The organism is Candidatus Babeliaceae bacterium, assembly GCA_041660765.1.
Classification (GTDB): Bacteria; Babelota; Babeliae; order Babelales; family Babelaceae; genus JBAZVR01.
The window spans coordinates 171,810-229,480 of record JBAZVR010000001.1; the positions used below are offsets into that span (position 1 = coordinate 171,810).

Annotated in this window: 59 protein-coding genes and 1 pseudogene (2 of these 60 cut by a window edge); 25 read left to right on the top strand and 35 right to left on the bottom strand. The window is 37.2% G+C overall.

Translation table 11 applies throughout. The features are described 5' to 3' along the window. From WC707_00940 to WC707_00955, 4 genes are all read right to left on the bottom strand, one after another. A protein-coding gene (locus tag WC707_00940; GenBank protein MFA6065728.1) for a hypothetical protein crosses the window boundary here: on the bottom strand, positions 1-384 show its beginning. Its footprint begins 819 nt before the window's first position; only the first 384 of its 1,203 coding nucleotides appear in the window; the start codon lies at positions 382-384; its stop codon lies off the left edge, out of view. Between the two features lie 83 nt (positions 385-467). Next, positions 468-1,415, bottom strand: coding sequence for an NAD(P)H-dependent glycerol-3-phosphate dehydrogenase (locus WC707_00945; protein ID MFA6065729.1), 948 nt, complete (start codon positions 1,413-1,415; stop codon positions 468-470). Continuing rightward, complete coding sequence (gene uppS / locus WC707_00950) at positions 1,384-2,181, bottom strand: polyprenyl diphosphate synthase (GenBank protein MFA6065730.1); 798 nt, start codon at positions 2,179-2,181, stop codon at positions 1,384-1,386. Before uppS ends, WC707_00945 begins: the two co-directional genes overlap by 32 nt. 7 nt (positions 2,182-2,188) lie before the next feature. After that, positions 2,189-2,764, bottom strand: a complete 576-nt coding sequence (locus WC707_00955) for a hypothetical protein (GenBank protein ID MFA6065731.1) — start codon at positions 2,762-2,764, stop codon at positions 2,189-2,191. Between the two features lie 79 nt (positions 2,765-2,843). On the opposite strand from WC707_00955, the gene WC707_00960 reads away from it, so the two are divergent. After that, on the top strand, positions 2,844-3,512 hold the full coding sequence (locus WC707_00960; GenBank protein MFA6065732.1) for an HAD family phosphatase: 669 nt from the start codon (positions 2,844-2,846) through the stop codon (positions 3,510-3,512). Between the two features lie 152 nt (positions 3,513-3,664). Here the strand turns inward: WC707_00960 and WC707_00965 are convergent, their stop codons facing one another. The 3 genes from WC707_00965 to WC707_00975 are packed head-to-tail and all read right to left on the bottom strand — an operon-like array spanning position 3,665 to position 6,731. Continuing rightward, the gene (locus tag WC707_00965; protein ID MFA6065733.1) at positions 3,665-5,863 is read right to left on the bottom strand and encodes a hypothetical protein; all 2,199 of its coding nucleotides are present in this window, start codon (positions 5,861-5,863) and stop codon (positions 3,665-3,667) included. Next, positions 5,809-6,117: a hypothetical protein gene (locus WC707_00970; protein ID MFA6065734.1), complete on the bottom strand. Its 309-nt coding sequence runs from the start codon at positions 6,115-6,117 to the stop codon at positions 5,809-5,811. The genes WC707_00965 and WC707_00970 overlap by 55 nt, the downstream gene beginning before the upstream one ends. Positions 6,118-6,146: 29 nt before the next feature. Beyond that, entirely contained in the window at positions 6,147-6,731 is a 585-nt protein-coding gene (locus WC707_00975; protein ID MFA6065735.1) for a hypothetical protein, read from the bottom strand. A gap of 190 nt (positions 6,732-6,921) precedes the next feature. Between WC707_00975 and WC707_00980 the strand changes: the two are divergent. Next, positions 6,922-7,140, top strand: a pseudogene (locus WC707_00980) (HAD-IA family hydrolase). A gap of 16 nt (positions 7,141-7,156) precedes the next feature. Here the strand turns inward: WC707_00980 and WC707_00985 are convergent. Beyond that, positions 7,157-7,939 carry a hypothetical protein gene (locus WC707_00985; protein MFA6065736.1) on the bottom strand — a complete coding sequence of 261 codons (783 nt, stop codon included), beginning with the start codon at positions 7,937-7,939 and terminating at the stop codon, positions 7,157-7,159. 171 nt (positions 7,940-8,110) lie between these two features. On the opposite strand from WC707_00985, the gene WC707_00990 reads away from it, so the two are divergent. Continuing rightward, positions 8,111-8,884 carry an HAD family hydrolase gene (locus WC707_00990; protein MFA6065737.1) on the top strand — a complete coding sequence of 258 codons (774 nt, stop codon included), beginning with the start codon at positions 8,111-8,113 and terminating at the stop codon, positions 8,882-8,884. 167 nt (positions 8,885-9,051) lie between these two features. Beyond that, a complete protein-coding gene (locus tag WC707_00995) occupies positions 9,052-10,014 on the top strand; it encodes an MBL fold metallo-hydrolase (GenBank protein ID MFA6065738.1) in 963 nt (320 codons plus the stop codon). Here the strand turns inward: WC707_00995 and WC707_01000 are convergent. The 7 genes from WC707_01000 to WC707_01030 all read right to left on the bottom strand — a co-directional run bounded on the left by WC707_01000 (position 10,003) and on the right by WC707_01030 (position 16,403). Then, positions 10,003-10,419 carry a hypothetical protein gene (locus tag WC707_01000; protein MFA6065739.1) on the bottom strand — a complete coding sequence of 139 codons (417 nt, stop codon included), beginning with the start codon at positions 10,417-10,419 and terminating at the stop codon, positions 10,003-10,005. The two genes, WC707_00995 and WC707_01000, sit on opposite strands and share 12 nt — an antisense overlap. Positions 10,420-10,434: 15 nt before the next feature. Then, complete coding sequence (locus tag WC707_01005) at positions 10,435-11,445, bottom strand: cysteine synthase family protein (protein ID MFA6065740.1); 1,011 nt, start codon at positions 11,443-11,445, stop codon at positions 10,435-10,437. Further along, on the bottom strand, positions 11,405-12,526 hold the full coding sequence (locus WC707_01010; protein MFA6065741.1) for a glycosyltransferase: 1,122 nt from the start codon (positions 12,524-12,526) through the stop codon (positions 11,405-11,407). The genes WC707_01005 and WC707_01010 overlap by 41 nt, the downstream gene beginning before the upstream one ends. Positions 12,527-12,541: 15 nt before the next feature. After that, the gene (locus WC707_01015; GenBank protein MFA6065742.1) at positions 12,542-12,886 is read right to left on the bottom strand and encodes a hypothetical protein; all 345 of its coding nucleotides are present in this window, start codon (positions 12,884-12,886) and stop codon (positions 12,542-12,544) included. Positions 12,887-12,914: 28 nt separating this feature from the next. Further along, a complete protein-coding gene (locus tag WC707_01020; GenBank protein ID MFA6065743.1) occupies positions 12,915-13,838 on the bottom strand; it encodes an ATP synthase F0 subunit C in 924 nt (307 codons plus the stop codon). After that, on the bottom strand, positions 13,835-14,662 hold the full coding sequence (locus tag WC707_01025; protein MFA6065744.1) for a FoF1 ATP synthase subunit a: 828 nt from the start codon (positions 14,660-14,662) through the stop codon (positions 13,835-13,837). Before WC707_01025 ends, WC707_01020 begins: the two co-directional genes overlap by 4 nt. Positions 14,663-14,981: 319 nt before the next feature. Further along, the gene (locus tag WC707_01030; protein MFA6065745.1) at positions 14,982-16,403 is read right to left on the bottom strand and encodes a hypothetical protein; all 1,422 of its coding nucleotides are present in this window, start codon (positions 16,401-16,403) and stop codon (positions 14,982-14,984) included. Between the two features lie 247 nt (positions 16,404-16,650). On the opposite strand from WC707_01030, the gene WC707_01035 reads away from it, so the two are divergent. From WC707_01035 to WC707_01070, 8 genes are all read left to right on the top strand, one after another. Next, complete coding sequence (locus WC707_01035; GenBank protein MFA6065746.1) at positions 16,651-17,112, top strand: prepilin-type N-terminal cleavage/methylation domain-containing protein; 462 nt, start codon at positions 16,651-16,653, stop codon at positions 17,110-17,112. Between the two features lie 107 nt (positions 17,113-17,219). Beyond that, a complete protein-coding gene (locus WC707_01040) occupies positions 17,220-17,900 on the top strand; it encodes a hypothetical protein (protein MFA6065747.1) in 681 nt (226 codons plus the stop codon). A 58-nt stretch (positions 17,901-17,958) separates the two neighbouring features. After that, positions 17,959-18,627: a hypothetical protein gene (locus tag WC707_01045; protein MFA6065748.1), complete on the top strand. Its 669-nt coding sequence runs from the start codon at positions 17,959-17,961 to the stop codon at positions 18,625-18,627. A 168-nt stretch (positions 18,628-18,795) separates the two neighbouring features. After that, positions 18,796-19,626: a prolyl oligopeptidase family serine peptidase gene (locus WC707_01050; GenBank protein MFA6065749.1), complete on the top strand. Its 831-nt coding sequence runs from the start codon at positions 18,796-18,798 to the stop codon at positions 19,624-19,626. Positions 19,627-19,648: 22 nt separating this feature from the next. Then, on the top strand, positions 19,649-20,320 hold the full coding sequence (locus WC707_01055; protein MFA6065750.1) for a hypothetical protein: 672 nt from the start codon (positions 19,649-19,651) through the stop codon (positions 20,318-20,320). 128 nt (positions 20,321-20,448) lie between these two features. Next, the gene (locus WC707_01060; GenBank protein MFA6065751.1) at positions 20,449-21,306 is read left to right on the top strand and encodes a hypothetical protein; all 858 of its coding nucleotides are present in this window, start codon (positions 20,449-20,451) and stop codon (positions 21,304-21,306) included. 162 nt (positions 21,307-21,468) lie between these two features. Continuing rightward, complete coding sequence (locus WC707_01065; GenBank protein MFA6065752.1) at positions 21,469-22,581, top strand: Hint domain-containing protein; 1,113 nt, start codon at positions 21,469-21,471, stop codon at positions 22,579-22,581. 15 nt (positions 22,582-22,596) lie between these two features. After that, positions 22,597-22,908 (top strand): hypothetical protein, encoded by a 312-nt coding sequence (locus WC707_01070; protein MFA6065753.1) that lies wholly within the window; start codon positions 22,597-22,599, stop codon positions 22,906-22,908. On the opposite strand, the gene WC707_01075 is transcribed toward WC707_01070, so the two are convergent. The 3 genes from WC707_01075 to rpsU are packed head-to-tail and all read right to left on the bottom strand — an operon-like array spanning position 22,903 to position 24,232. Further along, positions 22,903-23,658, bottom strand: a complete 756-nt coding sequence (locus tag WC707_01075; protein ID MFA6065754.1) for a prepilin peptidase — start codon at positions 23,656-23,658, stop codon at positions 22,903-22,905. The two genes, WC707_01070 and WC707_01075, sit on opposite strands and share 6 nt — an antisense overlap. Then, a complete protein-coding gene (locus WC707_01080; protein ID MFA6065755.1) occupies positions 23,652-24,023 on the bottom strand; it encodes a ribosome-binding factor A in 372 nt (123 codons plus the stop codon). Before WC707_01080 ends, WC707_01075 begins: the two co-directional genes overlap by 7 nt. Further along, a complete protein-coding gene (rpsU, locus tag WC707_01085; protein ID MFA6065756.1) occupies positions 24,023-24,232 on the bottom strand; it encodes a 30S ribosomal protein S21 in 210 nt (69 codons plus the stop codon). The genes WC707_01080 and rpsU overlap by 1 nt, the downstream gene beginning before the upstream one ends. Before the next feature lie 161 nt (positions 24,233-24,393). On the opposite strand from rpsU, the gene WC707_01090 reads away from it, so the two are divergent. Then, positions 24,394-25,797, top strand: coding sequence for a hypothetical protein (locus WC707_01090; GenBank protein MFA6065757.1), 1,404 nt, complete (start codon positions 24,394-24,396; stop codon positions 25,795-25,797). A gap of 3 nt (positions 25,798-25,800) precedes the next feature. Here the strand turns inward: WC707_01090 and WC707_01095 are convergent, their stop codons facing one another. The 3 genes from WC707_01095 to WC707_01105 all read right to left on the bottom strand — a co-directional run bounded on the left by WC707_01095 (position 25,801) and on the right by WC707_01105 (position 29,406). After that, entirely contained in the window at positions 25,801-26,544 is a 744-nt protein-coding gene (locus tag WC707_01095; protein MFA6065758.1) for a hypothetical protein, read from the bottom strand. A gap of 9 nt (positions 26,545-26,553) precedes the next feature. Beyond that, complete coding sequence (locus tag WC707_01100) at positions 26,554-28,095, bottom strand: hypothetical protein (GenBank protein ID MFA6065759.1); 1,542 nt, start codon at positions 28,093-28,095, stop codon at positions 26,554-26,556. A 141-nt stretch (positions 28,096-28,236) separates the two neighbouring features. Further along, on the bottom strand, positions 28,237-29,406 hold the full coding sequence (locus WC707_01105) for an amino acid permease (protein MFA6065760.1): 1,170 nt from the start codon (positions 29,404-29,406) through the stop codon (positions 28,237-28,239). 93 nt (positions 29,407-29,499) lie between these two features. On the opposite strand from WC707_01105, the gene WC707_01110 reads away from it, so the two are divergent. Further along, positions 29,500-29,751 (top strand): hypothetical protein, encoded by a 252-nt coding sequence (locus tag WC707_01110; GenBank protein MFA6065761.1) that lies wholly within the window; start codon positions 29,500-29,502, stop codon positions 29,749-29,751. Here WC707_01110 and gltX read toward each other — a convergent pair. After that, a complete protein-coding gene (gene gltX / locus WC707_01115; GenBank protein ID MFA6065762.1) occupies positions 29,746-31,182 on the bottom strand; it encodes a glutamate--tRNA ligase in 1,437 nt (478 codons plus the stop codon). The two genes, WC707_01110 and gltX, sit on opposite strands and share 6 nt — an antisense overlap. 150 nt (positions 31,183-31,332) lie before the next feature. Here gltX and WC707_01120 point away from each other — a divergent pair, with 150 nt between their 5' ends. The 8 genes from WC707_01120 to WC707_01155 all read left to right on the top strand — a co-directional run bounded on the left by WC707_01120 (position 31,333) and on the right by WC707_01155 (position 40,264). Next, positions 31,333-31,611, top strand: a complete 279-nt coding sequence (locus WC707_01120; GenBank protein MFA6065763.1) for an acylphosphatase — start codon at positions 31,333-31,335, stop codon at positions 31,609-31,611. An 89-nt stretch (positions 31,612-31,700) separates the two neighbouring features. After that, positions 31,701-34,475: a POTRA domain-containing protein gene (locus WC707_01125; protein ID MFA6065764.1), complete on the top strand. Its 2,775-nt coding sequence runs from the start codon at positions 31,701-31,703 to the stop codon at positions 34,473-34,475. A gap of 95 nt (positions 34,476-34,570) precedes the next feature. Next, complete coding sequence (locus WC707_01130; protein ID MFA6065765.1) at positions 34,571-35,266, top strand: hypothetical protein; 696 nt, start codon at positions 34,571-34,573, stop codon at positions 35,264-35,266. A 17-nt stretch (positions 35,267-35,283) separates the two neighbouring features. Further along, entirely contained in the window at positions 35,284-36,378 is a 1,095-nt protein-coding gene (locus WC707_01135) for an ABC transporter ATP-binding protein (GenBank protein ID MFA6065766.1), read from the top strand. Next, on the top strand, positions 36,375-37,196 hold the full coding sequence (locus tag WC707_01140; GenBank protein MFA6065767.1) for an ABC transporter permease: 822 nt from the start codon (positions 36,375-36,377) through the stop codon (positions 37,194-37,196). Before WC707_01135 ends, WC707_01140 begins: the two co-directional genes overlap by 4 nt. Then, entirely contained in the window at positions 37,189-37,974 is a 786-nt protein-coding gene (locus WC707_01145) for an ABC transporter permease (GenBank protein ID MFA6065768.1), read from the top strand. The genes WC707_01140 and WC707_01145 overlap by 8 nt, the downstream gene beginning before the upstream one ends. Before the next feature lies 1 nt (position 37,975). After that, the gene (locus WC707_01150; GenBank protein MFA6065769.1) at positions 37,976-39,034 is read left to right on the top strand and encodes an extracellular solute-binding protein; all 1,059 of its coding nucleotides are present in this window, start codon (positions 37,976-37,978) and stop codon (positions 39,032-39,034) included. 42 nt (positions 39,035-39,076) lie between these two features. Continuing rightward, positions 39,077-40,264 carry an MFS transporter gene (locus tag WC707_01155; GenBank protein MFA6065770.1) on the top strand — a complete coding sequence of 396 codons (1,188 nt, stop codon included), beginning with the start codon at positions 39,077-39,079 and terminating at the stop codon, positions 40,262-40,264. A gap of 120 nt (positions 40,265-40,384) precedes the next feature. On the opposite strand, the gene WC707_01160 is transcribed toward WC707_01155, so the two are convergent. From WC707_01160 to WC707_01180, 5 genes are all read right to left on the bottom strand, one after another. Continuing rightward, on the bottom strand, positions 40,385-42,037 hold the full coding sequence (locus WC707_01160) for a hypothetical protein (GenBank protein ID MFA6065771.1): 1,653 nt from the start codon (positions 42,035-42,037) through the stop codon (positions 40,385-40,387). 14 nt (positions 42,038-42,051) lie between these two features. Further along, entirely contained in the window at positions 42,052-43,650 is a 1,599-nt protein-coding gene (locus tag WC707_01165) for a hypothetical protein (GenBank protein ID MFA6065772.1), read from the bottom strand. Between the two features lie 24 nt (positions 43,651-43,674). Beyond that, positions 43,675-45,399, bottom strand: a complete 1,725-nt coding sequence (locus tag WC707_01170) for a hypothetical protein (GenBank protein ID MFA6065773.1) — start codon at positions 45,397-45,399, stop codon at positions 43,675-43,677. A 107-nt stretch (positions 45,400-45,506) separates the two neighbouring features. Beyond that, the gene (locus tag WC707_01175) at positions 45,507-46,991 is read right to left on the bottom strand and encodes a hypothetical protein (protein MFA6065774.1); all 1,485 of its coding nucleotides are present in this window, start codon (positions 46,989-46,991) and stop codon (positions 45,507-45,509) included. Between the two features lie 89 nt (positions 46,992-47,080). Continuing rightward, the gene (locus tag WC707_01180; protein ID MFA6065775.1) at positions 47,081-48,793 is read right to left on the bottom strand and encodes a hypothetical protein; all 1,713 of its coding nucleotides are present in this window, start codon (positions 48,791-48,793) and stop codon (positions 47,081-47,083) included. Between the two features lie 159 nt (positions 48,794-48,952). Between WC707_01180 and WC707_01185 the strand changes: the two genes are divergently transcribed. Continuing rightward, positions 48,953-49,369 carry an ankyrin repeat domain-containing protein gene (locus WC707_01185; protein ID MFA6065776.1) on the top strand — a complete coding sequence of 139 codons (417 nt, stop codon included), beginning with the start codon at positions 48,953-48,955 and terminating at the stop codon, positions 49,367-49,369. Here the strand turns inward: WC707_01185 and WC707_01190 are convergent. Further along, complete coding sequence (locus WC707_01190; protein ID MFA6065777.1) at positions 49,366-49,776, bottom strand: hypothetical protein; 411 nt, start codon at positions 49,774-49,776, stop codon at positions 49,366-49,368. The two genes, WC707_01185 and WC707_01190, sit on opposite strands and share 4 nt — an antisense overlap. Before the next feature lie 83 nt (positions 49,777-49,859). Here WC707_01190 and metG point away from each other — a divergent pair, with 83 nt between their 5' ends. Both metG and WC707_01200 read left to right on the top strand, forming a co-directional pair. After that, complete coding sequence (metG, locus tag WC707_01195; GenBank protein ID MFA6065778.1) at positions 49,860-51,761, top strand: methionine--tRNA ligase; 1,902 nt, start codon at positions 49,860-49,862, stop codon at positions 51,759-51,761. Positions 51,762-51,771: 10 nt separating this feature from the next. Beyond that, complete coding sequence (locus WC707_01200) at positions 51,772-52,605, top strand: hypothetical protein (GenBank protein MFA6065779.1); 834 nt, start codon at positions 51,772-51,774, stop codon at positions 52,603-52,605. Here WC707_01200 and WC707_01205 read toward each other — a convergent pair. From WC707_01205 to topA, 7 genes are all read right to left on the bottom strand, one after another. Next, the gene (locus tag WC707_01205) at positions 52,585-53,136 is read right to left on the bottom strand and encodes a hypothetical protein (protein MFA6065780.1); all 552 of its coding nucleotides are present in this window, start codon (positions 53,134-53,136) and stop codon (positions 52,585-52,587) included. The two genes, WC707_01200 and WC707_01205, sit on opposite strands and share 21 nt — an antisense overlap. A gap of 91 nt (positions 53,137-53,227) precedes the next feature. Next, positions 53,228-53,665 carry a hypothetical protein gene (locus tag WC707_01210; protein MFA6065781.1) on the bottom strand — a complete coding sequence of 146 codons (438 nt, stop codon included), beginning with the start codon at positions 53,663-53,665 and terminating at the stop codon, positions 53,228-53,230. A gap of 67 nt (positions 53,666-53,732) precedes the next feature. Beyond that, the gene (locus tag WC707_01215) at positions 53,733-54,440 is read right to left on the bottom strand and encodes a hypothetical protein (protein ID MFA6065782.1); all 708 of its coding nucleotides are present in this window, start codon (positions 54,438-54,440) and stop codon (positions 53,733-53,735) included. Positions 54,441-54,626: 186 nt separating this feature from the next. Further along, positions 54,627-54,830 carry a hypothetical protein gene (locus tag WC707_01220; protein MFA6065783.1) on the bottom strand — a complete coding sequence of 68 codons (204 nt, stop codon included), beginning with the start codon at positions 54,828-54,830 and terminating at the stop codon, positions 54,627-54,629. 26 nt (positions 54,831-54,856) lie between these two features. Beyond that, positions 54,857-55,057 (bottom strand): hypothetical protein, encoded by a 201-nt coding sequence (locus tag WC707_01225; protein ID MFA6065784.1) that lies wholly within the window; start codon positions 55,055-55,057, stop codon positions 54,857-54,859. Positions 55,058-55,149: 92 nt separating this feature from the next. Then, entirely contained in the window at positions 55,150-55,359 is a 210-nt protein-coding gene (locus WC707_01230) for a hypothetical protein (protein MFA6065785.1), read from the bottom strand. A 230-nt stretch (positions 55,360-55,589) separates the two neighbouring features. Beyond that, positions 55,590-57,671, bottom strand: partial view of a type I DNA topoisomerase gene (gene topA / locus WC707_01235; GenBank protein ID MFA6065786.1) — the 3' portion only. The gene runs 195 nt beyond the window's last position; the window shows 2,082 of its 2,277 coding nt (coding positions 196-2,277); its start codon lies beyond the right edge, outside the window — the gene reads right to left on this strand; the stop codon is at positions 55,590-55,592.

Genomic DNA, 57,671 nt, shown 5'->3' on the forward strand with positions numbered 1-57,671 from the left:
TATGTGCGTAATGGGGCATAATTTTTTGTCTGCGCCTAGTAGTTGATCGCCAACGGTTAGTTGATACGCGGGCACCCATTTTTGTACTGCAGGCACATAAAATTTTTGGCTTGGCGTGCATATAATATCATCATTAAACTGTTCGTCGAAGCCGATTCTAAAATAGCAATTTGTGGTACTGGTCCCGGCGGATTTTATTTTTTTATGCGTATATGTACCGGCGTGAATGGTATAACTAGTGACACATTGGTGTTCGGATATGTTATTGCATAATTGTTCTATGCTTTGCCAAACATCGCCCGTTTTTACGAGTGTATGCGGACCAAAGCCATGACCTACAAGCTGTGCTGTTAAAAAAAATATAAAAAATAAAAATCGCTTCATTAAATTAATCGATCGATATTTGTCCTAAATCGTTTTAGATTATAGGTAAAAATGCATCTCTTATGCAATAAATAATTTTAATATTAGCGTAGTGCAGTCGTGATAGTATTTACTGGATGTTGTTCGTAAACGACTTGATATAAACTGTTTAAAAGGGGTAAGTCGAGCTTGTTGCTTGTTATAATCTGCTGGACAGATGCGAGGGTTGATAGGCCTTCTGGCGGCGCGTCAAATTGAGATATAGCTTCTTGAAGCGACTTTCCCGAACCTAATAACATGCCCACTTGATAGTTTTTACTCATGGGATTACAGGTTAAAAAAAGATCACCAAGGCCAGCTAAGCCATATACCGTTTCTTGTTTGCCACCTAAAAATTTTACCAAAAAAACTATTTCTGAAAGTGCTTGGGTTATGTACGCAGCTTGAGCATTTAAACCATAGCCACTGGCTGCCAATAAGCCCATACCGAGTGATAGTGGGTTTTTCAGTGCGGCTGAAAGCTGTATGCCTATAAGATCTTGTGATTGGTGTGTCATGCAGTAACTATTACTGAGCAAATTGCTTATTTCATGACTGCGCGCGCCTGCAATTACTATATGCGTAAGCTTTTTTTCTGTTAATTCTTTGGCAAAACTTGGGCCGGAAATAACAGCGGTTGCAGCTTGCGGTAAAATATCATTAATAATTTGTGTCGGAAGAAGAAGGGTTGTTTGCTCGATGCCTTTATTGCCCATAACCCAAACTTGATTATGATGGCTCGATATGAGCGTACTGATAACAGATCTTAAAAATGGCACGGGAATGGCGACAAAAATAAAACGATGCTCGAGTATATCTTGTATAGTATTTGTCAGAATAATAGTAGTGGGAAAACCTATAGGTAAACTTTTTGCTTGGTAATCCCACAGCGTAACCAAATGACCGTTATCAGCGAGTAAAAGGGCAAGAGCTTTTCCCCATGCTCCAGCGCCCAATACGGCAACGCTTGTGTGAATAACGTTACGCTCCAAAATTTCTTTCGATACTCTCATAATAATCAACCGCCTTATGAAGATGTTCAACCGTTATTTCTGGCCAGTAACAATCTATAAAATACAGTTCGCTATACACTGATTGATAGGGTAAAAAATTACTGAGTCTATGCGTATAGCCTGTTCTAATAACAAGCTCAGGATCAGGCATGTCATGTGTCCATAAATGTTGCGCAATAGTATCTTCGGTAATATTTTCTGGCATAATGCCCGATGCAACAATATTTTTTATAGCGTCAACAAGTTCTTGCCGTCCGCCATAACAAAACATGATATTGAGCGTTAGTCCTGTGTTGTGGGCGCTTTTTGCCTCGATGGCATTAATGTTTTCTATAAGTTGTTGAGGGAATGAGCTTCTGCGGCCGATAAAGCGTACTCGTACATTGTTTTTAATAAGCGTATCAAAATATGAGTCAGAAACTTCCTTGGCTATAATATTAAAAAGATAGTCTAATTCATCTGAAGACCGCTTAAAATTTTCGAGAGAAAATGCATACAGGGTGAGATAGGGGATCTTCTTTTTAATGCAGAATTCTATAGTTGTTTTGACCGGTTCTATCCCCTGTTTATGCCCTAGCCATGGCTTGAGACTATTCTTTTTAGCCCAACGTCTGTTGCCGTCCATAATGATTGCAAGGTGTTTAAGCTTGGTAGGCTTGTCGTCATAGTGTGCGATTGAACTAGTGCTATAGGTGCGTTTTTTATAGACAAAAACACAGGCCACAACAACGCTGATGCAGGCGAGTATAACAAGCTTTTTTATCATGATTGTGCTACTGCTTGAGAGGTTGAAGTTCTAGTGTATTCTGTGTTGTTGTGCGTTTTGTATAATAACTTTTTAGATACGTATAGCAAAAATAAAGTATGGTCATGCCAGCGGCTATTAATAATCTTTCAATAATAACGACTGGTATGAGGCTCATCCAATAGAGTGGGGTGGTAGGGCGTGTGTATAACCATATCACAGAGCCGACGGCATGTGTGATAAATGTGCTGCCAAGTGCGTGAGCAAAAAAGTTTTTATGCGGGTAAGCGAGTGCTATCAGGGGAATTATCCAGTAGGCGGTATAGGGTAATGCATAGCTGCCAATAGGGTGAATAGCAAAGAGCATAAAGCATATAACGGGAAAACTTATGATCAGTAGTCGCAGGCGTGGCGACGTGGGCGCTGAAAAGTACAGAGCTCCACAAAAACTTGGTATGTGGTATGCTGAAAGGTATGTATACAGGGTGTTGAGTCCGTACATTTTTATACCTGTGCGTACGCATAATAATAAGAAACTTGCGTAGACTCCTGTAAGCCCAATGAGTGGTGCGATGCATGCGTTTATAAAGAAAAATGGTAACATGTGCTTATTCCTCTTGCGAATATGAGTATTTGATTCATCATTGTATCATAGAGTATAGTTAATTTAAAGGAGGTGCTTTATGAAATATAAGGCGATAATTTTTGACATGGATGGTACCATTGTCGACACAGAAAATATATGGGCCGATGCGACAAAGCTTTTTATTGAGCGTCGCGGCATTGCATATACGGGCGAATTGGAAGCAGCTTTGCGCAAAGAAATTCACGGCCTTGCATTGCATAAAAGCTGCGGCGTGATTAAAGATTTTATTAATCTTGAAGGTTCAGTTGAAGATTTGATTAAAGAAAAGTCTCTCATCGCCTACGATTTATATAAAAATGGCATCAAGTTTATAGATGGCTTTGAAGCATTCCACTGTATCGTACAAACTAAAAACATCAAAAATGGTATTGCGACCAACGCCGATGACATGACGGTTCAGTTAAGTAATCAGGCATTAAATTTGAGTTATTATTTTGGCGATCATATTTATGGCATTTCTTGCGTTGGTAATATTTGCAAGCCGGATCCTGCTATTTATCTTCACACAGCTGAAAAATTGGGTATTGACCCTCAAGAATGTCTGGCGATTGAAGACTCCGCGCATGGCATAAAAGCCGCTCAAGCCGCCGGGATGTTGTGTATAGGCATTAATACGTCATGTAATTATGATCAGGTTAAAAAAGCCGATTATATTGTCGATCGTTATCAAGACATCGACCTCGATGCATTACTACTGGGCATTTAAGAGCAAAAAGCAGCAAAAGCTAATTGATAATTTAATTGCGCGAGGTTTTTCATGCAATCTTTTACGCATAAAAAAGCTCCCCATTTAACATTTCTACGTGTTACCGGGGAGCTCTTTTATTTGTAATCTTTTTGAACTTCTTAATATGTTATTTATTCAGAATCAGAAATTTCCTCAATCTCCTGCCATCCATCAAAATTAAGATCAAAAGATTTTTCCTGAGCTTTAAATTTTTTGTCCAGCGCTTCCTTTGCTTTAGCAAACTTTTTTATATGAGCATCGAGAGTAACCTTACTGGCTTTAAATTTTTTTATTAGAGCATCGCTCTTTTCTTGCATAGCTCTAAGCTTTTTTATTCCAGCGTCACTTTTTTCTAGAGCTTTTTCTAATTCTTCCCATAGTGTATATTTTTCATCCCGAGCAGCTTTATATTGTGCTTGGAGTGCTTTTATTGGGGGCGTACGTTTTTCTTCTTCTTCAAAAATTTCACTTTGCTCTTTGGGCACATTGATTTGGTCTTCCAGTTCTGTTTTTTGAGGCATATGCTTTTGTTCTTCAAGCTTTTGCATCCAATATTCAAATGTCTCTATTCGAGTATCGATTTCTTCTTCCCTTGCTTTGTTTTTTTTCATTAACGCTTCATAGTTTTCTTGTTGTATTTTTCGCTCTTTTGGTGTTTTTGCTCGATTCAAGAAAAATTTGTAATCTAGATACTCCTCTTCTATCCGTAGCGCAAGGTCTACTGCAATACATAGACCTACGTGCTTTTCGAGCACTTCTCTTCTTTCTTCAGGATTTAATTTATCTTCGTCGAATGCGTTTATTTTATCTTCACACTTTTTTATTTGAGCATTAAGCTTTTTTATTCTGATCGCATTTGTGTTTTCCTGAGCCTCTTTTGGGGCTTTATATTGTTCGCATATCCGATCTTTAGGTTCTTCTTCGAGCACTATATCTATTTCTTGCTTAGTTTCACGTTGTACTTCTTTTTTCCACCACGCCTCTATTTCAGCTTTGCATTCTTCTTCCAGAGCTTTTTTTAGAGAAGCTTGTTTTTCGGTTTCTATTTTTTTTACCTGAAGCGCGTGTTCTTGAGTTTTAGGTTGTTCTTCGAGTGCTTTTGCTTGAATTGCGAATTCTTTTTTTGCTTTTTCACGTGCGGTTTTATTTTCTTTTTCGCATTCTTTGAAATATTTATTAAGAATTTTATTATCAGCGGCGTAGTTGATAACTTCTTGGCCTGTATTAAATTGAGTGAATTTAAGAACATCGCGAATTTTGCCCTTGTTCTTAAGCTTTAATGCAATTCTGGAATCTATGATTTTCCCTGTTGAATCCTTTTTATCAGTTACATTAAGATGAAAAGATCCACTTTTGGCGTAATTATCAATATGTTCATTTTGCAATTGTGTGATAATCTCTGGTAAAAATCGTGCTATTTTTATGATAGTAGTGTGCGACGGCGCGTAGTCATTATCTCTTACATCAAGTCCTACAATAATTTTTTTACTTTGAGGTTTTAGAGCATTATTTTTTTTAGATCTTATTAACTTTGCTATATCTATAGCATCTTTAATGGAATTTGGAGCGGTTGCGAGAACTACATTGTTAACAGCCATCGCTATTTTTTTATCCACCCCCGGTACAATGTGCAATATGATTCCAGTGGTAACGGCTGCGGCGAAGGGAAAATGTTTTTTTACAAATTTAAGTCCTTGCCCTTCAGGGACGCTTCCAATTCTTGCAACAAAATCATGTGATGTGTGATGAATAACTTGCTCAACGTTTTCTGGCTTATAGACTTTTTCTGGTCGTTCCGGGCATGCAAAATCTACTATTAATTTTATGGCTTTGCCTTTCCATATTTGGCTAAAATAGTGCGCAAGGTTGCATCCATGACTGTGGTTTATAATAACAAGATCAACATTTTTATATTCAGGTGTTTTATTCAGATATTCCAATAAAAATTCTGCGCCTCTTATACGTGCTTCATCCGTTCTAAATCCTGACCATTTAATTGATATAAGTTCCGACATTATTTTATTACATGTTGCATACCATGAGGCAAATCTTTTGATATGGCGATATCCTTGATCAGATTCATCAAAATCATCAAAGAATGCTTTTGTTTCTCGTCCCCATGTTCCGTGATTAGCTATTATTAGCGCAATATTACCAATTTGTTTAACAGATTCTGGCGTGTATGAATATCTTCTACAAATTTCAAATTCTTTTTCTCGCTCAATTTGATATTTGTGGCTTATAGCTGAATCAGGTGCATTTTTGTCTATTTCAATTACAGGACTTTCATTCCTACTTGTTCCGGCGTTATAGGGCTCATTCTTTGCCATAACGTTGGTTTAGGCGAGATGATATCGTCAGGATATAATTTTGAAGATTCAATAGCTTTTAATGCTGAAAGATTTTCTTGTGGTATCGATGATGCGGTGTATTGCAAAGTAGGATAAAGTATTTCTTCCGGGAGTATTTTATTGGAATCATAAGACGTATTTAATTCCATGGAATTAGTGTGATTAATGCTATTTAATAATACTGCAAATGCAAAAAAAGAAGTTAAAGTTATTTTTTTGGTTTTGATGATCATGTTGTTTTTCTATTATATTTTTTGTGTGACTATATTTTTCTATGCGTTTTTATGAATGACCTTACTGGGCGTGTTTTTGAATCGGGACGTAATCTCGGTATCCACACATAAGGGGTTTGTTGGCACGCGCTCCATATAGCAACGCTTGAAAATCCAATTCCACATACAGATCCAGTTGTTAATAAAGTTGTTCCTACAACTAAGGAAATTGTTTTTAGGTATGAATCGTTCATGTTAAAGCGTGATGCAAGGTAACATGAAGCACCAAGCCCCCATAAAGAGAAAAATCCTATCGTAAATATCGGTTTTTGACTAATTTCGATTTTTCCGTGATAAAAACAATCATCATGACAATTTTCAGCTTTACCTTCAATTGCATTCCAAGGTATTTTTGCTTGATCTTCTTTTTTTGGGTAATAAATATTAAGTGCACTCTCAAGAGACCTATCGCTATGCTTTTTTATTGCGTTTTCTATCATTTCCTCGCAATTTTTGTTTACGAAAACACCATGATAATCATCATGCATAGCATTGCCACTGGTGAATGTCGTTAGAATTGCCACGGTTAAAATCGAGAGATTTAATAAGAACCTAGATTTTTTATTTGTAGACATAATGTGTTTTCCCTTTGTAATGTTAAATTCCTCACTATGTTTTAAAGGTAACAGCTTTTTATAAAAAAACGAATTTATTAAGCGTTTTTATAACTAAAAATTCCATATTGAAAGTATTTGAGTGGGTGCTTGCTCGTGCTCAGGATTTGATCAGCTATTTTGATAAAATGGTGGCTAGTGCAAACCGGATCCTGCTATTTATCTTCACACAGCTGAAAAATTGGGTATTGACCCTCAAGAATGTCTGGCGATTGAAGACTCCGCGCATGGCATAAAAGCCGCCCAAGCCGCCGGGATGTTGTGTATCGGGATTAATACGTCATGTAATTATGATCAGGTTAAAAAGGCTGATTATATTGTCGACCGTTATCAAGACATCGACCTCGATGCATTACTACTGGGCATTTAACAACTAAACATTTGGCTTATGCTCTTTTATAAGCGAGCCAATAATATAAACCCGCGCCAATCCCAATCACAGCAGTAGTTTTTATGGTAGTATAAAGAAAACGTTTCTTTTCTTGAGCGTGTAAACATTTTTTTTGTTCATTTTTTAGATTATTGCGGGCATCTTCTGTCATCGAATTCCGAGATAGTTTTGTAAGATAATAAGAATCGCCATACCAAAGTTTTGTTATAAATAATGTCCATGAGCTTAAAAATAAGCCACCTGTATCAATAATATAACATTTACTATCATCGGCTCGTATAAGATTTCTTTCATGTGGGTCCTCAAACCCTGTTGTGTTATGCAAGCAAATGATTTGATTGATATGAGCCGAATTTAAAAGTTTGAGGGGGCCTTCTTCAATTTTTTCAGCAATAACTAGAGTATTTTCATCAGAGATTGGGCGATTGTCGTCGTATACGCGATATAAATATTTCTTTGGAACGTCAAGTGCTGTAAGCTTGTTTTTTTCGATACTTTGCTTAAGAATATTGGCACCCATTACCCGATTAACATGGTATTTTATATAATGGCCGGGCAGCCAGCTGATTTTAGTAACGCCTTCACCATCAACAAATCCCTGCCACCATCGTGGATTTTTGTAAGAAAATGTCTTAAAACGACTTGTTTTTTCTTGAATAAACGCTTGCAGCTCTGCTCTATGAGCATCGAGAGCGTCCTTAACGTTTGCAGGCATTTCCATGCCAAAAAGGGGTATTGTCAAAGAGAGTAGCGATAAAAATAATATTTTAAAATTCATAAATATCCAGATGATTTGCTATTTATAATTTATAATACAAGTTTATCATATGCTGAAAACATGTCGATTGCGTATGGTGCAAAACTTGACATTTATTATTCAATCTGTATATTTATAAGATATTATAATAAGTACAAATAATATGTTTGGAATTTAATTTTAGAGGTGAGTATGAAGATGTATGTCAAAATAGCTCTTTTTATGACTTTTTTGGTGGCTGGATTTGCCCAAGGGGGGCTGATTGCGTCGCATAAATCCCATAATAAGAGTCATATGGGCGAAGCCTTGTGGGCAACCTTACAGCCTATGACGCCGCAAAATACCCTCTTTTTCTTTGATTTGCATGGGGTGATATCTCATACCAGTTCTCCTGATATATGGGCTGAATTTAGTAAAAACGTCGAAAATAAGGGTGTGCTTTTGTCTACAATGGCGAAAATTGGCTGGAATGGCGATTGGGCTTGGGCTAAAAAGCAAACAAAAGTATTTGAGTTTCGTATTGATGTGCTTACGGAGCGGTACCCGATTCTCGAAAAATATAAGCAGAATTTTATTAGTCTGACTAATGCTCAAAAGCCTAACGAGAAAATGGTTCGCATCATTAAAGAGCTGAGAAATAAGGGATTTACTATTGTTCTTGCATCAAATATAGGCCCCAAAACACTTGAGGATTTTAAGGTAAAATTCCCTGAAGTTGCAGCATTATTTGACGATATGTACATAATTGATAAAAAAATTAATTTTTATGGTAAGCCGGATTCCAAGTATTTTGAAGGGCTCAAGCAATTTGCTCTTGATAAGGGACATGCGGGAAAGCAGATGGTGTTTACTGATGATGATCAAGAAAATATTGATGTTTCAGTAAGAAAGGGCTTTTTTGGTACTTTTTTTACAGGCGCAGATGCATTTGAAAAGCTTTTGAAAACATATGGCGCTTTAGCGTGATCTTAATAAAGCTTTGCAAATTTTTGTAAATTTTTGTAAATTACATAATGAGTTTGGCGTTATGCTAAACCCAACCTTGATAACCTCCATTTCCCCTATCCGTGACGCAAGTCTGGATGGGGGGCACTTTTTTTACCACACAAAATTGCGTGAATCGCTTATAAACCATGTATCCTTATTATAAAAATAATCGTTTTTTGAATCATCCTGATGAAAAGGGACACTCTGTCTTTTTTAAATCACTCTGGATGATTATTACGGGCATTTTTTCTGGGCGCAGAACTCAGCGAGCGCACAATTTTTTGCATGCGCCTACTATCGCAGAACATAATGCTTTGAGAAATGCTGCTGGGCATAATAAGTGCGTTATTACTTGGCTTGGTCATGCGACTTTTCTTATTACTGTGCCTGGCGCTACTATTATAACTGACCCCGTATTGGGGGACCTTTCTTTGTTATATAAACGATGGGATAATCCTGTAATTACTCCTGATCAATTGCCGTCTATCGATATTATTTTGCTTTCACATAATCATAGAGATCACATGGATGAGGCGAGTATTCGTATATTGCATGCAAAAAACCCTGCCATAAAAACACTTGTTCCCATGGGTGATAAAGCATGGTTTATAAAAAGAGGCCTTGGGAATGTGCACGAATGTTCATGGTGGGAATCTATAAAAATAGGTGAAGCTATGTATACATTTTTACCAGCAAAACATTGGTCCCAGCGTGGTTTTTTTGACAGAAATAAGTCATTGTGGGGTAGTTGGATGATACAATCACCAGATATATGTTTATATTTTGCGGGTGACACCGCTTATGGCGAACATTTTTCTCTTATTGGTAAACAATATTCTATTGATATTGCGTTAATGCCCATCGGCCCATGTGAGCCACATGCTTGGATGAAAGATTCCCATCTTAATGCGCAACAGGCCGTTCAAGCTTTTTGTGATCTTAATGCCCGGCATTTTATAGCAATGCACTGGGGAACGTTTCCTTTTGGTATTGATTATCAAGCGTTGCCGTATGAATATTTACTTGATAGTTGGCAAACTCATTCAGACAAAGCATTACGTAAGAAAACGCTCCACCCTGGCGCTTGCGGTAAAACGTTACAATTCTGACACGCAGAATGTGCATTTTTTTTGTGTTGTTTTTATAATGTTATAGCAACGTGAGCATAGTACTTGATTGCAGCACTTTTGCATGACCCATAATTTTTTAACGGGTATTGTTTTAAAATCTTCCCAACACACAGGACAGCGATTCTCGCTTTTTTTTGCTTGTCTTTGCAAAGTTTTTCTTATCAGGCGTATGCTTGGATAATGTTTAATTTCTGAGGCTATGTTGAGGGCTGTTTTGTTATTTTTATCTCTTTTTAAAATATTAATTGTTGGATCTGCAAGTAATTTTTTCACTTGTTTTGTGCTTTTATGTCTTACTGCTTTATGTAAAGCATCATTATTTTCAACGGGCTTAATCGTGCATGAAATTATGAACGCGTAGATTGCAATATTATACAGTTTCATTAATACCCCCATTTTTTAGTAAAAATTTTTGGTCAAATATGCTCTTCCGGAATCTCCAAAGATCATTACAAGCGTATCTTGCGGTGTTAATGTTTTTGAGTATTCATAGGCAGCATGAGCGACAGCGCCGCTTGCAGGTCCTACAAGTAGTCCGTGGTTGCGGGCAAGATTTTTAAGCATGTCCAATGCTTGGTTGTCATGGACTAAGTGATAGTTATCAATAATCGCCTTATCAAGAAGCGGTGTTTCATAATCCACCCCCATGCCTTCTATCGAATATGGTTGAGGATGACCACATGTTGAGCGATATGAGTTTGCGGCGTCAACGGCATGAACACTGAGCGTACTGTTTTGTTCTTTTAAAAATTTTCCTGCGCCAGAAACGGTGCCGCCGGAACCGGCTGCAGCAAAAAAGTGTGTAAGTGCGCCAGCTGTTTGCCGCCAAATTTCTGGTCCCAAATGGCTATAATGTGCTTGCGCATTAGTTGGATTGAAATACTGATTAATCATAAATGAATTGGGGGTACTTTTATGAATTTCTATCGCTTTACTATGATAACTTGCTGGATCATCAAGAAATTCGCACGCCTTGCACACAACGACGGTTGCTCCGTATGCCGCAAGTGTTGCTCTTTTTTCTAGGCTTATTTTTTCTGATACGGTAATAATTACTTTGTATCCTTTAATCGCTCCGATCATAGCGGCTGCAATGCCTTGATTGCCTGAAGATGCTTCAATAATCGTTCCGCCGGGCGTGAGAATGCCTTTGCGTTCTGCCTCATTGATCATAAATAACGCTGCGCGATCTTTAATGCTTCCACCTGGATTAAGATATTCTAATTTTGCATATACTGTTGCGGGTGTTGCAAAATTAACTTTAACAAGTGGCGTGTTGCCGATAATAGAAAGTAATGATGAGTGTAGCATGCGTTGTCCCAAGTGTTTTATGATAATTTTAGTTGATAGTATACAAAAAGTGTGTATATCAAGCAAAAAATGATGCGTAAAGTTTTTTGTGTTCTTCATGCATGGTGTCATCGCTAAAATCAGCAAGATTATCAGAAAAAGAGCTTAACTGTTCATATAATATTTGATTGCGTGAGAGCTCAAGCATGCCGTGAGCTAGCGCTAATCGGTCTTTTTGTGGGTATATAAGCCCATTTTTTTCATGAAAAATTACTTCAGGGATGCCGCCGGTTGCATAACTTATTACGGGCAGCTTCATGGAGCGGGCTTCTATGATCGCGCAGGGAAGTCCCTCCCATAATGATGTCAGGGTAAACGTGTGCCAGGTGCTCATGGGGACTTGCACTTCTGCACGCCAGCCGTAAAATGTTACAACATGATTAAGTTGTAGCGTTTTGACCAGCTCTTCGAGTGAGGGACGCATTAGGCCATCACCTATAATTTCTAAGCGAGTGTTTTTGTTGTGTTGGTATACCTCTGCAAATGCATGAATAAGATCATGAAGATTTTTTTGAGGTTTGCAGCAGGCTATGGTGCCAAAAATAAAGGGGGTTGTTGTAGGAAATGGCAGGCTTTCTACACGTAAAAATTTTTTATAATCTATGGCAGCACGAATTATTGAGCTTTTATGTGTAAAATGTGGGAATAATCGAGAACCGTAGCCGATATCTTTTTGTGATACACAAATAAAATGCGTGGTTATTAAGCTCGTTATTAATTCGCACAAATAAATTAAGATCCAGGCAATTTTTTTTTGATGTTCATGGCAGGCAAAACCATGTACGGTATGTACGCGATGGGTTACGCCAGCAAGCCATGCGGCCCATCGGCCTACAATTCCAGCTTTTGTACTATGGGTGTGAACAATTAAGTCTGGGTAGCTGTTTTTTAATTTTTTTATATGACGCGTTATGTGCCAAAAATTTTTGAGTTCAGTGAGAAATAGGCCTATGCCTATTTCTCGTGTGAATGTTTTTATCAGAGTGACCTGATTGAGATGTCTCACTTGATCAACAAGAACCCCTTCATGCCCTGATAATAAAAAAGTAGTGTGATCTTTTTGTAGTGCGTTAAATAAAGAGAGGCATACTTTTTGTGCTCCACCAAGTTCTAATTTTGTGATGATGTACAAAATATGCATTATTCGCTTTATTTTTTAATATCGTTTTTTCTGCTGGTCAAATTGATAGCGTGCATGTATGAGATCTTCGATTTGTCCAAAAGCTTTTTTCGGAGCCACTATTGTTACTTCGGCATGATTGCCATTGTTTGTAAGGTTTTTGCAAAAATGTTCGCGTGCTTTTGGAGTTAATGACCATTCATTAACTTGCTTAAGATTAAAATCACGTCTTATTAAGTGGGTTTTTATTATTTGAATTGCGTCTTGTGTAGTTACTGTAGTGCAGATGTCGTTGTTTTTTTTATAGTGATATCTGATGGTACACAGTTGCGCGTTGCACAGGTGTGTAGCGAGACAAATAATTAATAATAGCTTATGCATGGTAACTCTTTCGTATAGTAATGGTGAATTATGCAAAGAGTAGTATAAACGAAATAATAAGTCCGTAAATAGCACCGGTATCAATAATAGCTTGACCCAGAGCGCTTGTTCGCAATAAAAGAGAATAATGTTCGGGATGTTTTCCTATTTCTTGACAGGTGGTGCCTGCGGTTTTTCCTGATGCTATGCCAACCCCTAATGTGCTTAATCCAACCGAGCATGCAACCGCGATACACACGAATATTGATGGAGGGTTGGGCATAAAGGCCATGGTGAGCGCAATAACAAATGCAAAAAGAGTCGGTGTTTCTATCATAGCTTGGCTGATAAACGTAAATGTTAAAATTTGTTGATATGAGCTCGGGTAGCGTCCGAGGGTTTTGCAGCTGGCAAGACCAAAATATGTTAATCCAATGGTTGGCCCAATTGATCCTAGGGCTAATGCGCAGCCGCTTGCGCATAACACGATACTTGATGATACCTGTAGTATATTTGGCAATTGGTTGCGAATAATAAGGCTCATGATAAAACCAAAAACGAGTGGTGTTTGTAGAATTGAAAGAGTGATCAGTAAAAGATTAGTAATTTTTCTATGCATAAATGGTTGCCGTGCAGTTGCTTGTAATGCAGCGCATGAAGGAAATGCAGAGCACAATCCTATGACAAACCCTGGTATAGCGACAGAAAGAGCCATGCCGATTGCAGCAATAGGGTAATTGTGGTGCGTAAAAAGCAATAAAAGCCCTATAATAGTTCCTAAAATTGCAGCAGTCTCTGTAACAACAACGCTGATGAGAAATTGACTATTAATGAGCCCGGCAGAGCTTGGTTGTTGATCTAAGGCCTTTAAAACACCTTTGCCAATAAGAGCTTGACCGAGACCTACACCCAGTGAAGGAAGTGCGACCGTTGTTGCAATAGAGAGTGCATGAATTATTTGAGGATATGTCATATCTCTTCGCCTTCATGAGTAGAACGTAATGCAAGGCTTAAATACGTGAGGGTTAAAATAGTGAATACGAATGCCTGGATAAAACCTTCAAATAAGCCAAAAAAGAGGGCTATTATAAGATTAAATCCTGAAAAAATTCCAAAAAATTGTAAAAAAACTGATTTTGTCAGCAGTTTTTGCCAAAGCGCACTAATAATTGATCCACCAAAAATATTACCAAATAATCTAAATGATAATGATATAATTGTTGCTACGCGTCCAATAAGTTCCAGTGGGAGGGTGAAGAGTGCACTTGCCAGATTAACGATCGCTTTAGCGGGAATTATTATAAGATCTAGGGGGGCGAGATTTTTTGTTGCATCAAACGTGAAGGGGATTTTAAAGAAATCTTTAAGATAACCAAACAGGCCATGATGACGAATGCTTTCTTTTTGAATATAGAAAAACGCCATAAGTGCGAGTGCAAAGGTTGTATTAAGGTCTTTTGTTGGTTCTTCTAAGTGTGGAATAAGAATAAGACTATTACATACAAAAATAAAAATAAATAATGTTGTTATAAATGCAAAGTATTTGTATTCAAAGTGATCAATCGATTGATTTAGTAAGTCTTTGAGTGTGTTAATACCAGAGATAATAATATGAGATGCTATGCTTTTTTCATCTCGTAATGCCCAGCGACACAAACATGACCCAATAAAAATGAGGATAAGGGTTGCCCAGGTAAATACCAGTGTGTGCGCATTGAGTGCCATGAAGGGTGAATGTATACCTAAAAATGATAATGGATACCAAAGTTTAGTATGAAAAAGATCAAAACCTTCCATCCGTTTACCTTTATCGAGATTGTTATTTTTTGAGAAGTATTGTTATAACGCCACTAAAAACCATTAATGTCAGTATAAAATGTAAGTATGATAAGTGCAACATATAAAACAATATTATTGAGCAAAAAATAATGCGAAATGTTGATAGTGCGCCAACGAGCGGTGGGGGATTATGTGAATGTGGGTATATTTTAATAAGCGAATAAGTATACAGATAGGCGAGCGTGCTGCCACATATGATCGGTAAGGTGAAGAGGGTTAACAAAAAGAGCATAAGAGTAAGCCCCGCATGTTTATGCGGGGCCCATTAATAAGGTTGTTAGAATTTCTTGATACCTTTAAGGCGCCAATAGTGATTAACGATTGAGTGTGACCCGGTTATAACCAGAAGGCCATTTCTTTCATCAACTGACTTTTTAGCGAGTTCAAAAGCTTCTTCGAATGATTTACATGCACGAGCTTTAATCTTCATGCTTTTTATATCATTGGTTACTTGTTCAACATCCCATGAAGTGTCTTCATCAAGTCCAGCTATAGGATCTGTTATAGGGCAAATGAATATTTGTCCGGATGTTTTTTTGAAGAAATAACGAACAAGTTTTAAAAATTCTTCGCTGTGCATTTTGTTAAAAGCAGCGCCTACGACAATGGTAAGACCTTTGAGTGGGCGTTGATAATGTAACAATCTAATGCCAAGTAACAGATTTTTGAAAGCATCGATATTGTTTGCCGTATCAAGAAGAACGGTAGGTTTTTCTTTATCAAGAATTTGGAATCTTCCAGGAAGTTCATTTGATACTTCTTTCCAGAACTTTTCAAAAGTCTTTTCTGGATTGATATCTCTTTTGCGCTTTTCATCGAGCGTAGGTCTTCCGCGTGCGCTTTTTGGCTTGCTTAATAACGTACCAGAAAGAATCGTACTATTTTTATTAATAAAATGTTCTGAATACAGTTCTGCAATTCTTTCAGCTAAAGCAGCACAGCGTCCATGAAGTTGTTCAAATGGGTAGGTCAATGCAGCTAATTTTCGTATTGGCATTGCCCAGATTCCGCCTTGAGCTTCAGTTAAGGATTGCATTAATTGCAACATTGCCTTGCTTTGATCGCCAGAAACAATATGTGTATCTTTTTTAACAATACCCATGATGTCTTGCGCAGCTACTTTCATGCTTTCTTCCGTAGCGAGTACGTTTTGTGAAGTAACGCGTGTTATGCTGACAACTTTTGCATGGCAAACGTTGGTAGCATCATATAATCCGCCATTATGTGTTTCAAGTAATGCGACATCGACATTGTTTTGGTTAAAATAAACAAGCGCCATCATAGTTAAGAGTTCATGGCTATACGCATCTATTTTAAGTGTTTCTGCCATATTAATAACTTCGTTGCCAATTTCTGTAAATAACTTATTAGAAACTGCTTCGTTATTGATAGTGAGGCGTTCATTATAGGTTAAAATATGCGGGGAGTAAAAAGCCCCAACTTTTAAGTTTTCTTCTTGAAAGAGACGAGCGGTAAAATGCATAGTTAAACTTTTGCCATTTGTACCACCAATAATGATAGCATTGGTTTTTTGTGATAATGAACCAAATGCGGCATCAAGTTTTTTGATTCTATCAAGTGTCTTGGAATCTTTATTGACGTTCCAATGTTTGTCGAGGTAGTCAACTACCTCGGAGTAGCTTCGCTGTTTTGCGATAGTGGCAGCAGTTTTTCCCACTGCTTGTTTTGTTATATCCATAGTACGGGTCCTCATTCAATGTAAAAAAATATAATTTTTTCAAAAAATATATAAATAATATGTCATATAGTATTATTTTATAGGCATTTTTAAAAATGTCAAATTATGAATTCTTCATCTAATATCTAATAATAAATTTTCAAAAAAGCAAATAAATTATAGGTATAGTCAGGTAAGTGTATTTTTTTATTGACCTTTTTTTACTATTTCGGTCTATGCTATTGATATCTAAACCGGAGAAAACATTATGAATAAAAAAACGTTTTTAAGGGGTTTTAGCTTGATAGAACTCATGATTGTTGTATCAATTTTGGCCTTTTTATCAATGCTGGTTATTCCGCATTTGAGCCATTTTTTGGCAAAATCTAAGCGAACAGAAGCTTATATCAATTTACGCTCCCTGTATATGGCCCAAAAAGCCTATTGGCTTGAGCATGGGAGCTATACCCAGCAGCTTGCCGGTCCAGACAGCCTGGGCTGGAAGCCTGAAGGGGTGGTGTGTTATTCCTATGGTTTTGGGGGGTCTGAAGGGGTCAATAATGTTATAGGGTCCCTAAAAACACCTTCGAGCGCCCTTGCCCCAGCTACTGCAGGTTCAGATAGCTTTATTATAGCTGCTGCAGGCGATATCGACGGGGACGGCACCCCGGACGTGCTCACCATCGATCAATCCGGAATTATCAAGATAGTTACCGACGACTTAGCCTGAAAGCTCGATTTTTATAATTCACATAGAAATTAATTGACAATTTTTATACATATAGTAATATAAATTATAATATATTTAAGCTTTCATGTATAAAATGGAGATTAATAATGAATAATTTTAAGAAAAACATGCTCTTGGCGATGGCCCTTTGTATAACCACGATGCCATTTATGGCCCAATCGGGAACTATTTTGGATGTTGAAGAAGCACTTCAGCAAGTTTATTATAATAGAGACATATCATCCAATAGAATACGTACTATTATCGAAGAAAAAGTAACTCATCGTCAATATGATGATATTGCTGTTATTGAACGTACTTTACGTGAATATCAAGATTTGTTAGTAAGCCAAAGCAAGACGTGCATTTCTGATAATAAGTTACGTTTTTTTGGCAAAATGGCGAGTAAGCTTGTAGATTTTTCTGATGGTGTTGCAAGCTTGGGTGAATCTATGGCTGTGTTAGCGGGCATAGCGCCAGTTGGCCTTGGATTCGCTATGGTTTTGAGAGCAATGTATCCAGAAATTATTCATCCGATTACTAATGCTGATATTGAATGTGCGGCTGCATGCACCAAATTTGGTGGCATATCACTGTTGGCAGCCGTTGGCGGCGTGTTATCGCGTAATTTCTTTGAAGAGTTTATACATAGTAAGATCGAGCTTGCTCAGTTATATCGTGGTATTCGACAAACTAATATTGAAACCATTACTCAGTTGCTTGAGTATCTCAATTATGAAAAAGGTGTTGCCGCAGGAGCGGAACAGGTTCTTTCTAGCGCAAGATAATACATAAAAGTTAGGGGCACAGCAAAAAACTGTGCCCCCTTAATAACTCGGAGATTTTATGACAAAATTTAAGAAAGATATGCTATTGGCGATAGCTTTCTGTATAATCTCAGCACCATGTATGGCCCAATCGGGAACTATTTTGGATGTTGAAGAAGAACTTCACGATGCTACTCAGAATAATAGAGCTATATCGCCTGATATGATACGTGATATTATCAAAGAAAAAGTGGCTTACCGCCAATATGATACTATTTTTGGTGTTGAGTGTGCTGTTATTGAATCTACTTTACGTGAGTATAGAGATTTATTGGTTGCAGAGGATAAATCATGCGTGTCTGATAAAAAGCTACATCGTTTAAAAGAAATTACCAATTGTCTTATGGTATTTGGAGCTAATTTTGGAGGATATGGCGTAGGATATGCATTTGGCTATCCTACGGGAATACTTATCAGAATATTAATAGATATGTTACTTAAACGTTCTGATGTAGGTACTAGTTATGATTTCAATGATCTAGCTCCGGTTGCAAAAGCATGCCTCTTAATGACTATTTCAGGGGCAGGTATTTATAAAGCGTCTCATACTTTATATAAAAAAATAGAACAAAAACAGGAACAACGCCGTAATAGAGCTTTAAATATACAAGTAATTGATAACTTACTTGCGTATCTTAATTATGAAAAAAGTGCTGCTGCAGGAGCAGGGCAGGCCCTTTCTTGTTAAAAAATAGTAATCGACATAAATAATTTTAAGAGGCACGGTAAAAAACTGTACCCCTCATTATTGGCGCTAGATAATAGTTTCATGTAGAAATTAATTGACAATTTTTGTAAATATCGTAGTGTGAATTATAATATATTTAAACTTTCATGTATAAAGTGGAGATTAATAATGACTATATGTAAGAAAAGCATATTAGCATTGTGTGCGAGCGTAATGCTCTGTGCGCAAGCGGGCGATGTGCCAGCAGTTGAGCAGGTGACCTTCGTTTTTGCGCATGGCCTTGGCGGCAGTTTGCGCGATGGGCTCTTTCATGCCAGGCGCAATATTATATGCGAGCCTATGCATTCATTCAATTTTCAACATGCGATAAGAGGCAACGAGTTTGTTTCTTTTGGCCAAGAGTTGGAAATTGAAACGCTGAAGACTGAATGTGATTCTATCCTGGGGAATAAAGTCTTGGTAGGTCTTTCTATGGGTGCAAGTAGCATTATAACGTATTTAAGTGATCATTATAGCCCCGACATTAAGGCCGCAGTGCTGATTTCGCCGTTTGATAGCTTGGAAAGTGTTATTGCATTCAAAACGTACTCAATTCCGGGTGTTTATAACGTGGCTAAAAAATTTATTAATTCTAGCTTCATGTATCCGCATTATGATGATCATGGTATTAAGCCTATTAAAGTAGTGCATAAGCTTAATAAAAATATGCCAATCTTGTTTATTCATTCAAAAGCCGACGAGTTGGTGCCGGTGACGTGTTCTCGGCATATGTACAGACATTTAAAGAGAGCTGGACATAACGATGTGTATCTTTTAGAGCTTGATACCGCAACGCACGCAGGACATTGTTACGGTCCTGACGCTCAAGTAGTAGAAAAAGTGGTGCATGCATTTTATAAAAAATATAACTTGCCGCACAATCCAGAGCTTGCGCAAGATGGCGATGCGCTTTTTAATCAATGCCAGCCAACAATAAAAGAAGTTGCTCAAAGAAAATAACAATTATTATATGGGGATTATTATGAATAATTTTAAGAAAAACATGCTAATGCTATTAGCTTTCTGTATAACTGCTATGCCGTTTGCGGCACAAGCAGCCACTGTTTTGGATGTTCATAATGACATCAAATATTCTATCGAACAAAATGTTCGTATTTGGGAAGATAGCTTAAAAGAGATTATCAAAGATAAAATTGATAATAAGTTGCAGCAAGACGTAGATGCTATTGAGGCCGTGTTACTTGATTATAAGGTTCAGTTAGCTGAACAGAGTAAAACATGCATTTCTGATAAAAAATTACGTTTTTTTAAGGGCATGACCCATGAACTTGCTAAGTTTTATGGAGTTCTTACAGTATTGAGTAGTGGTATGGTTATAGCAGGTTGCGCCTATCCCTCTGCTGTTGGATTACAAATGATTATTGATGCAATGGATCAAGAAGAAACAAAGTTTATGCTTAATTCTTATGATATTGAAACGGCGCGTTTTTGTGGTGATACTGCAGTTTTGTCATCGATTATAGCAGCTGCAAGCGCGTTTTCATGTATTGTATGTGAAACTTTACATAAAAAAATAGTGAATATGCAATTACAGCGTAGTGTGAGAGAAGATAATATTAAAGTAATTGATAACTTGCTTGCGTATCTTAATTATGAAAAAGGTGTTGCTGCAGGAGCGGGGAAAGTTCTTTAATCCAGTAATAAAACCTCCCCTCTCCACACCAGAATCCATAACGGCTAAAGTTGACAAATAGGCTATTTTCTATATAGTAATACTCTATAAACTTAGAGTATTAATTTAAAAAAACCTGGATACATATCATGAAAAAAATATTACTCATACTAACAACGCTTTTATCAGCCACCAGCGCCTCATATGCGATGGATACAACAAAAAACATAGAAGAGAGCACAGGCAAAACTCGTGAAGAAAAATTAGCACATTATGCACAAGAGCGAAAAGCCGCAGCAAAGCTTGATCCAGAAATCAAGAGCACAATCAATATTAGAATTTTTAGAAAACACGACACAAAAGCAAGCCGATTATCCTATTACAGTGCATTTTTTATTAGCTCATACAAAATCGTATGCGGATTTTTTACCCCTAAATCTCGTCAAGTAAATTCAAAAAATATTATTCTCGCTGAAATGCAGCAGTCAAAGAAAATTCTCGTATATCATGGGATAGGCAGGGGCGGCACGCTTGAAAGCATAAAGCAACACGGTTTATTATCTCTTAATGAATTATACAAAAGGGGGCTCACTGATAAAAAACCGGTTAGTGGTTCTGTGGTATTTCCCGATCAATATGATGTTATTTATTTCAGGTATAGCCCATCGTATGACGTAAAAAAAGATACAGTAAGTATGGAAGTTGATCTTGGTGCAACGTATGTTCACAATCAAGAATTTAGAGCTTTATGTAATTCTAAATATTGGCAACAATATAAAGACTCGAAAATTTCACTTTCTGCCTTTATTGCGAATCGAGAAAAGGCCGAAGTGATGCGTAAAAATAAACCTCAAGGGTGTACGGTAATTTTTGACCCTATAACATCAGAACCGTTTTATGTTACGTGGGGAGATGCAAGAATAAATAATTATCTGTACGTATATATTCCAGAAGTTATTGTTGAGCAACATGAAATTAAACCAGAAAAGTTAATATTTCAAGAATAACATTGAATTGAAAAGAACTTTAATATTTACACTCTCTAATTAATAAACTTGAAGGGGCGCGGTTTCAACCGCGCCCTTATTACTTGCGACCGACGTACTTTTGTGAATATGCTCGAGGCAACTTGGATTATATTTATTATAGTATGCAGGGGCGAGATTTTTATGAAGCGTTTTTTGTTTTTTGCATTGTTTGTAGCATCACAGATCTTGGGTCATGGATTTGGTCAAAGTACCCTTATAAAAACAAATAAAACTTGTCAGAGCATAGATAGTGTGTGCCGGAACGTATCTGAAAAACAGTATGTTACCAGTTATGATATACGTACTTCTGCGTATACTATCAAGAAAATAAAATCAGCCGGGGTGAGTACAACCAACTGTTATTGTAAAATCTGGTTTGATGAGTGTTTTGATAATGACGATGTGATATGCACGCCGACGCAGGAATTTTATGCACCCATATTGCAAAAGTGGGTATCGGCGTATCAGCTCAAAGTAGGCGATCAACTACTGGGCGCCCATCAAAAATTACACTCAATTGCGCGTATAAAATTTATAAAAAAACCGCTTATTGTCTATTCGCTTGAAATTAAAAAACTTCATAATTTTTTGGTCGGCAGACATGCCATTCTTACACACAATATGCTATTCCCAGTTGGCGCTTATATTGGGTTGAGCGTTGCATTTGGTAGTGGGGCTACAACCGGTGGCACCGCAGGCAGCTTTTTTGGCCCCATTACTTGTGCAGGCGGCATTGTCATCGGGGGCCTTATTGGCGTCGCCATACAACTGGTAAAACGCAAGGGTAAGCTGTCTCATTATGTTTTAGTTTTCGATGCAAACAATATCGAAAAGCATCTGATGCACCATGCTGATCGCAAAGATAATTCTGGTGAAGTAGAGTTTAATAATAGTCCTACACCTTGCGGAGCCGGCCCTGAAGATCCGGATCCAAGAGATCCGAGAAATAGAAATAAAAAAGCTGAAAAAAATAACAAAAATAATGAGCGTAAAAAAAATACACGTGAGGAATTAATACGTGGGATGAATGAATTAAAAAAAATAGGATTTGATTACTCTAAGCAACATGATAAATATCGGTTAACAAAAGGAGATAAAATACATGGAAAGGGTGAATGGATAAATCCTGATCGTCTTCACAATGAGATAGAGGTATGGGATAAGTGTGGGAGGCATTTGGGAGCAATCGATCCCGCAACAAAAGAATGGTTAATGCATAAAATAGCAGATGTGACTAAAAATTTTAGGCCTTAAATGAAAGAAAAAAACATGAGTAAAAATTATTTACCTTCAGAAAAAATAAAACATTGTTGTCCGAGGATGACAGAATTGCTTGATGATTGGCGGTTTCCTATTGACATGGATATGGTTATAAGAAAATATTTTATTCCCTATATGTGGCCACATTCTGTTGAGCTTGGCATTATTTATTGTCCTTGGTGTGGAACCAAATTGCCAAAAGTACTTCATGAGGCTTATTATGAAATTCTTGAAAAAGAATTTGGTATTACTGATCCCCAAGACCCAAATATTCCTCGTGAGTTTAAATCTGAAGAATGGTGGGTTAAACGAGGATTATAGGGCAGCAAGGCCTAAGAGTGCAATAAGGTGCTGGGAAAAAAGAACGTATGTGATAGCACCGAGGGCGAGAAATGGGCCAAACGGGAGTTTGAAGTTTTTTGATTCTCCAAAAAAAATAAGAAGCGCAATGCCGTACAGTGACGCGGAGAGTGATGCGAGAAGAAGCGTCAGCCATACGCCTAAAATGCCCGTGAATGCACCAATTGCTGCCAGCAGCTCTTGATCTCCATCCCCCATGCCTTCTTGATGCCTCGCAAGCCAATATGCTTTTCTTATTCCCCACAAAATTCCAAAGCCGACACAGGCACCGGCAAGACTGTTGTAAAAGCAAATAGGCAGCAGATCCAAGAAACTCAGCAATAAGCCTATGGGAATTAAGTAGAGGCTGCATAAGCGTATAATGAGCATGTGCTCAAGGTCGGTTCTAATGGTAATTATAAGTGCGGAAAAAAATAAAAAATAACTGAGCAAATAGAGGGGGCTTATCAGGGGGTAAGCGAGCCCAAAGCTGATCAGCGTGATAAGTTCTATAGCAGGATATAATAGCGATATTTTTGTTGAACAGTAGCGGCAGCGGCCTTTGAGTTTGAACCATGACAGTACCGGAAAAAGATCATGCCAGGCGATCGTGTGTGCGCATAGTGGACAGTGCGATCGTACCAAAAGTGACGTGCCTTCAATCAATCGGCAGGCAACGACATTTAAAAACGACCCCCAGCAGGCAGCAGCTATTAATACAAGTATTAAAATTGGTCTTCGCCTTTTGCTTTATCGATAAGTTGTTCAATTTTTAATGTTTTTTCAAAATGATGATCAAATTTAAAAATCAACTCAGGTGTATAGCGCGCCTGAAGTGACTGGGCGACGGCTTTTCTGAGAGAGGGCTTGTAGAGTATGAGGATTTTAAGCATCTCATGAAAATACTCTTCACCCTTGGGCGAATAGAAGAAAACAAAACAGGACCCTTTGTCTGGAGAAAGGGTCACCCGATTAACAAAAACGTCCTTGATTCGATTATCATCAAGGGCTGTTTGCATGAAGAGGTTTGAGATGATTCTCAGAAGAGCGGACTCTTTTTGAGCTCTTTTGATATCAGAAACGGAACTGTGTGCCATTAAATTTGTTTGTGGGCCGCCATGCGGATCCAGTTTTGTTTGATGGCGCGCATCATGCGTTTGCGACGTTTTTGGGTGGGAGATTCATAATAAACGATGCGTTTCATGTCGCGAACAATGCCTTCACGTTCAATTTTCTTTTTGAGTTGACGTAGGGCGCGTTCAATGTTGTCATTGACAGAAATGGCGATGTTTGATTTTTTGCTCATGGTTTTTTTAGTGTCCTATCAAAAAATTCAGTATTTATATGTTAATTTTCTTACAACCTTTTCTACTAGGCTATCTTTTTTTTGTCCTTCTGTCTAGTCCCGAAGCCTGTTATTCAATAGACTATGGTATAAATATTTTTATTAAAAAAGGGGATTTCTTAATGCGTTTATATAACTTATGGCCTATTTTTATGCTTGTGGGGGCTGCCCGATTGATTGCTATGGATGAATGTGTAGTGAAGCTGAAGACGGATAAGCGGGAATATTGTATATCAAGAGCTCTACTTGAAAAATCACAAGTTTTTAAAAATATGGCGAAAGATTTTAGTGGTATTTTGCCACAGGAAATTGACCTTGGGTACGCTGGGTATAGCGATAGTGAAATTGCTACTCTTGTTGCCCTCTTACAAGGGACTAAGTCAATTTCTTCTTCGGTTTTATTGCAGCAGCGTATTAATCAAGCAGAGGTTTTGGATAAATTTGAAGTTAAAGGGCTGTTGTGTAATGCCTGTCAAAATATTGTTGATTATAATAACAACTTTCATAATTGTACGTTCTCTTCGGCTGGGCTTGAAAAGCGTATTGCTCAGATGCTATATGCGCAGTACAAAAATAAGATAATACATGAATTACAGAATCAGATTATGCGATCGGCGAAAGTGCTTTCTCCTTGTGGCGTTATGGCAAAAATTTGGGGAAATAAAATTCCGCGAACTATGAGGGTTGTGGGTGATGAGCTCGTTGTTTGTGGTAAAAATTGTTTGTATGTCATGGACGTTGTAACGGGTTCTATTGTGCGATCAAACACAAAGGTTGGGGATGTTCATGCGTTTGTTATAACACGGGACCTGCAAAAACTGATTGCTCAAGTAAATTCTGGAGAGTTGTGTATATATAATTTTGTTACTTTGCAATTTTTGGAAAAGATAGAATGTGAACGAGCATGGTTGTATAAGTCAATGAATATTTCTTATGATGGCAGCAAGCTTATATGTCCGGGTATAGTGTCTAAAAACACTATACAGCTTAATATTGTTGATCTTGAAACTAAATTGCCGTGCGAGTGCAAGCACCCATTTTTGAGATTGAATACTTCTTATACTGATTATTATAAGCTCAAGCACGGCGATGAAGGTATTGATAAGTTTGGAGAAGCGGCAAATATTTTAGCATTATCTATGGATAAAAGTCGTGCATTGGTACATCTTGTTCATGAAAAAGCTTTGGCTATACAGGATGGCGCATACAATGAGGAGGGAATCGATATTGTTTGTAAGTCTCCTTATTCTTCAATGGCATGTGGGCGATATTTTGTCATATATAACAAAATAAGATCTTTTTCTTCGGATATTACAGTGATAGATCTCTACAATATGGATTGTTTTAGTTTGAAAAATAGCAATTCTATCGATTTTAAATATGTGAAGCATATTGCAGGAACGGTTGAAGGCAAAGCTCTCTTTTTATTAATGAAAAATAAAAATATTTATGCATTAAATATGGCGCCACTCTTGAAGGTAGGTAATTATGCAGTTTCTGATCTGTTAAAATATGTACACGCTTAATAATTATAGTGTAATAAGCGATGTAATTTGCTTATATGTTTTTTCTATATTGGCGATAGTACGTTGTGCGGCTCGTGAACTGTTTTTATCAGCTTTGAGCCTTGCAAATTCTGAATCGATCAATTCTTTGATTGATTGAAGTGTTTTTACTATTTTTTTAAACGGTTCGTGGCGCCCCGGTGCAGTAAGACTTGCTTTGAAGATATATTTTTTGAGAGGATCTTGAGCATTTTTTCTGTGTAGAGCTTTGAGCGTTTTGGCAATATCTTCTAATAGTGCATGTATGCTTGTTATTATTTTCTGTTGTTGTTGCGCATCGTCCGGCCACGTAATAACGCCTTTTTCATTGAGAGTATTATCTGTAATGTAGGGAGCAAGTGCGTTATCGAACAATTCTTGAGCTTGCGCTGACGCATCTTTTGTACCGCCTATTTCTTCACGCGCAGGTTTCGATTGTTCTTTTCGATTTATTTGTACGGTATCAAGAAGTGCTTGTGTTTTTGCCTGAGCTTTCTCTTGGTTCTGGCGCGCTATGTCTTGTAATGCTTCTGTTGTGAGCGCACGTTGTGCTTGCTGTTCTTGGGCAATATCCAAAAAATCTTGTCTACGGGGATCAGGAGCCTGTGTGAGATGAGGCTGTTTGGTACCAGTTGTTCTTTCTTCACTTTTTGACGAGGGCGTGTCTTCGCTGGAAGCATAAAGCATCGCGTGTACTGTTATACAAAAAACAATCGATAAAATAAGCATAATGCACCACTAAAAAGTAACGACGAGTGATCCTAATACGGTTGTTGAACGATAGGCATTGCGCCGTTTGACGGGAGCCTGCCACAAAAATCCTAATGCAACATTGGGTGATATATCATAATTAAATGAAACGTTAACGATTTGGTTATACCACTTGGAATCACATATCAGTTTGCAAACGTCAATATTGTTGATATTTGGATCATTGGTACTGACAACTCTGATGCAATCTTCTCCATGAGTAATGATTAAATATTGAACATAAAAAGAAAGCCGATCGAGAAAATTGTTTGCAGCCATCGTTGCTCCAAACACCCAGTTTGTTCCCGGTTTTACTTCTAATGTTGCTTTGCGGGGCATAATACCATTTTGAAAATGACTGGTTGGTACGGGGACATTGCTATGGCATTTTTTTAAAAACTCCGTAAAGCCTATTTCAAAATCGACTTCTATGGTTTCTAAGAAATTAATAGAAAAACCACCCTCGAAGCCAATTCCCCAGTGTCCATTGTTACCATTGGGTAGAGAAAAAAGTTCGGAAGGTTTTTGTTTTTTACCCGTCGGAGCATTTACGCCAGCCACAAAAAATGGAGTCATGGTAAAAAATGCCCATGTTGGTCTATCTTTGTTAATTTCAAATGTCCTGCGCCAAAAAAGCATAAGACGAGTGTCTTCAGCGCCGGTTTCATGATAATTGCAGATGCTTTGGCCTAAGGTGTCTGCAACGAGTTCTACTTGGTCCATTATATTTTGTATGACCAATGTTTTACATGCGCAGTTAAAAACATCAATACAGCAATTTTCGGTGATACAGGCCGTTGAAGAAACAGATGAAGGGCAATCAACAACAACAGGGACGCAGTCACGTACGGGGCAAGAAAGTCCTGTTGCGGTACAGGTGAGGTCTAAAAAAGTAGCAGTTTGACGTAAGTCGGCAACGCCACCTTGTACGATGAGGCCAAAATCTCCAAAGCCAAATTCTGCCTCAAATCGTGCGCCAAATTTTCTGTAACTTATGGGTACAGAAAAAAAACCAAATTGTTGAGTTGGATCGGTATTGAGCGGGTTATTAATAAGCTCAAAACAGGCAACGTCATCCGGAGTTGCTATCAGTTGCAGGGTGTTGCGTAGCAATGTTTGTATATCAGTATTGCCATCTTTTTCTGGATATAGAAGGGCTAACATGTTCCATGGGCCGAGTAGATCTCCGAGCATGACGGGATTACGGTGAATGTCATTGCCAAAATCTGCTGATTGGCGGAATCCAGAGAGGGAAAATCTAAAGCGTTCCGGGCGCCTTGGTGCCTCATAGCACGAAATTTCATTATGCGGCGAGGTATGCAAAAATCCGGGAGATGCCCCTGGATATATTGGAAATTTATTGTTGCATCGAGTTGTATTATAATAACGCGTATTTAAAAACGCGTGTGGATCAGCTGTTGTGTACATGGGGTATGGATCATTTTTTGTAAAATTACTCAGGCAGCAATTGATACTGCTTGGTATGCAAAAAATGACCATGAGGAGGAGTGTATAAAAAAGTGCTCTCATTACTATCCTTTCAGATTACCTCCATTTTAGGTGATTTTTTTGTAAGCATTGTCTAGCAATGCTTACATACAGAAATAAGGTATACCATCTTTATTTACGATCAGTCAACTCGGAATGTATTTTATTTTTTTGATGAGCATATTATATTTTTGGAAATTCTTGTATGACGCCATGAATCGCGCATAAAATAATGATAATAGCCGTAATAAAGCCTAGATAAGCGATAATTATTTCCCTTTTTGTTTGACGTTGAGGCTTTATTATAAGCGTCAGAATAGACATTCCATAGGCAAAAACAACAAATATTGCAGTGAGACTAAATAAAAGATTTATGCTCGAAAAAATAATGCACGCCGCGCCTATCGCTATTCCTATTAAAGAAATTGCGGTGTTTGTGGGTATTGTTTTTGATACTATTTTTTTTACGCAAAATATCATGAGATTGCTTAATGACCATATCATAGAATGTAATGTTCCCATAATCGTTATAATAATTGCCACATTGATAATATGGGTAAGCCATGGATAATTGAATTGTTGAATAAGCACTTCAGAAAGTGGAATTGCATTGCTGGTAAAAAGACTTTGTGGTATCGCTAAAATAAGTGATAGAGTAAAAATCATGTAAATAATGCCAACGAATAATACCGAAAGAAAAATGGCGCGAGGTACATTCTTTTTGGGGTTTTCAACAAGTGCAAATAATGAAGAAATAGATTCAAATCCAAAAAATCCAAAGATAACAGCTTTTGTTGCGCCTACGATATTACTTAATCCATAGGGCGCAAATGGAAATAAATTATTCCAAGATAGTTGCGTTAAGCACAGCCCTGTAATCAGAACAAGCGGTAGAAGGGTAAACATAATAAGAATAATTTGGCCAATTTTAGAAATAACTGCACCGGCAAAATTAAGTATTACGACAATTGATAGAGCAATAATTCCCAATAATTGTGGACTCATGTTGGGAAAATAAATATGGAGATAGCTACCGGTTATACGTGTAAGAAGTCCCATTGCTATAATAAGGCCTACAAGATAACTAATAGTAGTGAAGGCGCCTATGGTATGTCCAGCCCATTGTGAAACGTACGTATAAAATGAACCTTCTTCTGGATATAATTCAGCTAGTCGAGCCATAGAAAGAGCCATAAAAAGTACAGCTATAATAACAAAAGCATAGGTAATGATGCCTGCAGGGCCGACTGAGGTTAAGAGCGCTGCGGGTACGCCAAATATTCCTGCGCCGATCATTGCGTTGATACCAATGATGGTTGCCATGGGTAAGCTAATTTTATGTGCTTGAGTCATGATAATTCGCCCTATCTTGTTTATATATTTACTTTAGATATACTTTTTTATGAATAAGATTTTTTTTATAATTTTTTAAGTAATTAGTTTATTATGTATTGCGCCTATTATCAATCACCCGTTGTCCGTCAACACGTTTCTTTTTTTGTTGCCACATTACGTGCGCATGAACATCTTTGCTTTGATCGAACCCTTGATGCTCAAAATCAGGTGTTTGAGTTTTTTGTTCCAGAAAAGAACGTTGCTTTGTTCGAATCAATCATGAATATATACGTACGTATGGGAGTTATTTATTCTTTTACGCGTATGCACAATCGTCTTACCGATCCTACTCAATCCCTATAATTGCAAAAGCGCACTCAATCTCACAAAAACATCCTGAGGGCTTAAAATTGCCAGAAGATCTTTGATGGTAGGACCATCGCTGTGACCTGTTAGAGCTATACGCACCAGTGCAAATAGCTCTTTTGCCGGAACTTTATGTTCTTTGCAATAACCTGATAACGAGGCGGTAAATTCTGCGGCATCAAACGCGGTGCTGTCATGCGTTGATAAATATTTTTGTATGAACGTGACGTAATGTGATACAGCGTATTTTTGTACAAGCTCTGTATCTATTGTTGGTGCTGTAAAATAAAAGCCGAAGTTTTTTGCTGCATCGGATAATGTTACTAGATCGGTTTTAAGCAGCGTTACTAGCTGAGTAAGCTTTTCTTGTGAAAGTTGTTGCGCTTCAGGATAGGTGGTTTCAAGAAAGGGTCTTATACGCTCTGCGAGCACCGGTATATCAAGGCGTTCTATCCACTTGTGATTTATCCAGCGTAGTTTTTCTACATCATATTTACTGTGGCCGGTTGAATTAATTGAATCGAAATTAAAGGCATTGGCAAGTTCATGTATGTCCATAATTTCATGTTCATATGATCCGCCACAAATGAGTGCTAGATAGTTGGCAATTGCTTCTGGCAGATATCCTCCATGAATAAGGTCTTGGAGCGAAAATCCAAAGTCTCGCTTTGACAGCTTTTTCCCTTCGTGGTTGCACAGCATAGGAAGGTGCCAAAAGAGGGGGAGCGTTGCATCAAAAGCTGCATATAAAGATGCTTGTAGTGCCGTATTGCTTAAATGATCTTCTCCTCGAAACACGTGTGAAATATGCATTTCCATATCGTCAACAAAGTTGGCAAAAATAAAGGTAAAGCTTTCATCCTGTCGCGTGAGCGGGAAATCTGAAAAATTGTTCAGATCATACTCTATAGTGCCACGAGCAAGGTCATGTATCTTTACGGTTGCTGCGGGCAGCTTGTAGCGCCAAATATAGGGCATTTTATTCGTAATTTTTTGTAATCTTTCAGCTTCAGTGAGAGCCATACACGTGCGATCGTAGCGGGGTGGCATTTTGAGCGCTATAGACCTTTGTCTTTTTTTATCAAGTTCTTCCACTGAGCAAAAACATGGGTACGCCATGTTCTTTTCAATAAGCGTAGTGAGATATTTTTTATAAAAAGAGTTGCGTTCTGACTGAAAGTAAGGGGCGTAAGGACCGCCAACGTTAGGGCCTTCTTGGTATGATAATCCTAACCAAGAAAGATCTGCAATGATGTGCTGGGCGCCATAATCCATGTTTCTTGTTTGGTCGGTATCTTCAATCCGAACAATAAAAGTACCTTTTTTTTGTAAGGCAAAGAGATAATTGATTAATGCGGCACGCACATTACCTAGGTGCATAAACCCAGTTGGTGAAGGTGCAAATCGGACCCTTACAGGATGGCTCATATGATTCCAGCAGTTAGAAATGATGATTGTTTTTTTATATAATAGCAAAAATGAATATCAATGTGTACTTTTTTAGAAAAAATTCATATATTTTGACATTACTTGTAATGATTTGCTACTTTCATCCCAACTTAAAAAGGGAGAGGCAGCATGAATAAGTGTGTTAAAATTTTTGTTACAGCAGTGATCAAGGATTCTTTTTTGCATGATTTTGTTCAAAGTAATGCGCGAAAATTATCGATAGAGGGCTCGGTGGTGAGGCCAGCTCCTGACAAAATTAAAATTGTCGCCTGTGGAGACAAAGATAATGTCGATAAATTTGTTGATATTTTGCATAAAGAATTTATCGAGCTAGGTGTTCAGGATATTGAAGTAGAGCCATTTCTTAAAGATAAAGACTATCGAGGTGTTTTTAGAATCATAGAGTAGCTGATGGTGCGAATGTATCACTAAAATTTCAAGACGGGCATATTTTTTTTCCGTATACTAACATAATTGCATATTTTTTGGGATATTGTGTGATTATTTTAGTGTTTTTTTTAGTGTTTTTTTTGGATTGTTCTGCTGAGCGCGAAAAGCTATGGTCGCTTTCAATTAACATGAATAATTCATATGATTCGATCGAACGTTTGATTGATGAAAAAACAATTAAAAAGCATCTCAAAAAGCCTCTCATAGATACGTTGTGCGTTGATGCGGATATACCGTTTTCGGAACATGAACTTGCTTATTATATGGACTTTAAGCAGGGTATGACTGTTGCTGCTGAGCATATAAAAAAGCTTGTTTATTGCCTTTCGCAAAAAAATAAATTTGCAACTATTGCTTTTTTGTTAGAGCGATCTGATCAAAAAAATAATTTAACTGTTACGTTGCGCAGTTATTGGACAGTAGGGCGTATTAAGATAGAAGGTGCGCTTTTTAATAAAGAAAGTTATAAGCGTTATTATCTGATGTCCGAGGGCGCTTTATTTGATGCAGTTCGACACGAAGCTTCGTGCAAATATATACAGGACATGTGCTGTGCCCAAGGGTATTTGAACGTTACCTGTTCTGCTCAGTGTACTTATCAACATGCAACTAAAACGGTAGACGTTACGCTTGTTATTAATCCTGGTAAAAAATTTGTTATAGAGTCGGTTGACGTTATTGGCAATCTTACGGGCACTATTGAGCAAGAGATGCGTACAAAAGTACGTAAATTGTGCGGTAAATATTACTCAAAAAAAACATGCGATGATGTACATGCAGAACTGAAAAAAAATCTTTTAGAGCGTGGATATTATGACGCACGTTTTAAGGTGTGCGAAGATATAGATTATTCTAGAAATGTTATAAAATTATCTTACGATTTTACGCTTGCTTCGTGCATGCAGCTTAATTTTGACGGTAATACTTTTTTTTCGACCTATGATCTGCGAAAATTTATTTTTGAAAAATGGAGTCTGTCTGATGCATCTCCAGAAGTTCTTATTGCCGACGTGCAAGAATTATATAAAGAAGAAGGTTTTTTCGATGTTGAAATACATCAAAAAAATCAAGCGGATAGTTTACTGTTTGTTATTCAAGAACATGCGCCCATTATTATTAATAAAATAAAAATATGTGGCACGGAATCTGTGTGTCCCTTATTTATAAAAGATTTTTTTAAGCCGGTATTGCATGAGCGGTTTGCGCAAAAAAAAATGGATGATATAAAAAAAACTATATGCGATTGGTATCACAAAGAAGGTTATTGGCAAGCAGATGTTTCTTGGCAGTTGCCAGCGCGAGATAATCTTGGTGATTATACTCTTACATTGATCATTGAAGAGGGCCCTCGATTTTTTTTACCAGACAATACACCGGCTCCTTTGCAAAAATTAATTGTTCAGCAGAAAAAGCATGTACAAGCTCTGCAGCGAACAGGATGCTCGTATGCAACATGTGAGCTGGAGTACGATATTGTCGACGTAAATGCTGTATTTGTTACCTTAAAAACGGCACACGAATATCCTGTGCGGTATGGTAAAACTATTACTCTTGGTAATAATTATTTTTTATCGAATAGATTGCGTGAGCAGCTTTCTATTACAGAAGGTGATGTTTGGGATAGAGGCATTTTGGAAAAAAATATTAAAAAACTTAAACTGCATCCCATTTTCGAACGAATTACCATAACCCCCGTACGTAGGGATACGGCCGGTCCGGTTAAAGATGTGCTTCTTGCATATACTGTTGACGAGGGACATGAAATAAAGGCGCGATTGGGCGCTCAGTGGGTTGGTCGTCATCTGCATATACATCGTGTAACGCCCAAAGCCGGGTTTTCGTATCTATGGAAAAATCCAAGCTCCTCTGGAGATTGTTTGCGATGTGATATTGATATTACACAGTATTATCGCGATGTAAGTATGCGTTACACTTTGCCATGGATTACAGGCTGGCCACACAGAAGTGATATCTATGGCTACAGCATGCGTTATGATCAGCCCTTTCATATCGGAACGCCAGCCATTTTATATAAAAGCGAGCAAGATGGTTTTTTGTTGGGGTTTAATCATGTGTATTCTGCAGGAGATTGTGCGTTAAATATCGGTGTTGAGTGGCAAGGGATAAAAAATCTTTCGCGATTATTGGCTGAAAAAATTCAATTTTCACCAAGTCTTATAGGGAAAATGGTGCCATATTTTTTTATTGAGCCTACCTTTGTTATTGATAGGCTTGACGACAAAATAAAGCCAAATAATGGTTTTTTTTCATTGTTTACCTGCAAGGGCATGCTTCCTGTTGGCAAGATACGGGATGCATATTTTATAAAATTATTACTTGAACATGCTTTTTTTTTCGAGATAGCCCATGAGATTGTTGCCGGATTTCGTGTGAGAGTAGGGCATATTTTTAATGAATGTTTTTTTACTATAACTCCACCGCAGCGTTTTTTTTTGGGTGGTGCCTATTCAATGCGAGCGTATCTGGCCGATCTTGTTCCTCCACTAAATATATACACGGATAATGCTGGTTGTGAATGCATTGTGCCTATTGGCGGCAAATCCATGATAAATATTAATAATGAAATACGTTTCCCTCTATATTCTTCTTTATATGGCGTGCTTTTTACTGATATTGGTATGCTGGCACAAGAAAAAATGAGTGAAATACAGCCAAAAAATATACTTGGATGTACGGGCTTTGGCGTTCGGCTCTACACGCCAGTGGGGCCATTGAGAGCTGATATTGCATGGAAGTGGAAAAAAAGTTTCCCTTCGGATTGTTCTTATGCGTGGTTTATAACACTTGGTAATGCTTTTTAAAATCTGGAGTTATGAAATATTTTCTTTGATTTATTTGTCAAAAAAAATTATATTCAAAAGAGTAATTTTAGCTTTTTTGTAAGGTACGCATTCATATGAAACACACAGACCACAATCATAGCAGCCATGAGGCGTCTCTTTATGATGAATTAACTTGTCACCTACCCTATGCGGCATTTTCTGTTGCCATAGGTTTTATAGTACTGAGTCTGCTGCATTTTATGAGTATGAATCTTGCGCAAGCGCAGTTGCACAAGGGGTATCATATACTTTTTCATGCTTTTCACTATTTACATATTATGTTTGCGGTGACCGGTACGTTGGTTACCTTTTTACGTTTTTCGAATCATTTAACACGTGGAATCATTGTTTCATTAATTTCTCCCGCTGTGTTTTGTACCCTATCCGATGTTGCATTACCTGCTTTGGCGGGAAATATTTTGGGCGTTCACATGGACATGCATATTTGTTTTTTTAAACTACATGATTTTATGAATGTATTACCATTTATGCTTGTGGGTCTTATTACCGCTCTTTCGCTCAGTCGTCATCATGTGCGGTCATTGAATTTTATTTCGCTTGGTTCTCATTTTATTCACATTTTGATTAGCTCCTTGGCATCGTTATTTTACGTTGTTTCTTACGGTTTTAGCGGATGGCCAAAGGTTATGGGAATTTTGTATTTCTTTTTAGTTATAGCAGTGGTCATACCGTGCACGTTTTCGGATGTTGTTGTTCCATTATATTTTGCTCGTAAAAAGAATAAGGCCGCTCACAAGGATGCGCATTAGTATGAAAGAGGGATATAATGAGAAGTATCAGACTAGAAAATATTTCAAAAAAATATAATGGCGAGCTGATTTTAGAGAATATTAATCTTACTATTCCAACCGGGAAGTTTTTTGCACTTTTAGGCCCGAGTGGTTCTGGCAAAACAACGCTCTTAAGGCTTATTGGCGGGTTTGAACGTGTAGATTCTGGTTCAATTTTTCTTGGCAAGCAGGATATTACGCACAAGCCTATTAATCAGCGACATATTAATACTGTTTTTCAAAGTTATGCTTTATTCCCACATCTCAATGTTTTTGACAATGTTGCATATAGCCTAAAAATTAAGCACATGTCGGCTGCAGTGGTTAAAGAAAAAGTACTTAAAGTTTTAAAAACGGTGCATTTGGGAGCTCATGCTTATAAGTCTATTCAACAGCTTTCCGGTGGCCAGCAACAGCGTGTTGCTCTAGCTCGTGCAATTATTAATGAGCCGGATGTTCTTCTTCTGGATGAACCGCTGGCGGCACTTGATTTTAAATTACGGGAAAAAGTTCTTGTCGAATTGATTGAGCTTCAAGATAAACTTAAAACCACGTTTATTTATGTTACCCATGATCAATTTGAAGCACTTACGGTTGCTGATCAAATGGCAATTATGAACCATCATGGTGAAATAGAACAAATCGGGACTCCAAAGGAAATATATGAATTTCCGGTTTCTTCTTTTGTCGCGCAGTTTGTAGGAACGACCAATATTATTCCTGGAGTATTGCGATTAAATGATCATAATGAATGGTCTATGGTATGTGGTTCATTGGGCGCCTTTTCGGTGTATATTCCTAAAGTGCGAGACTGGATGCATAGCGGTGCACGTGTTGTGATGAGTATTAGGCCAGAAAAAATATTCATATCAAAATCACAGCTTGCAGGGTTTTCTAACGTTTCAACGGGTACTGTTGAGGCCATTATTTATCATGGAAGATCGACCCAGTATAATGTGCGTTTGAAAGATGACACTCGTTTGCAGGTCTTCTCTCAAAATGAAGAGCATTTCCCTCAAGAAATTATCGATTATGATAATGAAGTTTTTTTATACTGGCAAAAAGAAAATGTAGTGGTACTAGAACGATGAAAAAATTGATGCGCTCAGAATGGGCTTTTTTTGTAGGTGTTCCCGGTTTTGTGTGGCAGGTGCTCTTTTTTTATATTCCCCTCATGTGTATTTTGTTTATGGCCCTGTGTTCTTGGCACAATTTTACGTATTTTTTTACATCAACCTATTTTTTAATTATTGCGCGTTCGTTGGGACTTTCATTAACAACGACGGTGTTGTGCCTGTTAATCGGTTACCCGGTTGCGTATTTTATTGCATTTAGTAGTAAGAAAATAAAAAACTTTTTACTCTTTCTTATTATTGTTCCTTTTTGGACAAATTTTTTATTACATGTGTGCGCCTGGTTTTTTGTACTTGAGCGTAATGGTTTTTTGAATACGCTGTTATTGCGCTATGGAATTATTCAAGAGCCGCTATCGTTATTGAATAATATGTTTGCTACCATTTTGATGATGGTGTATTACTATCTTCCCTTTATGATATTGCCATTGTATTCAATTTTAGAAAAATTTGATTATCGATTTATCGAAGCATCTCTTGATCTTGGTGCAACGATGCGTCAAACAATGATGCATATTATTTTTCCATTAACCGTGCCCGCAATGCAGGCCGGTGTTTTTTTGGTTTTTGTACCAGCCTTTGGTGAATTTGTCATTCCTGAGCTTATGGGCGGGGATAGGCATATGTTTGTTGGTACGGTTATTTCTTATTATATTCTTGGCGCCAAAACAATAGCTCAGGGAGCCGCTTTTACGATGCTGAGTATTTCTATTCTTCTTATGGTCATGGGTATTTTGTATGTAACTACTCAAAAATTAAGGGATGGGAATGGCTGATAAAACGTCAAAGGCAGGATTTTTAAGCACATTTTTTGTCGTACTGGTATATCTTTTTTTATATATTCCTACGGTTGTTTTGGTTGTTTTTTCTTTTAATAAAATGCCCTTTCCCGCGCCTTGGACGGAATTTACCTTGCAATGGTATTATGATCTTTATCATGCGTCGCATTTGTGGGAAGCTTTTTATACATCATTAATTGTTGCTTTTTTATCAACATTTTTAAGTATTATTATGGGAATTTCTTTAATGTTTTATGCGGTTCAAGGGGGCAGAGTTAAAAAATTGCTTATTCTTTTTTACGGCAATCTTATGATTCCAGAAATTGTTTTGGCGATCGGTTTATTAACGCTGTTTTCTTTATGCTCAATTCCCCTTGGATTAGGAACGCTTGTTATAGCGCACACCGTTTTAGGCTTGGGATATGTTATACCCTTAGTTTATACCAGATTTGTAGAACTTGATTATCGTCTTATCGAAGCATCATTGGATTTGGGTGCCTCATATTCGCAAACTTTTTTTAAAATAATATTGCCGTTATTGCGGCCGTCGTTAATTGCAGCCGGATTATTAGTATTTATTATATCATTTGATGATTTTGTTTTATCATATTTTTGTTCCGGAAGTTCTGTGCAAACACTTTCATTATATATTTTATCAATGGCGCGATCGGGCATTTCACCCATTATTAATGCTTTATCGACCATATTATTGATGTTAAGTAGTTTATTGGTATTGATTTTTTGTTCGATCAATGCCCGATCGAGAATATTTTAAGATGAAAAACACTACCTATCGCGGCCTTATTATTATTCGTTGTTTAATTGTATTATTTTGGGTTTTTCTTATTTCGGTAGGAATTCTGTTTTTTTCTTCTTTTACTAGGCAGCCCCATACTCTTAATATTTTGGCGTGGGGAGATCTTTTTGACGAGCTATCTATTAGAGATTTTGAAAAAGAAACAGGTATTAGAGTAACTATCACCACTGCCTCGAGCAATGAAGAAATGTTGATTAAACTCAAGGCCAATAATTGTGATTATGATCTTATTATTCCATCAGATTATGCGGTTTCTTTATTGTTGCAAGAACGGCTTCTTAAGCCATTAGATAATGCTCGTATTATTAATTATCATGATATTCACCAGTTTTTGTTACATCGTGAATTTGATGCGCATAATACCTATTCTGTTCCAGTAGCGTGGGAAATTTTTGGATTTGGGATTAACAAAAAAATGATGACGCAAGATCATTATGATTGGCCCATTATTTTTGATAATATGCATCATTTGTGTATGGTTAATGATCCTGTAGAGGCAATTAATATTGGTGCGTTATATTTGTACGGTGTGCCCGCGCACTTATCGCACGCTCAGATTTATGAAACCGCCCATCTGCTCAAAAAGCAAAAAAAACAGGTAACTGCGTATTCTGATTTTAGGGCAGATTATTTTTTGGTGACCGAAAATTGCCCATTAGTGGTTTCTTCAAGCTCATATATTTTACGTAACATGAAAAATTATCCTGCTATTGATTTTGTAGTGCCGGATTCTGGTTCATTTATAACAATAGAAAACTATGCGTTGCCCGTGTGCGCCCGTCATGAGGATGCGGCCTATTTATTTATTAATTTTATGTATAGGCCAGAGGTTGCGCAGCGTCACTGCGAGCGTTTTGCATTTTTTCCTGCTCTGTCTACGGTTGATGTGCGCGCATTGCCGGATAAATATCAAGCGCTTTTGTCCCAAGCCTCAGAGCTTTTAGCTAAAAGTTATTTCTTCAAGCCGCTTGTTTCTGATCAAGAAAAAAACGACACCTGGATCTTTGTAAAATCTTAAAAATATATATTTTATCTGCTTGTTTTTGTTACGGTAATAACTATGAAAACATGGATAAAAAAAGTATTTGGTTTTGGGCTCGCAAGTTTTTTGAGCGATTTTAGTCATGAGATGACCATATCGTTGATACCAATTCTTGTTACGCAGTTTGTAGGGCCGGTACAAGCACCGTTTTTTTTGGGTATTATTTCTAGCATCAGTGATGCATTCGCCAGTTTTTTACGCCTTGTCTCAGGTTTTTTAAGTGACAGATTATCACGTAAAAAACCATTGATTATGTTGGGCTATGGCATGTCCGCATTATTTTCAACGCTTGTTGGTTTTACGCATTCAATAGGAGGAGTTCTGTTCTATCGCATGCTTTCTTTTACCGGCAGTGGGCTGCGTGAGCCGCCGCGTGATGCGCTTATAGCAGCAACCATTGAACCGCCATATTATGGTCGGGCTTTTGGTTTAAAGAGCGCCATGGATACCCTCGGGTCGCTCATTGGCCCGCTTGTCACGTTCGCGTGTGTCGGTATATTGTCAATGCATTGGATTTTTGTTCTTTCATGTATTCCCGGCATGCTTGCCGTGGCAGCCATTTTTTTCTTTACACAAGATCTACGTATTCATGCAAAAAACACACGCATTTCGGTAGCATCATTGTGGCATGATGTTCGGCTGTTGCCTCGTTCATTTACACTTTTTTTGCTGATTCTTTTTATTTTTGATGTGGGTAGTTTTAATAAACTTTTGTTACTGTCTCGTGTGCAAGAAATAATAGTGCTAGAAAAAATGAGTATCGCCCAGGGGCTTGTTTTGTTATATGCGCTTTTTAATAGTGCACGTGCAGGCAGTGAATTTTTTATAGGCTTATTAAGTGATTATATTCACAGAGTTGTATTATTAGCATTATGTGGTTGTGGGCTATTAGCTGTCGTTGCATTTTTATTACTGAGTTCACACGGCTCGTTAGTGTATTGTGCTGGCATATTTGCGTTAGCAGGCATAAGCGCCGCAGCTATGACAACGCTCAAAAAGGCCTGTGCAGCGGACATGTTGCCGGCCCATATTCGTGGACTTGGTTATGGAGTGCTGCAAGCAGCAGAAGGCTTCGCCATGCTTATTTCCAGCGCGTTAATTGGCTTCTTGTGGACTCATTATTCCCCCACGCTCGGCTTTTCATACGTCATTGTCATGAGCCTCACTGCAATGTTGTTATTGTTAGGCTTAAGAAGATTTTTATAATTTAGCTTACAGGCTTTTGTAGACCTCGCTCATGGTGAGTACCGCGAAGCGGTGTATCGAACCATAGCGTAGGCATATGAAGCCGGGAGTATCGAAGGGTATCAATAAACCAGGTTGCATTTAGGCTTTTCTAAAATAATTTTTAACTTTGCTTTTTTGAAGACCAAGCCAGGCTTGCATGCGTTGCATCATTGAAAGTTTAGGTGCAGGTACTGGTGTGAGTACTGGTGCAAGTGATGAGCTTTTTGCTTTTAGAATCATTGTATATAATTCATGCGTAGATTTTTGTAATGAGCTAATATCCCAAATATCAATATGTCCCATAGTGCTGCCAGCGATAATCTTTGTGCCATCGGGCGTTACCGCAAGCGATGTGCAATGGATTCCCGTTGTACGATTATACTCGAAAATAGTTATGGGTATTTGTGCAAAAGCAGGGTGCCAAATTTTTATTGCTGATCCGCCGGAAACAATATGTTGGTTGAAGGAGATGGTATCTATTGCGTAAATTGGACTATCATTAACAAAATGTTTTTTAAGTTTTGATCCGTTAGAATCCAAGATATTAAGATTTCCGTTATCTTGGCCTACAATAATTTGGTCATCAAGATATGCCTTTAATGTAACATGTGTATTAGATTGTGCGCCTTCGTTTAATGACTTTGTAGCGACATCAACAATAGTAATTGTTCCAGAGCTGTCGGAATAAAAAATTTTTTCACCATGAGAAGTTATGGCAATGGATTCTATTGGCCATTTATTTTGAATAGGTTCTATACGCTTGCCGGAATTAATATCCCAAATATCAATACTCCCAATTGGGTGTCCTGCTTTTAGGCCGTGCGTCCCAGAAACAATTCGCTGACGATCGGGAGTTACGGCAATTGATGATATGGATATGATGTCTGGATCGGTATTTTTAAACGTTTGTATTACATTAAAATCTATATCTCGTAAGTTCATTGTTTCAGAATGAGCGGTAATAATGTTATTATCAGGAGCTGCTATAGCGCGGGTGGGTCCCATCAAAGTTTTTAAACTTTTCCCTGTATTAATATCCCAAGAAATAACTTTATTATTACATCCACCAGAAATTATTATTTTATCATCACTAGTTATATTTATTGAACGAATTGCATCACCATGGAATAATGTTTTCTTTGGTTTTTTTGGTAATAATTGTTGAAGCGCTGACGCGATGATGTCAAAATACTTGTCGTATAAAATTCGTCCAATTTCCCTATTAATATCATCAAGAGTTATTTCTTCATCCAAGCTATTAAGAAGTTTAATTCCCCAGTCCGGCTTTTTTTCAAGTACTTCAGGATTGGTTATACGGTCTGCTATTTGTTTTGTTACAAAATCTGTTAATGTTTGATTACCCAAAAAATTGCTCATTTTTCCGACAGCAATAAGACTATCGGCTGTTGGTTTTATTGTTTTGATTCCTCGCAATGCGTTCCAATAGTCTTTTAGCAATAATAGGTGGCGGTAAGAAAAAAGCTTTTCTGAAGACCAATCTATCTCTTTGGGATTTGGTTGATCATCTAGAAGTTCTTTTATGGTGCTATTATTAATTAAATCAGCAGGGAGTGTTACTGTAGGTAATAGCTCAATTAATCCCAATTTATTTTCTCGTAATCTGGTGGAAACTATATGGGGATTGATGGGAATATAAGGCTTTACTTGATAGTCGTTGGTCTCCATGCTGCGAATAAAAAAAGTAAGAGAGAGTGCTAATACTATAAATTTATTTAAAAAATGCTTTGGCATGTTGGTTGCTTTTATTATTGTGGGGCAATCGCCATTGGTTTACAAAAAAATGTTTGTTTCTTACGGATTATTTCATACACATCGCGAGCAGATTCTTGAGGAATATCCCAGCGATTTATTGTACCCTTGTTTCCACCAGAAATAATGTTTTTCCCATCAGGCGTTGCTACAATCGCGGTAATTTTTTCTTGTGAGTCTGTGCCATGACGGCTTTTGACGGGTAAAAATGTCTTTGTTTCAGTATCCATAATAGTTAATGTTCCTTCTTGGGCAAAAGCAATATATGGGCTTTTAGGTATCTGTATTATGGCATTAATGGGAAATCGACCGAAAGGCGTCTCAAAAGGTTGAAGAAGTGTTTCTGGACCCGTGGTTATTATGTTGATTTTTCCATGAAAGTCACCAAAAACAATTTTGTTATCGGGAGTTACTATAATTGAGGTAACGTTGGCTTCGGGCGTGCTATTAATTGTTTTTTCAGGAACTCCTGTTTCAATATCCCATATGTCAAGGCGACCGGTCCCACCCGCAATAATCTTTTTATCAGGCGTTACGGCAAGAGAATGAATACGTGTTTTGTTAACAAGGGGTTTTGTTGTAGTACCTGTTTTTATATCCCAAATATTTATGGTCATCCATTCATTTCTAGAAACAATCTTTGTCCCGTCAGGCATTATCATAATTGAGTGTATGTCGGCGGCTGCTCTGTCACATTTTTTAATAATTTTATTGCCCTGTTGATCCAAAATGCTTATGCGGTTGAGTAGGGCGGTAACGATTTTTGTGCCATCGGGAGTTATCGTAGCGCGTTCATCATTATTTAAGGTTGTGTCTTCATGCGTGGTAAGGTTAAAGATGTGAACTTCATCTTGATGTTCATCATTAGTTGTACCAAAAACAATGTTTTGACCATCGGGAGTAATATGTAGTGACCTAATTTGTGATGCCTGTTGTGAAATTTTGGTTGGAGCAGATGTCATGAGCGTGGGGTATGTGATGTATAAAGCTTCTATAATTGCCTTGTTAATCTCGGGAAAGGTTTTTGCTGGTAGAGCATTCAGAAGTGATTGAGCGTGATCAACTTTTGACTTTGTGGGCAAGACATTGGTAAGCGATGGAGTATATTTTTTTGATTTCTCGGAACTTGTGATAAAGTCTGCTATTTGTTGCCCCAAAAACTTTGTTAATGTTTTATTATTAAGAACTTCTGCCATATATGCAACTTGTTTAAGACTATGTACTGTTGGTTGTATTTTTGTTGTCGAATCTTTTGATGCATCCCAATATTTTTTGAGCAACAATACGTTGGCAGGTGAAAAAAGTGCCTTAGTCATTATATCATTTTTCTCAAATGACATGTATCGGGGATTGCTGCCCTCAATTAAATCGGCAGGTAAATCCATAATAATACTCCCGAGCGCTGATCTGGCGCTCGGGAGCAACGACGGTGTTTTTCTTGAGAAATATTCTGATTCTTTTATTTTTGGTCTAAGAGCAGCAATTACTTGAGATGGTGTATAGCCAGTAGGGGCGTAATTGTAACCTGCCCCAGTATGGATACAAAGGGGAAGCAAAAGCGCTGATATCAATTTTTTAAAAAATGGCTTTGACATGTTGTCCCCTTACTTTCATATATTTTACAAAGAGCTTTGGCCGCGTAAAAGAGCTGGCAGGTTCGGTTTGATTGGGGGAATGCGGGAATTATCGTAATAGCTCTTAATCATTTTATATATATCATAAGCTGAATTTTTATAATTTTGTAATACACTCACATCCCAGTTATATACTGGCCCATTTTCTCCAGCAGAAATAATCTGTGCGCTATTAGGGCTTGTTGCGATTGCAATAATATCTTCTTTTGGATAAATATCATTATGAGGGCTTCCTATGGGGAAAAATGTTTTTGTAATCGTATCCATAATAATTAATGCTGGTCCTCTATTAAAAACAATGTAGGGGCTGAGAGGTATTTGAATAATAGCATTCATAGACATGGTGCTCTTAAAAGTTGCAGGAAATGATTCTTGAATATTAACCGTTTCAGAAGAGTTTTGAGTGGTGTTTAAGATGGTAATATTTCCATTATGTGAACCAAAAATAATCTCATCATCAGCAGGTGCTATTAGTGAGGTAATTGTTTCACCAGGTTTGAGAATTGTTTTTATAAGGGTGGCTGTATTGATATCAAAAATATTAATAATTCCATCGCCACCAGCAATAAGCTTTTCACTATTGGGAGTTATGGCAATAGACAAATTGGGTGTTGCAATGGTTTTCATAGCACCCGTATTAATATCCCAAATATTTACGGTATTTCCTTCGTTTCTAGAAACAATCTTGCTACTATCAGAGGTTGTCAGCAGTGAGTTTATAGGGCCACTTGCTTGAGGATAAGGTATTTCGATTTTTGTTAATTGTTCTAAGCGAGGATCATCTAAATCACGAACGGTTAATGTTTTAACCAAAGCGGTAATGATTTTTTTTCCATCGGGAGTTATTGTAGTCTGCGTTGCGTTTTTAAGTTCTTTTGTAAAGCGATCTGCATGAACGTTAAATATTCTCGCTAAATTCTCAATGCTAGTAGGGTGGATTATAGAAGGGCTGTTGACACCAAGAATAATTTTTGTACCATCGGGAGTGATATGTAATGAAGTGACTTTGTTTAATTCTCCTATCATCTTTTTGGGCTCTATCAGAAGTAATGCATTGTTAAGAGCAGAGAGTATTTTTTCAGGGTCGTTGGCATATACAATTTCTACAACGGCGTTGTTAATATCAGTAAATTTTTCTACGGGTAAAGCCATAACAAGTTTTAATGCCTCAGTCGGCGATGTCTTAGGATTGATGATAAAGGCCGCTATATGTTGGCTGATAAAATCTATTAATTGTTTATTTTTAAGAAATGTTGCCATAGATGCAATTTTAATAAAATTGCTTGCTGATGGTTTTATTGTTATTATTTCCCCCTTTGGTGATTCCCATATTTTTCTGTTTTTATTTTTTTCTTTTGACAGTAATGCTTTCCAATATTTTTGCAGCAATAATATGTTGGCATGGGTAAATAACGGATTTTTTGATAAATCGATAGCTTCGTTTTTATCAAAAGGCAGTTTTAATGCTTCGCTGCTGTGAATTAAGTCGTCAGGTAACATTTCTAATGCTGATTTTTCTAATTCCGTTTTTTTCTGTGTTGGTTGGTGGAGTATTACGGAAGCTTCTTGTTCTTGCATCTTTTTGATAGTGGAGAACGTATCTTTCAGGGGATTAAATGCTTGATACGGCTTTACTTTATAATCGCAATGGATATACGTGGAAAGAGCTAGTGCTGATAGTATAAAGTTTTTAAAAAATGATTTTGACATGTTAAATCCTCTATTTTTCTCTGGAATCCCCTATGTTTAATCATAGTGTAATATATTTTTTATATATTTTTCAATATTTTTTTCAAATATATATTATATTGTGGTGCTTATATGGCATAAAGCGAATTGGTATAATTTTGTAATACACTAATATCCCAGCTATATACCGTCCCATGTTCTCCAGCAGAAATAATTTTTGTGCTATGAGGAGCCGTTGCTATTGCTACCATAGCTTCTTTTGGATAAATATCATTATGAGGGTTTCCTATGGGGAAAAAAGTTTTTGTAATGGTATCCATAATAATTAATGCTGGTCCTCTATTAAAAGCAATGTATGGGCTGAGAGGTATTTGAATGATGACATTTATAGGCATAGTATTATTAAAAGTTTCAGAAGCATTTTGAGTTGTGTTTAAGATGGTAATATTTCCATTATGTGAACCAAAAATAATCTCATCATCAGCAGTTGCTAGCAGTGAGGTGATTTTTTCACCAGGTTTGCGTATTGTTCCTACGAGGGCGGCTGTATTGATATCAAAAATATTAATAACTCCATCGCCACCAACAATAAGCTTTTCACTATTAGGAGTTATGGTACTAGACGAACTTGGTGCTTTATTATCAATTTGTTTAATCTCACCTGTTTCTATATCCCAGATATTTATGATGCTACCGTCCTGATTTCTAGAAATAATCTTTGTTCCGTCAGGGGTTGTTAGCAGTGATTGTATTCTACCGTATGCCTGAGGATAAGGTATTGTGTTTTGAGTATAGCTCTCATTTACATTGCGAACTGTTATCTTTTCAAACAAAGCAGTAATAATTTTTTTTCCATCGGGAGTTATTGTAGCGTATTTGGCATTTTCAAACGTTTTTATAAAATCATGTTGAGTAAGGTCAAATATTTTCGTTGTAGAAGAGCTAGCTAAACCAATAATAATTTTTTTTCCATCGGGGGTAATGTGTAATGAAGTGACTTTCGAGTCTTCTGTAATCAACGGTTTGGGTTGTATAAGAAGTAACGCGTTGCTGAGGGCCGAGGGTATTTTTTTACGGTCTTTGTCATATTCAATTTTTATTTTGTCTACAAAATTTGTTAATTCTGTATTATCTAAAACATCAGCCATCTTTTTAACGGTAACAAGGTCATCTACTGTCGATTGTATTAATGGCGGTATCCCCATCAAGGCGTTCCAATATTTTTTAATAATATTTACGAGCGTTTTTTCCATTTTTAATGCAGCCCAATATTTTTTTAGTAATAATAAATTATCATAAGTAAACAATTTATTTTTTGAAAAATCGATAACATTATTATTATAAGGGAGTTTTATTTTGTTGCTCTTATCAATTAATTCAGCAGGCAAAGATACTTGTTGAGCAAATTCTGGTCTTTTAATGTGGAGAGAGTAGGGTGTTGCGAGATAATTATTCTCTATTATTGACTCTTGTTTTTTTAATTTTTTTTGCAAAGCATACATATATTTTTTTATGTTATCCCAAAAGGATGGGGTGGCTTTCTCCATACCATAGATAAAAATAGAAAACGGTAGCGCAAAGAGTATAAAATTTTTAAAAAATGGCTTTGACATGTTATAAGTCCCCCGCTTTTACCTTTAACTTTAATTACATTGTAATATATTTTCTATATACTTTCAACAATTATTTTCAAGTATAAAATTTAATCAACGGGCGGCTTTTTAAAATATGTCAAAACTGTTGCGTATAAGTCGAGTGCAGCCATGGTTGAATACTTTGTTAAGACGCTGATATCCCGTTCTTCAATGATATTGCCTTCATCGCGTATAGCCTTAGAAACAATAAGACGCTTTCCGTCAGATGTTACCGCTAATGCATGGTAAGCATTCCAATAAATGTTACGAGCAAAAGTAAAAGATTTTTTTGAAAAAGGGTGCCAAATACTCAAAGTCTCCCCAGGTAATATCAAATGTGGGCCAGAAAAAACGCCTTCAACAAAAATATAATCAGCGTTGTATCGTGTAGTAGATTGAATGAGAGCTCCCTGCTCGTCAAAGGTATTGATCATGTTAGTCTTATCTGTCAACTCATGCTGAGTGGTAATAGTATTATTATGGCTAATAATAGCATCTGATTTTTCTTCTGAAATTATTTTATAAGTATTGTTACTCATGTCATGTATGACAATACCATCAGAACAGCTATAGAAAAAATTTGTGCCATCTGAGGTTGATATAATGTTATATATTTGAGAATGCTCGGGGTAGTGTTTTTTTACGATTTTTTGTGTTTCGATATCAGCAACACCAATACAGGCATTCAATGATCCGCAGTTTTGATGATCTGATAAAGCAAAAATAATTTTTTTGCCATTAGGCGTTGTCGTAATGGAGGTTATTATTGCATACTGCCCTTCAGTTGTATCTTGCGTTATTGTGTTAATAATATGTCCATCGATATCTCGTATGTGTATATTTGTTCCATTGGTAGTAATAATTTTTTGTCCATCGGGAGTTATTATTGCAATACCATCAGTTTCTTCCAAAGATGTGCTTTTTTTTGTTGTAGTATCGAATATAGTAATTTCTTTAGAAATAGGGTTAGAAAAAACCATTTTGTTATCATCCGGTGTTATACGTATATTACTAATGAAACCATAATCATGATCAGTTTTGATTTTGCAGATCTGCTTTGGCGATTGTTGTGACAATGCTTTTTGCAGCGATGGTGCCAATAAATCAAAATGCTTGTCGTATAAAGTTTCTGCTATTCGTTTATTAAAATAATAATAAATTTCTGGCGGAAAGGCCTGAATAAGTCGAATCCCTTGGTCGGGATTTTTTTTCAGTATTTCAGGCTTGCTGACAAAATCTGCTATGCGTTTCGCTACAAAATTCTCTAATTTTTTATTGCCTAAAAAATTCGCCAATAATCCAACGCGTTTAAGGCTTTTTGCGTCTAATTTTGTTGGAATCGTATTTGTTTTATAGGATTCCCAATAGTTGTTCATTAATAATAACTGAGAACGTGTACATAAAGTATTGTTTGAAAGATCAATATTGCGACTACTTTCCTCTTGATTCATGTAAAGGGCTAATGGTGATATGTTGCTTGCATCGATTAAATCAGCAGATAAAGCTACTTTAGATAAAGCTAAGTTAGATAACGCTAATTTTTCTGCGTATTTTTTGCCTATGCCTATATTGGATATTTTTTGATTGGGTTTATAAAATAGTACCGATTCCTGGCTTTTTTGTAGGCTTTGTACAATAGACAATATATCTGAAAATTTTTTTTGGTAGGGTGTTACAAAATAATCTTGAGGCTGCGCCCCTTTTTCTACTTCCATTCCATGAATGAAAGCAGGAAAAAATAGTGCTAATAGTGTCAGGTTTTTAAAAAATTGCTGTGGCATAGTATAGATCTGTGAGTTAGTTTGTATTTTGTTAACTTTGTTATAGTATGACGTATTATTGGTGTTTTTTCAAAATATATATTTTTTTAATTATTATTGATTTTATTTTCTATTTTGAATTATAATTTTACATGATAGTATATATTTGAAAGGGTTATCATGCTTAAAAAAAGTTTTTTAATTGCTGTTGTGTTTAACATGTTTGCGCTTGTTGCGCAGGACGATGGTGCCATCGGGCCTATTCGTATGACCTCTGCCAGAATGGGTAAAGGGCCGGTTTTGGTGTCTCTTTTTAGGGCGGCTCAAGAAGGTAATGTTGATCTGATAAAAATGGCCTTGGCGCGTGGAGAAAACGTTAATGCAGTGGATGGTCAGGGCAATACGGCATTATATTATGCCATAGTGAAGAATTCTTTGCCCGCAGTCAAAGCTCTGATGGAAGCAGGCGCTCGCATTAATAAACCGTCATTCGGTTCTTTTAATGCATCACCCGTACATATTGCTGTACGAATGCACGGACTTGATAGTGAACTCGTACAGTATCTCATGAGTAAAGGTGCCAGTTTATATATTTAGCAGTGTATTTTTTTGCTATAACATGCAGAAACAAATCCCCAGAAGTTTGCCCAATCATATGCGGGAAGGTGGTCTTTGTTACCTATTGCTTCTTGAGCATTCTGGCTAATGGAGAATGATGTATATGCTTGGGCGGCTAATAATAAGAGTGCAAGGGGTGACTCGGCAAGATGGCGATTGTTTTCGAGTACAACATGAGTGAAGGTTTGGCCGCAATAATGAATGGCATAAGCGACAACGTATTGTTTGATAAAACTTTTCCAAGCCGTTATTTTTTTGCGATCCTGTTCAGTTGCATGTGTTTGCATAGAGGGTATATGTATTGTAAAGGTAAAGTCTCGACATGCTGTTTGATTGATAATCAAGAAAAGCCCGATAATCATAAATTTTTTAATAATTTTTTTCATGTTTTCCTTTATAATAATATAATTGCGCATGTATTGCATTTACAGTATCATACCATACACACATCCATTTTATGAGGAATTTTATGAAATCAGACTCTCCGAAATTTTATGTCACCACCCCAATATACTATCCCAATGCTCGTCCGCATGTTGGATCCTTATACTCAACCGTTCTTGCCGATGTTGCAGCACGATGGCATGCATTGTTGGGTGATAAGGTCTTTTTATTAACAGGCACAGATGAACACGGTCAAAAAATTGCACAGGCAGCTTTGGCCGCGGGCAAAGAACCGCAGCAGTTTGTTAATGAAATTGCCGAAAATTTTAAGGATGTGTGGAGAGCTTATTATATTAATTATAATTATTTTATAAGAACTACAGATGAGCATCATAAGCATGCTGTTCAGGAGTGGTTAAAAAAACTTATTGCCCAGGGTGATATTTATAAATCTTTTTATTCTGGCTGGTATTGTACATCGTGTGAAACGTTTGTCACCGAAAAAGATGCTGCTGGTATTGAAAATCCTGCATGTGCTTCTTGTGGTCGTCAAACGCAATTTATTTCTGAAGAAAGTTATTTTTTTAAGTTATCTGCGTATCAAGATAAACTTTTACAGTTTTATCAGGATCATCCTGAATTTATTGTCCCACAGGAACGAGCTCATGAGGTAATTAACTTTGTTAAGTCCGGTTTAAATGATTTAAGTATTTCCCGAACAACGGTTTCTTGGGGGATCCCATTTCCTGGAGATGAGCATCATGTGACATATGTATGGGCTGATGCGCTTAATAATTATATTACCGGTGTTGGTTATGGCGATAAGCATAGAACAGAAGAATTTAATTTTTGGTGGCCTGCCGATTTGCATGTGATGGGGAAAGATATTATCCGTTTCCATGCAATATACTGGCCGGCGTTTTTAATGGCATCGGGTCTTCAATTGCCAAAACAGTTACTGGTGCATGGTTGGATAAAAATTGGTGATCAAAAAATGTCAAAATCATTAGGTAATGTTATTGATCCTATGGATTTATATCATACCTATGGTGCTGATGCTGTTCGGTATTATCTTGTGCGGCATCTTGCTATTAATCAAGATTCTCCGATGTCTATCCCTGATCTTGAGCAGCGTATTAATGCTGATCTTGCACATGATTTGGGTAATTTACTTAACCGCATGCTTATACTTGCAAAAAAATATGACATAACCACTTTGTCTGCGCCAGAATATTGGGAGCCGGCAGAAGTAACATTGCGCGATGAACAGTGGAGCATGATTGTTGATGTTACGGAAGAGATGGAAGAATATTATTTTCATAGGGCATATGCACGTGTATGGAAATTTATTCACCAGGTGAATGCCTATTTTCATGGACAGGCGCCGTGGAAGGTTGCTGTGCAGGATAAAGAAGCGCTTAAACGAATTTTATCAGCAACAGCCCATAGTTTATATGCAACGGCTATTCTGATTGAACCAGTTATGCCAGTTGCTATGAAAAATCTTATAGCTGCACTTGGTGGTCCTGCAGCAAGTTCGTTAGATGAGCTCTCTCAAGAGCCGTGGCATAGAACATTTACCTTGCAGCAGTGCGAACCGCTTTTTAAGCAATATGAACAAAAAGAAAAAGAAGAAGAAGTACCGACTGTTATTGATAATAGTATTGGTATAGAAGATTTTGCTAAGGTTGAGTTACTTGTTGGAATAATTGAACACGTTGAAGAGATACCAGGGTCAGAAAAGTTGTATAAATTATTAGTTAATTTTGGTGATCGTGGCGTGCGACAAATTTGTTCTGGCGTGCGGGCGCATTTTAAGCCAGAAGATCTTCGTAATAAACAAGGAGTCTTTTGGGTTAATGCTAAGCCGAGGAAAATGATGGGAGTTGAGTCTCAAGGAATGATGCTGTTCGCTGAAAATGCCCAGGGTAAACTTGAAATGTTGACTGTTGGAGCACCGGTAACGCAGGGTAGTAAAGTTCGATAAGGAGTTCTGAATGCCGCTTGGCAGAATAATGAACTATTATTATTGGTCCGGCTTTGCAAGATTTTGTCAGCTGGCTACGTATGTACTTAATATTATTCCTCAAGATTATATCATGATGCTCGATGGCATCGATGAATTCATGTATTACAGTAATCTTTTAACTGACGATAAAGACGACGATCCCCCCTGGCAAGGGGGGATGCAATTAACGTTATATCTGTACAACTTTTTTTATGCTATACAGCAAAATTCAATGCTGATAGCTTTTTTTTTCAGTTACATTCTTAGTGATATCTTTGCCAGCTCTTTGTCGTGGGTGATTATAGATTTTTTGACGGGCATTACTATGATCTATTGGTTATGGATATTGTATTTTTTTAAAATCCTGCAAGACAGGCGAAATTTGTGTTGGCAAAATAGCTTATGGTGGTTATATGATCAACTCTTTTTCTTTGCGAGTCTTTGGGGGGTTAATAAAAACTGTATAAAGAACCGTTATATTGCAAACTACGCACTTTTTTTTTCTGTGTGTTGGTTATTTGATATGTTGTTAGGGGGTAATTTACTTCTTCAGAATGCCTACAATAATCTTATGTATTATCACAGTATTACTACCGGATTTTTTTATCAGATACTTTTTATGTACCGCGAATGCGGCCTGCCTGTCAGCGATGATACGTACACTCAGTGCCGATCAATTATATATTTTCTCGATTGGTTCGGCCCGTATAGTATTGCACTATTGACCGTGTATAAAAATAATGCGCAAAAAACAAGCTGGGACGCACATCACGCCCCAGCTTGTAAATCTTTAGTACCGCAATTAATCAAGATCAGCAATTAACTTGGTCATATTAAATTGATAATAATCGGGCCGTTCCATTATTTTGTTTGATGTTCCTGACCGTATGTCTTCATAATCTTTTTTGATATTTTCGCTCAATACGAATTCAGGTGTATGTATTAATGGATCAGTATCAATTTCTTGCATGTCATTAAAACGGGTAAATTTTTCGACGATATATTTTCCTGTTTTATTAATTTTATTTCCTGGCGTATTAACAGTAATAAAAATAGGATCTTTTTGTTTGTACACATCTTTATCCAAAATATCCAGGTTAAATATACTGTTTGCTGAATAGCTCCATGGGTACTCATTTTGTACTTTGGAGATAATTTCTGGGAACCATTCACTAATCTTAGAAATAGTCCAGTGATAAGGTCGTTTTTGATTATTTCTTGCTTTCATGCCAACAATGATTCTATTATCTTGAGGGCTTAATCCCCCCTTTTTCATATTACTGTGTATCAGCGGAGCTTGGCTAACGCATACAGCAGTATGTAGAGCTGAAGCATTTCTTGTTGCTTTAAGCAAGCCCTTACCCGTCTCGGTTAACTGAGATACTATTTTATTCGGGGCAAATGCTGTTGCTGCTGCAATTATAAGATTTGCTCCTATTTAATTGTTATGCAGAATGGTGTGTTTTTATTCTTTCTGATATTTTTGATCGCTTCCCGTGCATTTTCTGCATTTTTTCTAAAATGGGTATTGCGGGCCAGGTCAGTAACCAGGTGGTTGCTAGGAGACATGTTATCCCAATCACTCCATTTTCTACAGAAGGGCTTGTTGGTTTGGTTATGCTAACTCTGACCAATAGAGCGCCCATAAGACCCAAGCTTCCCCATTTTGCATAGACGTCAATAAAGTTCATTTGGTTTTCCCCGGTTGCTCCGAGTGTATCGAAGTACCACCATGGTTTTGTATTTTTAAATTTTGTTTTTAATCGATCAGATGTTATTTTTTTTGCCGCAGGCTCGCCTAAAAATGTATTAAGCCCTTTCATGTCGGCAGTTTTAAATATACCATTTAGTCTATTGCCATTTAATGGATCAATAATGTCCATAGCGAGAGTGTAATTACATAGACCAAAAAAAATGATTAAGCTGACATAGTTTTGTTTTTTGTAAAATTCACGATGGGTTACTTTTGGTTTTAAAGTCTGTTATAATTTCTCGCATTTTCTTTCGGTGGTTTGATATTGTTTTGGTCTCGCTTAAGAATTCGGATATATAAGCTATTATTGGGGTAGTACGTAGTAATGTTTCGCAAGCTTTTTTATTGCAAGGGGTGTAATCAGGATAAAATTGTGTTGTTATCCATCCGAAGAATCCCAACGCCATTCCTACAAAAATAGTATTATAGATTCTTGCAAGATTTTTTTGTTGAAATACAAAATGTTCGGAATACCACCATTGCTTTGGCTTTGTTGCTTCAAATTTTTTCTCAAGTTTATCAAAAAAATCATAATTTTGATCATCGTAATAATAACCTAAAAAAGTTCTTAATCTATCGCTGTCTGAATTTTCAAATATATTTTTTAAATCAAGTGGATAAATATCATCATCGTCAATTTCAATACGTCTTGTTTGTATTTTCCGTTTCTCTGCTTGTGCAAGCAAGTCCTTTTTAAATACTTCTTCGTCTCTACCTCTCATTTGGGACAGTATATAGGACCGTGTTTTCTTCAGTTCTTCTTCAACTTGAATTGGTATTACTCTGGATTTATGCGGATTTCTGCTTTTAACTAATTCAATATCATTCGGTTGTTCCATGCTGAAGGTTGTTTGAAGATGAAGTAGGAGAAGAATGCTGTAGTAGAGGGCTGATGTTTTTTTCATGATTTTCTCGATAAAAATGTTGTAATAGAAAAAATCATAAAATTACATTAAATTTTATGATTTTAAGTTTATATAAAATTATTATAATAACTTAGAACTGCTAATCCAGCCTACTATCTTTTTTCCAAAAATCAAGAACCGTAACCCAATAATGCGATTAATTTGCAGTTTGGCGCGGCAAAAAAATTATCGAAGTTCAGCTCGTTCAACGCCGTTATTCTGCATGCATAAAATATTGCACACTGCATAAGCTTGATCAATGTTGTTGACGTTTTTTTGAACTCTCTTTGCACCGCTATTACAAGAACAATTTGCGCTAGGAGCTTGTATCGAAGAGATAAACATGCAGCCTATGAGTGCAAATATGAGTAAAAATATATTTTTTTGCATGTTATTCACCTTTAAAATTTATAAAACTACCTCATCTCAGAGCGGCTGACGCCAGCATCTCGGACACACAAAATATTACAGATTGCAGCAGCTTCATCGGTGCCATAGACATTTTTTTGTTCAAATTCTTTGCCATCACCGCAAGCACAATGGGCATCTGTAGCCTGGATAGTTGCGGGGATGTAATTTATAAACGCGAATATGATTAACAATATCTTCCGTTTCATGTTACTGCCCTATTTATATTAGTTATCTATTATTATTGATAATAGCATAATTTGTTATGAATTTTCAATAATAATTGTAATTTGTAATATTTTTATCGTATTTCAGGGTGGCTACTCATGCCCTCATGGCCTATGCATAAGATCTTGCAACGCCTAAACGCTTCATCTGATCCTGATCCTACAGAGAGCGAGACGGGGTCTTGGGTTGGTTGAGCGTTGTCATTGCAATAGCAATGAAGTGTTCCTGCGCGTACGGGGGCAATCGCTAGTATACAAATAAATAAAAGTATCTTATTCTTCACAAATTCCCCTGTAATTTACATGAGTTTAAGTTTCTGCTTTCGCTATGGTTCGATACGATTTCTGCGAAAATCACTCACCATGAGCGGGTCTCGCTCACCCTGAGTGTCCGGCGTAGTCCATAGGACGAAGTCGGATGTATCGAGAGATCGCTACGCGTTATGTCTCTTATAGTCATAATAATAGCATACATGCGCGCTTTTTTTCAATAATTATTTCTATTATTAAAAAATCACTCTGTTTCGTCGGTAGAATCTAGCTTTTCGCTATAGCCACATTGCTTATTGGGGCATAATAACGTTGTTTCACCGGATTTATCGACTTTTTTAAGTAAATATGGGTTTTTGCATTCTGGGCATGGCTTATCTTCGATATCACCTGATATTGAAAATTTACAGGTTGGGTAGGTGCTGCAGCCCCAGAAAACTTTACCTTTCCATGTTTTTTTGACAACTTCGCCGACCTTGCATTCTGGACATTTAAATGAAGCTTTTTCTTGATATATATACTTGCATTCCGGGTATCCTGAGCAGGCAATGAAGGGGCCAAATCTACCAATTACTTGTCGTAAAGGTTTTCCGCACACAGGGCATTGTTTGTCCAATATTTTTGGCTGGGTTGCTGCGACCAGTTGTATTGTTCCATCTTCAAGACGTTCAAAATTGCTGGTAAACGTGCATTCTGGAAATCGCAAACATCCCAAAAATGCACCAGCTTTACCAAAGCGTATAGCAAGTTTTGCTTGTTTGCATTCTGGGCAGTCAAGTTCGGTAGGTTCCGCAGCGCGCTTAGCTTTATCGCCCCTAAATACATTGAGGTCTTTTTCAAAGTTTTCATAAAAGGTAGTAAGAAGGAGATCGCGATTTAATGACCCCTGAGCTATTTTATCGAGATCTTCTTCCATGATAGCCGTAAATTGCGTACTCATAATCTTAGGAAGATGTTCTACGAGCATATTTGTTACGGCCATGCCAAGTTCTGTTGGAACAAAGCGCTTTTTTTGATCAAGCGTTGTGTATGCACGAGCTTGTATGGTCTTTAAAATAGTTGCATAGGTGCTTGGCCTGCCTATGCCTTCTTTTTTTATTTCTCCGACTAATGATGCTTCGGTGTATCGTGGAGGAGCTTGTGTAAAATGTTGTTTAGGTGAAGTTTTTTCAAGATCAATAACGCTTTGAGCTGCAAGATGTGCTGGTAAATTAACTTTTGATTCTTTTTCTTCCTCATCTGCTTCTTGATAAACTTTGAGAAAACCATCAAAAATAAGGCTTGACCCTGTTACCTTAAAGGTAAATATTCCACCTTGTATGGTTACTTGCCGTTGGGCGTATACTGCTGGCTTTATTTGGCATGCTACAAATCTTTTCCAAATTAACTCATAGAGTCTGGCCATGTCTTTTTCTAAATAACGACCTATTGAATCAGGCGTTACGTACGTATTAATTGGCCGAATTGCCTCGTGGGCATCTTGACCTTTTTCTTTTGAATAGACCACTGATTTGGATGGTAAATATTCTTTACCGTAGCTTTCAACGATATACTCACGGGCCTGTTTAATCGCCACATCAGAAATGCGTAAAGAATCCGTACGCATATAGGTGATTAATGCGACAGGAGTTGAAGGGTCTTCTAATGGAACACCTTCATATAATTTTTGTGCTAATTGCATGGTTTTTTGAACGGAAAATCCAAGTTGATTGTAAGCGGCCTGTTGCAGGCTACTTGTCATAAACGGAGCTGGAGCATTTTTTATTCGCTCCGTATCTTTTATAGATTCTATCGTAAAAGATTTTATTGCAGCTAATTTTTCTAGAATTTTATCAACAGCATCTTTGTTGGGAAGTTCTACTTTTTTCTTGTTAGCATGAGTGAGCGCTGCTGAAAAGAGCGCATCTTCAAACTTAAATACGCCTTCGATGCTCCAGTATTCTTCAGGCTTAAAGACGCGAATCTGTTCTTCTCTGTCGCAAATAAGACGAAGCGCTACTGACTGAACGCGTCCAGCTGAAAGGCCAGTTGTAATTTTTTGCCACAAAATAGGTGAAACTTCATAACCCACCCAACGATCAAGCACACGGCGTGCCTGTTGTGCATTAACCTTATTTATATCTATATCAAAGGGATGCTTAATGGCTTCTTGTATAGCCGGTTGTGTTATTTCGTTAAAAGTTATTCTATGCATTTTAGTCGACTTTTTTATAACTTTTTCTATCTCATTGGCTATGTGCCAGGCTATTATCTCGCCTTCTCTGTCAGGATCGGATGCCAAGAAGATTTCATCCGCTGATTGGGCTTCTTTGCAAATATCGGCTAT

Bases quoted from the DNA above. Each gene is read 5' to 3' on its own strand.
- WC707_00945 (MFA6065729.1), bottom strand. From the start codon at position 1,415: ATGAGAGTATCGAAAGAAATTTTGGAGCGTAACGTTATTCACACAAGC.
- uppS (MFA6065730.1), bottom strand. From the start codon at position 2,181: ATGATAAAAAAGCTTGTTATACTCGCCTGCATCAGCGTTGTTGTGGCC.
- WC707_00955 (MFA6065731.1), bottom strand. From the start codon at position 2,764: ATGTTACCATTTTTCTTTATAAACGCATGCATCGCACCACTCATTGGG.
- WC707_00960 (MFA6065732.1), top strand. From the start codon at position 2,844: ATGAAATATAAGGCGATAATTTTTGACATGGATGGTACCATTGTCGAC.
- WC707_00965 (MFA6065733.1), bottom strand. From the start codon at position 5,863: ATGGCAAAGAATGAGCCCTATAACGCCGGAACAAGTAGGAATGAAAGT.
- WC707_00970 (MFA6065734.1), bottom strand. From the start codon at position 6,117: ATGATCATCAAAACCAAAAAAATAACTTTAACTTCTTTTTTTGCATTT.
- WC707_00975 (MFA6065735.1), bottom strand. From the start codon at position 6,731: ATGTCTACAAATAAAAAATCTAGGTTCTTATTAAATCTCTCGATTTTA.
- WC707_00985 (MFA6065736.1), bottom strand. From the start codon at position 7,939: ATGAATTTTAAAATATTATTTTTATCGCTACTCTCTTTGACAATACCC.
- WC707_00990 (MFA6065737.1), top strand. From the start codon at position 8,111: ATGAAGATGTATGTCAAAATAGCTCTTTTTATGACTTTTTTGGTGGCT.
- WC707_00995 (MFA6065738.1), top strand. From the start codon at position 9,052: ATGTATCCTTATTATAAAAATAATCGTTTTTTGAATCATCCTGATGAA.
- WC707_01000 (MFA6065739.1), bottom strand. From the start codon at position 10,419: ATGAAACTGTATAATATTGCAATCTACGCGTTCATAATTTCATGCACG.
- WC707_01005 (MFA6065740.1), bottom strand. From the start codon at position 11,445: ATGAAGAACACAAAAAACTTTACGCATCATTTTTTGCTTGATATACAC.
- WC707_01010 (MFA6065741.1), bottom strand. From the start codon at position 12,526: ATGCATATTTTGTACATCATCACAAAATTAGAACTTGGTGGAGCACAA.
- WC707_01015 (MFA6065742.1), bottom strand. From the start codon at position 12,886: ATGCATAAGCTATTATTAATTATTTGTCTCGCTACACACCTGTGCAAC.
- WC707_01020 (MFA6065743.1), bottom strand. From the start codon at position 13,838: ATGACATATCCTCAAATAATTCATGCACTCTCTATTGCAACAACGGTC.
- WC707_01025 (MFA6065744.1), bottom strand. From the start codon at position 14,662: ATGGAAGGTTTTGATCTTTTTCATACTAAACTTTGGTATCCATTATCA.
- WC707_01030 (MFA6065745.1), bottom strand. From the start codon at position 16,403: ATGGATATAACAAAACAAGCAGTGGGAAAAACTGCTGCCACTATCGCA.
- WC707_01035 (MFA6065746.1), top strand. From the start codon at position 16,651: ATGAATAAAAAAACGTTTTTAAGGGGTTTTAGCTTGATAGAACTCATG.
- WC707_01040 (MFA6065747.1), top strand. From the start codon at position 17,220: ATGAATAATTTTAAGAAAAACATGCTCTTGGCGATGGCCCTTTGTATA.
- WC707_01045 (MFA6065748.1), top strand. From the start codon at position 17,959: ATGACAAAATTTAAGAAAGATATGCTATTGGCGATAGCTTTCTGTATA.
- WC707_01050 (MFA6065749.1), top strand. From the start codon at position 18,796: ATGACTATATGTAAGAAAAGCATATTAGCATTGTGTGCGAGCGTAATG.
- WC707_01055 (MFA6065750.1), top strand. From the start codon at position 19,649: ATGAATAATTTTAAGAAAAACATGCTAATGCTATTAGCTTTCTGTATA.
- WC707_01060 (MFA6065751.1), top strand. From the start codon at position 20,449: ATGAAAAAAATATTACTCATACTAACAACGCTTTTATCAGCCACCAGC.
- WC707_01065 (MFA6065752.1), top strand. From the start codon at position 21,469: ATGAAGCGTTTTTTGTTTTTTGCATTGTTTGTAGCATCACAGATCTTG.
- WC707_01070 (MFA6065753.1), top strand. From the start codon at position 22,597: ATGAGTAAAAATTATTTACCTTCAGAAAAAATAAAACATTGTTGTCCG.
- WC707_01080 (MFA6065755.1), bottom strand. From the start codon at position 24,023: ATGGCACACAGTTCCGTTTCTGATATCAAAAGAGCTCAAAAAGAGTCC.
- rpsU (MFA6065756.1), bottom strand. From the start codon at position 24,232: ATGAGCAAAAAATCAAACATCGCCATTTCTGTCAATGACAACATTGAA.
- WC707_01090 (MFA6065757.1), top strand. From the start codon at position 24,394: ATGCGTTTATATAACTTATGGCCTATTTTTATGCTTGTGGGGGCTGCC.
- WC707_01095 (MFA6065758.1), bottom strand. From the start codon at position 26,544: ATGCTTATTTTATCGATTGTTTTTTGTATAACAGTACACGCGATGCTT.
- WC707_01100 (MFA6065759.1), bottom strand. From the start codon at position 28,095: ATGAGAGCACTTTTTTATACACTCCTCCTCATGGTCATTTTTTGCATA.
- WC707_01105 (MFA6065760.1), bottom strand. From the start codon at position 29,406: ATGACTCAAGCACATAAAATTAGCTTACCCATGGCAACCATCATTGGT.
- WC707_01110 (MFA6065761.1), top strand. From the start codon at position 29,500: ATGTATTGCGCCTATTATCAATCACCCGTTGTCCGTCAACACGTTTCT.
- gltX (MFA6065762.1), bottom strand. From the start codon at position 31,182: ATGAGCCATCCTGTAAGGGTCCGATTTGCACCTTCACCAACTGGGTTT.
- WC707_01120 (MFA6065763.1), top strand. From the start codon at position 31,333: ATGAATAAGTGTGTTAAAATTTTTGTTACAGCAGTGATCAAGGATTCT.
- WC707_01130 (MFA6065765.1), top strand. From the start codon at position 34,571: ATGAAACACACAGACCACAATCATAGCAGCCATGAGGCGTCTCTTTAT.
- WC707_01135 (MFA6065766.1), top strand. From the start codon at position 35,284: ATGAGAAGTATCAGACTAGAAAATATTTCAAAAAAATATAATGGCGAG.
- WC707_01140 (MFA6065767.1), top strand. From the start codon at position 36,375: ATGAAAAAATTGATGCGCTCAGAATGGGCTTTTTTTGTAGGTGTTCCC.
- WC707_01145 (MFA6065768.1), top strand. From the start codon at position 37,189: ATGGCTGATAAAACGTCAAAGGCAGGATTTTTAAGCACATTTTTTGTC.
- WC707_01150 (MFA6065769.1), top strand. From the start codon at position 37,976: ATGAAAAACACTACCTATCGCGGCCTTATTATTATTCGTTGTTTAATT.
- WC707_01155 (MFA6065770.1), top strand. From the start codon at position 39,077: ATGAAAACATGGATAAAAAAAGTATTTGGTTTTGGGCTCGCAAGTTTT.
- WC707_01160 (MFA6065771.1), bottom strand. From the start codon at position 42,037: ATGCCAAAGCATTTTTTAAATAAATTTATAGTATTAGCACTCTCTCTT.
- WC707_01165 (MFA6065772.1), bottom strand. From the start codon at position 43,650: ATGTCAAAGCCATTTTTTAAAAAATTGATATCAGCGCTTTTGCTTCCC.
- WC707_01170 (MFA6065773.1), bottom strand. From the start codon at position 45,399: ATGTCAAAATCATTTTTTAAAAACTTTATACTATCAGCACTAGCTCTT.
- WC707_01175 (MFA6065774.1), bottom strand. From the start codon at position 46,991: ATGTCAAAGCCATTTTTTAAAAATTTTATACTCTTTGCGCTACCGTTT.
- WC707_01180 (MFA6065775.1), bottom strand. From the start codon at position 48,793: ATGCCACAGCAATTTTTTAAAAACCTGACACTATTAGCACTATTTTTT.
- WC707_01185 (MFA6065776.1), top strand. From the start codon at position 48,953: ATGCTTAAAAAAAGTTTTTTAATTGCTGTTGTGTTTAACATGTTTGCG.
- WC707_01190 (MFA6065777.1), bottom strand. From the start codon at position 49,776: ATGAAAAAAATTATTAAAAAATTTATGATTATCGGGCTTTTCTTGATT.
- metG (MFA6065778.1), top strand. From the start codon at position 49,860: ATGAAATCAGACTCTCCGAAATTTTATGTCACCACCCCAATATACTAT.
- WC707_01200 (MFA6065779.1), top strand. From the start codon at position 51,772: ATGCCGCTTGGCAGAATAATGAACTATTATTATTGGTCCGGCTTTGCA.
- WC707_01210 (MFA6065781.1), bottom strand. From the start codon at position 53,665: ATGGACATTATTGATCCATTAAATGGCAATAGACTAAATGGTATATTT.
- WC707_01215 (MFA6065782.1), bottom strand. From the start codon at position 54,440: ATGAAAAAAACATCAGCCCTCTACTACAGCATTCTTCTCCTACTTCAT.
- WC707_01220 (MFA6065783.1), bottom strand. From the start codon at position 54,830: ATGCAAAAAAATATATTTTTACTCATATTTGCACTCATAGGCTGCATG.
- WC707_01225 (MFA6065784.1), bottom strand. From the start codon at position 55,057: ATGAAACGGAAGATATTGTTAATCATATTCGCGTTTATAAATTACATC.